At 72.4% G+C, this 57049-nt stretch carries 52 protein-coding genes and 1 pseudogene (1 of these 53 cut by a window edge); 25 read left to right on the top strand and 28 right to left on the bottom strand.

Features of this window, described 5'->3' with window-relative positions; translation table 11 throughout:
* A protein-coding gene (locus tag B2P18_RS14305) for an ABC transporter ATP-binding protein (protein WP_376783711.1) crosses the window boundary here: on the top strand, positions 1–314 show its 3' end. It extends 1558 nt beyond the left edge of the window; the window shows 314 of its 1872 coding nt (coding positions 1559–1872); its start codon lies beyond the left edge, outside the window; it ends in the stop codon at positions 312–314.
* A 161-nt stretch (positions 315–475) separates the two neighbouring features.
* Here the strand turns inward: B2P18_RS14305 and B2P18_RS14300 are convergent, their stop codons facing one another.
* The 3 genes and pseudogenes from B2P18_RS14300 to B2P18_RS18780 all read right to left on the bottom strand — a co-directional run.
* Positions 476–2878 carry a sodium-translocating pyrophosphatase gene (locus B2P18_RS14300; protein ID WP_286961328.1) on the bottom strand — a complete coding sequence of 801 codons (2403 nt, stop codon included), beginning with the start codon at positions 2876–2878 and terminating at the stop codon, positions 476–478.
* A gap of 113 nt (positions 2879–2991) precedes the next feature.
* Complete coding sequence (locus B2P18_RS14295) at positions 2992–4128, bottom strand: alkaline phosphatase D family protein (RefSeq protein WP_313535122.1); 1137 nt, start codon at positions 4126–4128, stop codon at positions 2992–2994.
* Between the two features lie 134 nt (positions 4129–4262).
* Positions 4263–4559 (bottom strand): annotated as a pseudogene (locus tag B2P18_RS18780) (alkaline phosphatase); the annotation flags it as partial.
* 96 nt (positions 4560–4655) lie between these two features.
* On the opposite strand from B2P18_RS18780, the gene B2P18_RS14290 reads away from it, so the two are divergent.
* Both B2P18_RS14290 and B2P18_RS14285 read left to right on the top strand, forming a co-directional pair.
* Entirely contained in the window at positions 4656–5279 is a 624-nt protein-coding gene (locus tag B2P18_RS14290; RefSeq protein WP_286960365.1) for a class I SAM-dependent methyltransferase, read from the top strand.
* Between the two features lie 69 nt (positions 5280–5348).
* Entirely contained in the window at positions 5349–5774 is a 426-nt protein-coding gene (locus B2P18_RS14285; RefSeq protein WP_029212603.1) for an acyl-CoA thioesterase, read from the top strand.
* Positions 5775–5859: 85 nt separating this feature from the next.
* Here B2P18_RS14285 and ggt read toward each other — a convergent pair whose 3' ends face one another.
* The 3 genes from ggt to miaA all read right to left on the bottom strand — a co-directional run bounded on the left by ggt (position 5860) and on the right by miaA (position 9921).
* Positions 5860–7797: a gamma-glutamyltransferase gene (gene ggt, locus B2P18_RS14280; RefSeq protein ID WP_286961327.1), complete on the bottom strand. Its 1938-nt coding sequence runs from the start codon at positions 7795–7797 to the stop codon at positions 5860–5862.
* Between the two features lie 133 nt (positions 7798–7930).
* Positions 7931–8920, bottom strand: a complete 990-nt coding sequence (gene dapF / locus B2P18_RS14275; RefSeq protein WP_286961326.1) for a diaminopimelate epimerase — start codon at positions 8918–8920, stop codon at positions 7931–7933.
* Positions 8917–9921, bottom strand: coding sequence for a tRNA (adenosine(37)-N6)-dimethylallyltransferase MiaA (gene miaA / locus B2P18_RS14270; protein ID WP_286961325.1), 1005 nt, complete (start codon positions 9919–9921; stop codon positions 8917–8919). Before miaA ends, dapF begins: the two co-directional genes overlap by 4 nt.
* Positions 9922–10046: 125 nt before the next feature.
* Here miaA and B2P18_RS14265 point away from each other — a divergent pair, with 125 nt between their 5' ends.
* Positions 10047–10244: an antitoxin gene (locus B2P18_RS14265; RefSeq protein ID WP_286961324.1), complete on the top strand. Its 198-nt coding sequence runs from the start codon at positions 10047–10049 to the stop codon at positions 10242–10244.
* A 49-nt stretch (positions 10245–10293) separates the two neighbouring features.
* Here B2P18_RS14265 and B2P18_RS14260 read toward each other — a convergent pair whose 3' ends face one another.
* Positions 10294–11220, bottom strand: a complete 927-nt coding sequence (locus B2P18_RS14260; protein ID WP_286961322.1) for a LysR family transcriptional regulator — start codon at positions 11218–11220, stop codon at positions 10294–10296.
* A gap of 72 nt (positions 11221–11292) precedes the next feature.
* Here B2P18_RS14260 and B2P18_RS14255 point away from each other — a divergent pair, with 72 nt between their 5' ends.
* A complete protein-coding gene (locus B2P18_RS14255) occupies positions 11293–12216 on the top strand; it encodes an EamA family transporter (protein WP_286961321.1) in 924 nt (307 codons plus the stop codon).
* The gene (locus B2P18_RS14250) at positions 12213–12410 is read left to right on the top strand and encodes a hypothetical protein (protein WP_019284573.1); all 198 of its coding nucleotides are present in this window, start codon (positions 12213–12215) and stop codon (positions 12408–12410) included. Before B2P18_RS14255 ends, B2P18_RS14250 begins: the two co-directional genes overlap by 4 nt.
* Positions 12411–12417: 7 nt before the next feature.
* On the opposite strand, the gene miaB is transcribed toward B2P18_RS14250, so the two are convergent.
* Positions 12418–13935, bottom strand: a complete 1518-nt coding sequence (gene miaB, locus B2P18_RS14245) for a tRNA (N6-isopentenyl adenosine(37)-C2)-methylthiotransferase MiaB (protein WP_286961320.1) — start codon at positions 13933–13935, stop codon at positions 12418–12420.
* Between the two features lie 49 nt (positions 13936–13984).
* Between miaB and B2P18_RS14240 the strand changes: the two genes are divergently transcribed.
* On the top strand, positions 13985–14722 hold the full coding sequence (locus B2P18_RS14240) for a dienelactone hydrolase family protein (RefSeq protein WP_286960355.1): 738 nt from the start codon (positions 13985–13987) through the stop codon (positions 14720–14722).
* A gap of 3 nt (positions 14723–14725) precedes the next feature.
* Here the strand turns inward: B2P18_RS14240 and B2P18_RS14235 are convergent, their stop codons facing one another.
* Together B2P18_RS14235 and B2P18_RS14230 are read right to left on the bottom strand one after the other, a co-directional pair.
* Entirely contained in the window at positions 14726–15928 is a 1203-nt protein-coding gene (locus B2P18_RS14235; RefSeq protein ID WP_286961319.1) for an MFS transporter, read from the bottom strand.
* Between the two features lie 118 nt (positions 15929–16046).
* On the bottom strand, positions 16047–17549 hold the full coding sequence (locus tag B2P18_RS14230) for a gluconokinase (protein ID WP_286961318.1): 1503 nt from the start codon (positions 17547–17549) through the stop codon (positions 16047–16049).
* A gap of 82 nt (positions 17550–17631) precedes the next feature.
* On the opposite strand from B2P18_RS14230, the gene B2P18_RS14225 reads away from it, so the two are divergent.
* From B2P18_RS14225 to B2P18_RS14215, 3 genes are all read left to right on the top strand, one after another.
* Positions 17632–18249, top strand: coding sequence for an RNA polymerase sigma factor (locus B2P18_RS14225; protein WP_349677488.1), 618 nt, complete (start codon positions 17632–17634; stop codon positions 18247–18249).
* A complete protein-coding gene (locus B2P18_RS14220) occupies positions 18246–19049 on the top strand; it encodes a hypothetical protein (protein ID WP_286961316.1) in 804 nt (267 codons plus the stop codon). Before B2P18_RS14225 ends, B2P18_RS14220 begins: the two co-directional genes overlap by 4 nt.
* Before the next feature lie 76 nt (positions 19050–19125).
* The gene (locus B2P18_RS14215) at positions 19126–19590 is read left to right on the top strand and encodes a YccF domain-containing protein (RefSeq protein ID WP_376783708.1); all 465 of its coding nucleotides are present in this window, start codon (positions 19126–19128) and stop codon (positions 19588–19590) included.
* A 51-nt stretch (positions 19591–19641) separates the two neighbouring features.
* Here the strand turns inward: B2P18_RS14215 and B2P18_RS18775 are convergent, their stop codons facing one another.
* The 4 genes from B2P18_RS18775 to B2P18_RS14195 all read right to left on the bottom strand — a co-directional run bounded on the left by B2P18_RS18775 (position 19642) and on the right by B2P18_RS14195 (position 22674).
* On the bottom strand, positions 19642–20601 hold the full coding sequence (locus B2P18_RS18775) for a regulatory protein RecX (RefSeq protein WP_313535129.1): 960 nt from the start codon (positions 20599–20601) through the stop codon (positions 19642–19644).
* A gap of 5 nt (positions 20602–20606) precedes the next feature.
* Positions 20607–21698 carry a recombinase RecA gene (recA, locus tag B2P18_RS14205; protein ID WP_029211772.1) on the bottom strand — a complete coding sequence of 364 codons (1092 nt, stop codon included), beginning with the start codon at positions 21696–21698 and terminating at the stop codon, positions 20607–20609.
* Between the two features lie 221 nt (positions 21699–21919).
* Positions 21920–22384 (bottom strand): deoxycytidylate deaminase, encoded by a 465-nt coding sequence (locus B2P18_RS14200; protein WP_286961315.1) that lies wholly within the window; start codon positions 22382–22384, stop codon positions 21920–21922.
* 53 nt (positions 22385–22437) lie between these two features.
* The gene (locus tag B2P18_RS14195) at positions 22438–22674 is read right to left on the bottom strand and encodes a DUF3046 domain-containing protein (protein WP_029211774.1); all 237 of its coding nucleotides are present in this window, start codon (positions 22672–22674) and stop codon (positions 22438–22440) included.
* A gap of 238 nt (positions 22675–22912) precedes the next feature.
* Here B2P18_RS14195 and B2P18_RS14190 point away from each other — a divergent pair, with 238 nt between their 5' ends.
* The 7 genes from B2P18_RS14190 to B2P18_RS14160 all read left to right on the top strand — a co-directional run bounded on the left by B2P18_RS14190 (position 22913) and on the right by B2P18_RS14160 (position 31147).
* On the top strand, positions 22913–23224 hold the full coding sequence (locus B2P18_RS14190) for a WGxxGxxG family protein (protein ID WP_029211775.1): 312 nt from the start codon (positions 22913–22915) through the stop codon (positions 23222–23224).
* 66 nt (positions 23225–23290) lie between these two features.
* Positions 23291–23680 carry a WGxxGxxG family protein gene (locus B2P18_RS14185; RefSeq protein ID WP_029211776.1) on the top strand — a complete coding sequence of 130 codons (390 nt, stop codon included), beginning with the start codon at positions 23291–23293 and terminating at the stop codon, positions 23678–23680.
* Positions 23681–23812: 132 nt separating this feature from the next.
* On the top strand, positions 23813–28702 hold the full coding sequence (locus tag B2P18_RS14180) for an ATP-dependent helicase (protein WP_286961314.1): 4890 nt from the start codon (positions 23813–23815) through the stop codon (positions 28700–28702).
* Positions 28703–28790: 88 nt separating this feature from the next.
* A complete protein-coding gene (locus tag B2P18_RS14175; RefSeq protein ID WP_239264718.1) occupies positions 28791–29324 on the top strand; it encodes a DUF488 family protein in 534 nt (177 codons plus the stop codon).
* Positions 29325–29373: 49 nt separating this feature from the next.
* On the top strand, positions 29374–29775 hold the full coding sequence (locus B2P18_RS14170; protein ID WP_019284558.1) for a VOC family protein: 402 nt from the start codon (positions 29374–29376) through the stop codon (positions 29773–29775).
* A gap of 49 nt (positions 29776–29824) precedes the next feature.
* A complete protein-coding gene (locus tag B2P18_RS14165) occupies positions 29825–30226 on the top strand; it encodes a VOC family protein (RefSeq protein WP_029211780.1) in 402 nt (133 codons plus the stop codon).
* 54 nt (positions 30227–30280) lie between these two features.
* The gene (locus B2P18_RS14160) at positions 30281–31147 is read left to right on the top strand and encodes a DNA-formamidopyrimidine glycosylase family protein (protein ID WP_019284556.1); all 867 of its coding nucleotides are present in this window, start codon (positions 30281–30283) and stop codon (positions 31145–31147) included.
* A 175-nt stretch (positions 31148–31322) separates the two neighbouring features.
* Here the strand turns inward: B2P18_RS14160 and B2P18_RS14155 are convergent, their stop codons facing one another.
* The 4 genes from B2P18_RS14155 to rimO form a co-directional block, all read right to left on the bottom strand.
* Positions 31323–31664, bottom strand: coding sequence for a helix-turn-helix domain-containing protein (locus B2P18_RS14155; RefSeq protein ID WP_286961312.1), 342 nt, complete (start codon positions 31662–31664; stop codon positions 31323–31325).
* Positions 31665–31798: 134 nt separating this feature from the next.
* A complete protein-coding gene (locus B2P18_RS14150; protein ID WP_239264715.1) occupies positions 31799–32281 on the bottom strand; it encodes a CinA family protein in 483 nt (160 codons plus the stop codon).
* A complete protein-coding gene (pgsA, locus tag B2P18_RS14145) occupies positions 32278–32886 on the bottom strand; it encodes a CDP-diacylglycerol--glycerol-3-phosphate 3-phosphatidyltransferase (protein WP_019284554.1) in 609 nt (202 codons plus the stop codon). Before pgsA ends, B2P18_RS14150 begins: the two co-directional genes overlap by 4 nt.
* On the bottom strand, positions 32883–34523 hold the full coding sequence (gene rimO, locus B2P18_RS14140) for a 30S ribosomal protein S12 methylthiotransferase RimO (RefSeq protein ID WP_286961310.1): 1641 nt from the start codon (positions 34521–34523) through the stop codon (positions 32883–32885). Before rimO ends, pgsA begins: the two co-directional genes overlap by 4 nt.
* Before the next feature lie 36 nt (positions 34524–34559).
* On the opposite strand from rimO, the gene B2P18_RS14135 reads away from it, so the two are divergent.
* On the top strand, positions 34560–35555 hold the full coding sequence (locus tag B2P18_RS14135) for a dipeptidase (protein ID WP_286960801.1): 996 nt from the start codon (positions 34560–34562) through the stop codon (positions 35553–35555).
* Here the strand turns inward: B2P18_RS14135 and B2P18_RS14130 are convergent.
* On the bottom strand, positions 35549–38389 hold the full coding sequence (locus B2P18_RS14130) for a DNA translocase FtsK (protein WP_286961309.1): 2841 nt from the start codon (positions 38387–38389) through the stop codon (positions 35549–35551). The two genes, B2P18_RS14135 and B2P18_RS14130, sit on opposite strands and share 7 nt — an antisense overlap.
* A 271-nt stretch (positions 38390–38660) precedes the next feature.
* Here B2P18_RS14130 and B2P18_RS14125 point away from each other — a divergent pair, with 271 nt between their 5' ends.
* Positions 38661–39902 (top strand): glycosyltransferase family 4 protein, encoded by a 1242-nt coding sequence (locus B2P18_RS14125; RefSeq protein ID WP_286961307.1) that lies wholly within the window; start codon positions 38661–38663, stop codon positions 39900–39902.
* Positions 39899–40828 carry a DMT family transporter gene (locus tag B2P18_RS14120; protein ID WP_286960768.1) on the top strand — a complete coding sequence of 310 codons (930 nt, stop codon included), beginning with the start codon at positions 39899–39901 and terminating at the stop codon, positions 40826–40828. The genes B2P18_RS14125 and B2P18_RS14120 overlap by 4 nt, the downstream gene beginning before the upstream one ends.
* Before the next feature lie 73 nt (positions 40829–40901).
* On the opposite strand, the gene B2P18_RS14115 is transcribed toward B2P18_RS14120, so the two are convergent.
* The 3 genes from B2P18_RS14115 to dapA are packed head-to-tail and all read right to left on the bottom strand — an operon-like array spanning position 40902 to position 44484.
* Positions 40902–41831 carry an endonuclease/exonuclease/phosphatase family protein gene (locus B2P18_RS14115; RefSeq protein ID WP_286961305.1) on the bottom strand — a complete coding sequence of 310 codons (930 nt, stop codon included), beginning with the start codon at positions 41829–41831 and terminating at the stop codon, positions 40902–40904.
* 56 nt (positions 41832–41887) lie between these two features.
* A complete protein-coding gene (locus B2P18_RS14110; RefSeq protein ID WP_376783710.1) occupies positions 41888–43597 on the bottom strand; it encodes a ribonuclease J in 1710 nt (569 codons plus the stop codon).
* Complete coding sequence (gene dapA / locus B2P18_RS14105) at positions 43594–44484, bottom strand: 4-hydroxy-tetrahydrodipicolinate synthase (RefSeq protein WP_019284545.1); 891 nt, start codon at positions 44482–44484, stop codon at positions 43594–43596. Before dapA ends, B2P18_RS14110 begins: the two co-directional genes overlap by 4 nt.
* Before the next feature lie 256 nt (positions 44485–44740).
* Here dapA and B2P18_RS14100 point away from each other — a divergent pair, with 256 nt between their 5' ends.
* Genes B2P18_RS14100 through B2P18_RS14090 form a run of 3 tightly spaced genes read left to right on the top strand, consistent with a single transcriptional unit; the run spans position 44741 to position 46400 of the window.
* The gene (locus B2P18_RS14100; RefSeq protein WP_037211322.1) at positions 44741–45532 is read left to right on the top strand and encodes a thymidylate synthase; all 792 of its coding nucleotides are present in this window, start codon (positions 44741–44743) and stop codon (positions 45530–45532) included.
* Positions 45529–46023, top strand: coding sequence for a dihydrofolate reductase (locus B2P18_RS14095; RefSeq protein ID WP_286961302.1), 495 nt, complete (start codon positions 45529–45531; stop codon positions 46021–46023). Before B2P18_RS14100 ends, B2P18_RS14095 begins: the two co-directional genes overlap by 4 nt.
* 5 nt (positions 46024–46028) lie before the next feature.
* A complete protein-coding gene (locus tag B2P18_RS14090; protein WP_286961300.1) occupies positions 46029–46400 on the top strand; it encodes a hypothetical protein in 372 nt (123 codons plus the stop codon).
* 36 nt (positions 46401–46436) lie between these two features.
* On the opposite strand, the gene B2P18_RS14085 is transcribed toward B2P18_RS14090, so the two are convergent.
* From B2P18_RS14085 to B2P18_RS14075, 3 genes are read right to left on the bottom strand one after another with little or no spacing between them, the layout of a single operon-like run.
* Positions 46437–47216, bottom strand: a complete 780-nt coding sequence (locus B2P18_RS14085) for a TSUP family transporter (protein WP_286961298.1) — start codon at positions 47214–47216, stop codon at positions 46437–46439.
* On the bottom strand, positions 47209–47922 hold the full coding sequence (locus B2P18_RS14080; RefSeq protein ID WP_286961295.1) for an HAD family hydrolase: 714 nt from the start codon (positions 47920–47922) through the stop codon (positions 47209–47211). Before B2P18_RS14080 ends, B2P18_RS14085 begins: the two co-directional genes overlap by 8 nt.
* A 38-nt stretch (positions 47923–47960) precedes the next feature.
* Positions 47961–49745 carry a proline--tRNA ligase gene (locus tag B2P18_RS14075; RefSeq protein ID WP_286961338.1) on the bottom strand — a complete coding sequence of 595 codons (1785 nt, stop codon included), beginning with the start codon at positions 49743–49745 and terminating at the stop codon, positions 47961–47963.
* Between the two features lie 122 nt (positions 49746–49867).
* On the opposite strand from B2P18_RS14075, the gene B2P18_RS14070 reads away from it, so the two are divergent.
* A complete protein-coding gene (locus B2P18_RS14070; protein WP_239264688.1) occupies positions 49868–51415 on the top strand; it encodes an alpha/beta hydrolase in 1548 nt (515 codons plus the stop codon).
* Positions 51416–51548: 133 nt separating this feature from the next.
* Here the strand turns inward: B2P18_RS14070 and B2P18_RS14065 are convergent, their stop codons facing one another.
* Complete coding sequence (locus B2P18_RS14065; protein ID WP_286961293.1) at positions 51549–52835, bottom strand: MFS transporter; 1287 nt, start codon at positions 52833–52835, stop codon at positions 51549–51551.
* 170 nt (positions 52836–53005) lie between these two features.
* The gene (locus B2P18_RS14060; protein WP_286960779.1) at positions 53006–53860 is read right to left on the bottom strand and encodes a DUF4081 domain-containing GNAT family N-acetyltransferase; all 855 of its coding nucleotides are present in this window, start codon (positions 53858–53860) and stop codon (positions 53006–53008) included.
* Positions 53861–54321: 461 nt separating this feature from the next.
* Here B2P18_RS14060 and B2P18_RS14055 point away from each other — a divergent pair, with 461 nt between their 5' ends.
* On the top strand, positions 54322–55998 hold the full coding sequence (locus B2P18_RS14055) for a malectin domain-containing carbohydrate-binding protein (protein WP_286961292.1): 1677 nt from the start codon (positions 54322–54324) through the stop codon (positions 55996–55998).
* 103 nt (positions 55999–56101) lie between these two features.
* Here the strand turns inward: B2P18_RS14055 and ispG are convergent.
* A partial coding sequence (gene ispG, locus B2P18_RS14050) for a flavodoxin-dependent (E)-4-hydroxy-3-methylbut-2-enyl-diphosphate synthase (RefSeq protein ID WP_286961290.1) occupies positions 56102–57049 on the bottom strand: 948 nt, incomplete at its 5' end.

Below are 57049 nucleotides of genomic sequence, written 5' to 3'. Positions count from 1 at the left end.
TCGCGCTGGCCCGCACCATCCTTCGCGACCCGCGCGTCCTGGTCCTCGACGAGGCCACCAGCGCGCTCGACAACCGCACCGAGCGCGCCGTCCAGGAGGCACTGGACCACCTGAGCCGCGGCCGCACCACGATCACGATCGCCCACCGCCTCTCGACGGTGCGCGACGCCGACCAGATCGTCGTGCTCGACCACGGCCGCGTGGTCGAGGTCGGCACCCACGACCAGCTCCTCGCCCTCGAGGGCCGGTATGCCGGCCTCGTGGCAGCCCAGGAGCGCTCGACCGACGCCCTGCTGGCGACCGCGGCTGTGTGACACGCGAACGGTGACCTGTACCCGGTTTCACCAGACGACCCAAACTGAGCTCCCGGCTCACGAAGCGCCGCCCACGCGCCCCCCGCGCCACGATCGTGAGGGTTTGGTCCAAGATTCTTGGACGAAACCCTCACGATCTTGGGGCGGGGGCGGGGGCGGGGTCAGTCGAGGTCCCGGACCTTGTCCAGGTGCGGGTGCTCGCCTCGGGCGGGCAGGTCCGGCGAGGGGCCGACGAGGTGCTCGACCTCCGGCAGGGCGTCGTCGACGCGGCGTCGGGACACGAGGATCGCGGCGGCGATGATCGCCAGGGCGAGGAGGGCGATGCCCGCGCGGAGCCACGGTGAGGCTCCGGCGCCGACCGACATCTGCACGACGGCGGGGGCGATGAGCACGGCGACGAGGTTCATCACCTTGATCAGCGGGTTGATGGCCGGGCCGGCGGTGTCCTTGAACGGGTCGCCGACCGTGTCGCCGATGACCGTGGCGGCGTGGGCGTCGGAGCCCTTGCCGCCGTGGGCGCCGTCCTCGACGAGCTTCTTGGCGTTGTCCCACGAGCCGCCCGCGTTGGCCAGGAAGACCGCCATCAGCACGCCAGCTCCGATCGCGCCGGCGAGGAAGCCCGCGAGGGCGCCGAAGCCCAGCCCGAAGCCGACCATGATCGGGGCCAGGGCCGCGAGCAGTCCGGGAGTCGCCAGCTCTCGCAACGAGTCTCGGGTGCAGATGTCGACGACGCGGGCGTACTCCGGGAGCTCGGTGCCGTCCATGATCCCCGGGTGCTCGCGGAACTGGCGACGCACCTCGAGGACGATGGCGCCGGCGGCGCGCGTGACGGCGTCGATCGCGAGGCCGGAGAAGAGGAAGACCACCGCCGCGCCCAGGATCAGCCCGACGAGCACGTTGGGCGAGGTCACGGCATACCCGCTGACCGCCTCGGAGGTGTCGCGCCCGGCCTCGGCGAGGGCCGTGATGACGGCGTCGTTGTAGGAGCCGAACAGCGCCGTCGCGGCCAGCACCGCCGTCGCGATGGCGATGCCCTTGGTGATCGCCTTGGTGGTGTTGCCCACCGCGTCCAGGTCGGTGAGGACCTGCGCGCCGGCCTCGTCGACGTCGCCGGACATCTCGGCGATGCCCTGGGCGTTGTCGCTGACGGGACCGAAGGTGTCCATCGCCACGATGACGCCGACGGTGGTGAGCAGACCGCAGCCGGCCAGGGCGATGAGGAACAGTGACACGATGACCGAGCCGCCACCGAGCAGGTAGGCGAGGTAGACCGCACCCGCGATGACCGTGGCGGTGTAGACCGCGGACTCCAGGCCGACGCCGATGCCGGACAGAATGACGGTCGCCGCGCCGGTGACGGACGTGCGGGCGACGTTGCGCGTGGGCTCGGACTCGGTGTCGGTGTAGTGGCCGGTGATCTTGAGGATCACGGCGGCGAGGATGATGCCCAGCAGCACGGCGCCGATGGCCAGCAGGCGCGGGTCGCGGTCGATGCCAGCAGTCTCGGCGCCCCGCAGCTCGGCGAACGTGCCGGGGAGGTAGACGAACGCGGCGATCGAGCACAGCACGGCGGACACGACGGCCGCGATGGCGAAGCCGCGGTTGATCGCGGTGAGCCCGCTCTCGCCGGGGCGCGAGCGGGTGACGTAGATGCCGAGGACGGCCGTCAGCACGCCGATGGCCGGCACGATCAGCGGGAAGACGAGGCCCTGCTCGCCGAAGGCGGCCTTGCCGAGGATGAGGGCCGCGACGAGGGTCACGGCGTAGGACTCGAACAGGTCGGCCGCCATGCCGGCGCAGTCACCGACGTTGTCGCCCACGTTGTCGGCGATCGTCGCGGCGTTGCGGGGGTCGTCCTCGGGGATGCCCTGCTCGACCTTGCCGACCAGGTCGGCGCCGACGTCCGCGGCCTTGGTGAAGATGCCGCCGCCGACGCGCATGAACATCGCGAGCAGCGCCGCCCCGAAACCGAATCCCTCGAGCACCGCGGGCGCCTCGGCGCGATAGATCAGCACCACCACGCTCGCCCCGAGGAGGCCGAGACCCACGGTCGCCATACCGACCGCTCCCCCGGTGCGCACCGCGAGGGTGAACCCGGGCGCCCGATGGCCGTCGCGGGCCGCCGCGGCGACGCGGACGTTGGCCTGGACGGCGAGGGTCATGCCGAGGTAGCCGATGAACGCCGAGAACAACGCGCCCACCACGAAGAAGAGGCTCCGTCCGATCCGGACGGAGCCGTCGTCGGCCGGCAGGAGGAACAGCAGGGCGAACACCACGAGGACGAAGATCGCCAGGGTGCGCAGCTGCCGGTTGAGGTAGGCGCTCGCGCCCTCCTGGATGGCGGCGGCCACCCGCTGCATCCCCGGCGTCCCCGTGTCGGCACGCAGCACCTGCGAGCGCAGCACCGTGCCCACCACGAGAGCCAGCAGCGAGACCGCCGCGATCACCGCGACGATCGTGATGCTCCCCCCGGACACGGGGACGTGGTCCCCGGCGGCCTGGATCGGTCGGGTGGTGGGAAGGCTCGTGGCTGGCAGCTGGGTGATGGCGACGAGAGCTCGCATCCGTCCTCCTTGACGTGCGGCTACGGACGGTGAGCACCGCCCTCAGGTGGCTCGCAGTCTAGGGTGGTGCGACCCACATGACCAGGGGGCCTCGACGGCGCGTCGTGAGGGCGTCAGTGTCCCTGCGGCGCAAGCTCCTTGGTGTAGAGCACCTGGCCGAGCCCGTTGCGCAGGCTCACCGTCATCGTGCCCGCGCGATCGACCTCGGTGTAGCCGAAGAACATCGCGCGCTGGTCCCGCGGTGACTGGTTGGCGTGGCGCGGCACCCCCTGGAAGAGCACCTGCGGCCCGAAGGTCGCGTCCATCTGGTTGGGGCCGAACCCGCCCGCGCTGATCGGGCCGGCGACGAACTCGTGGAAGCCGTCGAAGTCGGTGAAGGCCGCCTTGGCCGGGTCGTAGTAGTGCGCCGCGCAGTAGTGCACGTCGGCCGTGAACCACACGACCCCGCGGATCTTGCGGCGCTTGATCTCGCTGAGGAGGTAGGCGAGCTCCAGCTCGCGGCCCAGAGGTGCACCCGGATCGCGGTTGGCGATCGCCTCGATGACGGTGCCGTCCGGCACGATGATGCCGATCGGCATGTCGGCGGCGATGACCTTCCACGTCGCCCGGGAGCGCTGCAGCTCGCGCAGCAGCCAGTCGACCTGCTCGGTGCCGAGGAAGGCCGTCCGCTGCTTCTCCAGCGAGGGGGTGTTGGCGCCGCGGTAGGTCCGCATGTCCAGGCTGAACACGTCCAGGTGGGCGCCGCGCTCGACCTTGCGGTAGACGCGGGGAGCCTGTCCCAGGTCGCGCACCCCGCGGCCGTGCCGGTCGGCGATCGGCATGAACTCGAAGAAGGCCTGGCGGGCGCGGGTCGCCAGCACGTCCACACGCCGCTCACGGGCGTAGCGCGGGTCGTCGAGCACCTCGCCGGGATACCAGTTGTTGGTGGTCTCGTGGTCGTCCCACTGGCTGATGACCGGGACGTCGGCGTACATGCCGCGCAGGTTCTTGTCCATGAGGTTGTAGCGGTAGCGCCCCCGGAACTCGTCCAGCGACTCCGCGACCTTGGCCACCTGCGGGGTGACCACGTTGCGCCATACCTGGCCGTCCGGCTCGACCACCCGCTCCTGGATCGGGCCGTCGGCATAGATGTTGTCGCCGGAGTGGATGAGGAAGTCCGGGCGCAGCTCGTGCATGGCGCGGTAGGCGACCATCCCGCCGAGGTCGGGGTTGATGCCCCAGCCCTGGCCCGCCGTGTCGCCGGTCCACACGAAGCTCGTCGGTGCGTCGTGGACGGCGGCGGTGCTGAGGTGCCCGACGCCACCTCGCCCCGGTGCCCGTCGAGGTCCTCGAACTGCACGCGGTACTCGTAGTCGCGGCCGGGCGCGAGGCCCTTGAGCTCGAGCTTGGCCGTGAGGTCGCTGCGCGGCGTCGCCCAGGGTCCGGCCAGCTCGCGCCAGGAGCCTCGACGACCGCCCGAGGTCAGGCGCACGACCATGCGGCCGGGACGGTCGGACCGCGACCACACCACGGCGGAGCGGGAAGTGACGTCGCCCGCCTGCACCCCGCTCGGCAGCGTGCTGCGCCCACGGACGAGTGCGGGGCTGCCGCCGGCCGCCACGGAGGTCGACTGACCGAGGGCGACGAGGCCGGCGCCGCCGAGGGCGCCGGTGAGCAGGGAACGGCGAGAGACGTTGGCCATGACGGCGACTCTGCGCCTCTCGGGTGAACGGGCGGGGTGCGCCCGGGTGACGGTCCGGCAAACCACGCCGTATGCCGCGGGCTAGGGTCTGACGTGATGAACGAGCAGCAGGAGCACTACTTCACGTCGAGCGAGCCGGCGACCGAGGCCGAGCGCCGGTCGATCCGCCTCCGCCTGGCCGACCGCACCGTGGACGTCGAGACCGCCCCCGGCACCTTCTCCCCCGACGGCCTCGACAAGGGCACCGCCGTGCTGCTCGCGGAGGCACCACCGCCGCCGGCCGCCGGCACCTTCCTCGACCTCGGCTGCGGCTGGGGGCCGATCGCCCTGGCGCTGGCGCTGCGCTCCCCCGACGCCACGATCCACGCGGTCGACGTCAACGAGCGCTCCCTGGACCTCACCCGCCGCAACGCGGAGTCGTTGGGCTGCACCGGGATCCGCGCGATGACGGCGGAGGAGGTGCCGGCGGGCACGGCATACGACCTGATCTGGTCCAACCCCCCGATCCGGGTCGGCAAGGCCGTGCTCCACGACCTCATGCGCACGTGGCTGCCGCGGCTCGCGCCGGACGGGCACGCCTATCTCGTCGTGCAGAAGAACCTCGGCTCGGACTCGCTGCAGGCCTGGATCGAGCGCGAGCTGGGTCCAGGGCTGCAGGTCGAGCGGTTCACGAGTGCCAGGGGATTCCGGGTCCTGCACGTCCGGAGGGTCGCGGGCTAGACCGGCCTAGACTGGGTCCCCGTGACGATCGACGACAACGCCCACGACGGCCAGGGACAGCTCGAGGACATGCGCTTCCACTCGCGCAAGTGGGTCAAGCCCGAGGACCTCAACGCCAACCACACGCTCTTCGGCGGGAGCCTGCTGCGGTGGATCGACGAGGAGGCCGCGATCTACGCGATCATCCAGCTCGGCAACGAGCGCACGGTCACGAAGTACATGTCGGAGATCAACTTCGTCTCCAGCGCGCGACAGGGCGACATCATCGAGATGGGCCTGCTGCCGACCCGCTGGGGCCGCTCCTCCCTGACGCTGCGCTGCGAGGTGCGCAACGTGTTCACCGGCAAGAGCATCATCACGATCGACGAGATCGTCATGGTGGCCCTGGACGACGAGGGCAACCCGAGGCCGCACGGTTACGACTCCATCACCTTCGACCGCGACCGGGTGCCCGCGCGGCTGCGCATCGAGCGAGTCGAGCCACCAGTCCGCTGAGGGGTCACCTCCCGACGCCGAGTCCGCCGAGTGGTCACGTCCCGAACGTCGGGACGTGACCACTCGGCGGAGGGGCGGGGGGGGGTCAGCGGTGGCGGGGCTTGCTGGGCTTGCTGGGCTTGCTGGGCTTGCTGTGCTTGCTGTGCTTGTCGAGCTTTCCCTGGTGAACCACCATCGCGGACCCACCGCCACCGCGGGTCGGCTCGGCCCCGGCGTCGAACAGGTTGCGCCCGAGGACGCGGATCGCGGTGCCGCGCCCGATGGTCTCGGCCGGGGTCATCGGCTGCCCGAGTGCCTTGAGCGCCGCTCCGGTCGCGCTGTTGATGAGCTGCGGCTCGGCGGTCGCCGCCGTGTTGCGCGACGAGATCCGCCGCGCTCCGAGCGCACCCATCGCCGTCTTGTCCCGGTCGATGACCTCGACGATCGTCTGCGCGGTGGTCGTGATGATCGTCGCGCCGCCGGCGGCACCGGCCGCCATGAACGGCCGGCCGCCCTTGAGCACGATCGACGGGCTCATCGACGAGCGCGGACGCTTGCCCGGCGCGGGCAGGTTGGGGTCAGGGACGCCCTCCGTCATCGGCCTGAAGTTGAAGTCGGTCAGCTCGTTGTTGAGCAGGAAGCCGCGACCGGGGACCACCATGCCGCTGCCGCCGAACTGCTCGATGGTCAGGGTGTATGACGCGACGTTGCCCCACTTGTCGGCCACCGTGAGGTGCGTGGTGGCCTGGCCGTCGTTGCCCTGGCCGGCCTTGCCGAGCGCAGTGCCGCAGCCGCCGTAGGCCCCGTCGGGGTTGCCGAAGGCGATGGGACGCTGCTGCGCCTTGGCCGGGTCGAAGCCGCACGCCCGCTCCCGCGCGAAGCCCTGCGACACCAGCTGCTGGCGCGGCACGCCGGGCACGTCGCCCACCCAGCGGTTGCGGTCGGCGAACGCCGTGGCGGTGGCCTCGGCGAAGCGGTGGTAGTACTGCACGTCGTCGACGTCGTGCAGCGCGACGCCCGTGCGCTCGGCATACTCCTCGAGCAGGTTGAGGGTCTCGGCGACGGCGATGCCGCCCGAGGACGACCCCGCCATGCCGTAGTAGTCGTGGCCCTCGTAGGTCGAGTGGATGGGGGCCAGTCGCTTGACCTGGTAGCGACCGAGGTCGGCCGTGGTCATGGTGCCGCTGGGGACCATCACGCCGGGCACGGTGACCGGCGTGTTGACGACCTTGGCGATGTCCTGGGCGATCCCGCCGCGGTAGAGAGCCGACGGACCGCGGCGGCGCAGCTCGGCGTAGGTCGCTGCGAGGTCCGGGTTGCGCAGGACCGTGCCCGCCTCGACCGGCTTGCCGCCGGGGAGGAAGAGCGAGGCGGTCGCCGGGAACTGCGCGAACCGCTTGGCGTTGTCGGCGGTGGCGGTCTCGAACGCGTCGTCGACGACGAAGCCACGACGCGCGATCTCCTCGGCCGGGGCCAGCATCTGGCTGAACGACCGGGTGCCGTAGTCCTGCAGGGCCGCCTGCCAGGTCGCCACGGTGCCCGGGACCCCCACGGACAGGCCCGAGTTGACGGCCTTGGTGAAGTCCATCGGCTTGCCGCCCTCGAGGAAGGACGTCTCGGTCATGCCGGCCGGGGCGGTCTCGCGCCCGTCGATGGTCGACACGCGCTTGGTGCGGGCGTCGTAGTAGACGAAGTAGCCGCCACCGCCGATGCCGTTGGCGTAGGGCTCGACGACGCCGAGGGCGGCCGCCGTCGCGACGGCGGCGTCGGCCGCGTTGCCCCCGCGCTTGAGCACGTCGATGCCCACCTGGCTGGCGACCGGGTCGACGCTGGCGACGGCCCCGCCGGAGCCGGTCATGGTGCCGGTCTTGGGCAGGGTGTGACCGACAGGCCCCTGGTCACGGGGGGCGGGACGCTGCGGGACCGGCGTGGCGCCGGCGGTGGTGAGGGAGGCGGCGGCGGTGACAGGCAGGGCCAGCGCGAGGGCGAGGACGCCCCGGAGCGTGGCCGACGGACGAGGTCCGCGGGGGCTGGGTGCAGTCATCTGCGGAAACTAGGCGCTGGGACATCTCGGGCAGAAGGGGCGATCCAGCATGTGGGACATCCGTCCGGAAGTGGTGCGTGAGTCGTCCCAGGGCGTGGACAGATCGGCCAGCGATCGCCCGGTCAGCAGCCGGCTAGCGCCGGGGAGGCAGCTCGACGGTGCCGTCGGCGACCAGGGCTGCCGGGCCGGAGAGCTCGACCTGGTCGCCGGGCAGGGCGCGGACGTGCACCGTGCCGCCGGGCACGTCGACCCGCCAGAGGTCGGTGACCTGGTCCCGGGGTGCCCCGTCGGCTCCGGCGTCGCCCCCGCCGGCCCACCAGCGGACCGCGAGCGCCGCGGCAGCGGCCCCCGTGCCGCAGGATCGGGTCTCCCCCACCCCGCGCTCGTGCACGCGCATGCGGATGTGCCCCGGCCCGAGCACCTGCACGAACTCCACGTTGGTGCCCTCGAGGGGCGTCGGCTGCACGAGCGGCGCTCGGGTGAGGTCGAGCTCGTCGAGCTCGCGGCCGGCGGGCAGCATGACGACGGTGTGCGGGTTGCCGAGGTCGAGCGACAGGGCGGGGACGGCCTCGTGGTCGTCGACCTTGACCAGCGCGTCCGAGCCCTGCGCAGCAGCCTCGGCGGGCGAGCTCAGCCGCCAGGGTCCGAGGTTGACCGCGTATGACGTGTCCCCCGTCTCGCCATCGCCTGCACCTCGGCCGTCGCCGCCGTCGCCACCACCGACGCCCACGCGGACGCGCTTGAGCCCGGCGCGGGTCGCGATCGCGAACTCCGGGTCCTGCTCGAGGCCCTCGCGGCGCAGGTAGGCCGCGAAGACCCGCGTGCCGTTGCCGCACATCTCGGCGACCGACCCGTCGGCGTTGCGGTAGTCCATGAACCAGCGCGCGTCCGACGCCTGGTCCATGACGGTGGGCTCGCCCGCGAGCGCCGTGGGGACGACCCGGATGACGCCGTCGCCGCCGATGCCCGCGCGGCGGTCGGCGAGCCAGACGACCTCGCTGGGGGACAGCGGGATCGAGCCCTGCGCGTCAGGGACGAGGACGAAGTCGTTCTCGGTGCCGTGGCCCTTGGTGAAGTCCAGCCGCCGGGGGCTGCCCACGGGCGCGGACGGGTCGGAGGTCATGCCTCATTGTCTCCTGCGCGCTGGGCCGGGGCTGACAGGCCGGGCAGCGACGTCAGCGACGTCAGCACACGCGCGTGCACCTCGTCGTGCAGGTCGCCGATGGGACGCTCCCCCGTGGCCACCGCGGTGGCGTCGTGCCAGGTGATCCGGGGGTCGGGGCGGAACCACGCCTCCTGGCGTCGGGCGAGCTTGCGAGTGAGGGTGGCCGTCAGCTCCTTGGCGTCGTCCTCGGACAGGTCGCCGTCCAGCTGGGCCAGGGCCTGGGCGTAGCCGAGCGCCTTGCTCGCGGTGCGCCCGTCGCGGAGCCCGGCGGCGTCCAGCGCCCGCACCTCGTCCAGCAGCCCCTGCTCCCACATGCGGTCGATGCGCAGGCCGAGGCGCTCGTCGAGCACCGGCCGGTCCACACGCAGCCCGACGACGACCGTGGGCAGGCGATGGGTGCGCTCCGGCATGGTCGCGCTGAAGGGTTGCCCCGTCAGCTCGATGACCTCCAGCGCGCGCACGACGCGCCGGGCGTTGGTGGGCAGGATCTGGTCGGCGGCGACGGGGTCCAGCCGTCGGAGCCGCTCGACGAGCGCCGGCAGGCCCGCCGCGTCGTCGCCGACCTCCGCCTCGAGCCGACGGCGGACGTCGGGATCGGTGGGCGGGATGTCGAGCAGGTCCAGCGCGGCCCGCACGTAGAGCCCCGACCCCCCGACCAGGACAGGGACGAGCCCACGTCGCCGGACCTCGTCGATGTCGGCGCGCGCCTCGCGCTGGTAGGCCGCGACGCTCGCCTCGTCCCGCACGTCGAGGACGTCCAGCTGGTGGTGCGGGATCCCTTGTCGCTCAGCCACGCTCAGCTTGGCGGTGCCGACGTCCATCCCGCGATAGAGCTGCATCGCGTCGGCGTTGACGACCTCGCCGCCGAGCCGTGCGGCCAGGGCTACCCCGAGGTCGGACTTGCCGGTGGCGGTGGCCCCGACGACGGCGACGACGGGTGGCAGGGCGGGGTCCGGCATACGTGCCATTGTCCCAGAGCGAGTGACAAGGACCGGTCGCGTGGGGCAGGGTGGTCGGCGGAGCGCACCGTGCCGGCGACGGCCCGAGGTGCTCCTGACCTGGCCCCGATTGGAAGGAGACGGCGATGAGCATGTCCGACAACATGAAGGACAAGGCCACCGAGGCTGCGGAGCAGAACCCCGAGAAGGTCGAGCAGTTCTCCGACCAGGGCATCGAGCGAGCTGGCGACCAGCTCGACGAGCGCACTGGTGGGCAGCACTCCGACAAGATCGACTCTGTGCAGCAGCAGGGCGACGAGCGCGTCGGCGACAACAGCCAGTGACGTCGTCCCGCTGACGGCTCCGGCCGTCGCCTCACGACGCGAGAGGCCGTCACCCCTCGAGGGTGGCGGCCTCTCCCCGTGCCCGCACGAGATCGCGGCCGACCTCGACCAGCAGGTCCACGACGGTGCGCACGGCCAGGCGCTCGTGCCTCTCGCGGCGGGACAGCGCAAAGATCGAGCGGTGCGCCCGGACACCCTGCAGAGGCCGTATGACGACCCCCTGGCGTGAGCGCGTGGTGAAGCGAGGGAGGAGACCCAGACCCTCGCCGGACGCCACCAGCGACTCGACCAGCCGGTTGTCGCGCAGGCGGTAGCGGCGCTCCAGGGGCGCCCCGAGGTCACGCTCGATGCTCCCCATGACCGTGTCGAAGGGGTAGCCGACCGGCACGCCGACCCAGGTCGTGCCGGCGAGGTCCGCGGGGCGCAGGGCCGTGCGCCCCGCCAGCGGGTGGCTCGCGGGCAGCGCCACGTCGATGGGCTCGCGGGCGATGACGCGGCGCACGAGACCGTCCTTGACGCTCGCCGCTCCCGGCGTGAGGCTGTGCGCCACCACCACGTCCACGTCGCGGGCCCGCACCGCGAACTCCGCCTCGGGGACGTCGAAGTCGTCGATCTCCAAGTGGATCTGCGTGCTGCTGAGGCGCTGGAGGAGACCGGGCAGCAGCGCCTCTCCGGCGCTGGGCAGCGTGCCGATGCTGACCGTGCCGGCGGGGGTGCCGACGAGCTCGTCGAGCCGTCCATGGACCCGGGCGAGCACCTCGCCGACCTCGTCCGCGCCGGCCGCGAGCAGGCGGCCCTCGGGCGTCAGCCGGAGGCGCCGGCCGTCGGGCTCGACGAGGCGCACCCCGATCTCCCGCTCCGCGGTGCGCAGCTGCTGGGAGACCGCGGAGGGCGTGCGGTGGGTGGCCGCGGCGACGGCGGCCAGGGTCCCGCGGTCGGCCAGGTCACGGAGGAGCTCGAGGTGACGCAGATCCATGAAGCCAACCTAATGCTTTGCGTCATGGATCGTCGCTTGCCCTGAACGGTCGCGGAGCCGGACGATGGGTGCATGCCGATGACCCACCGCGCCCTCGCGGCCCTCGTGGCCGTGCTCTGGGGCGTCAACTTCCTGGCGATCCACACCTCGCTGGAGCAGTTCCCGCCGTTGTTCCTCGTCGCCCTGCGCTTCGCGATCATCGCGGTGCCCACGATCCTGCTCGTGCCTCGTCCCGACGTGCCGCTGACGTGGCTGGTCGGCTACGGGCTGGGGTTCGGGACGGTGCAGTTCATCGGGCTCTACCTCGGCATGGCCATGGGCTTCCCGGCCGGCCTGGCGTCGCTCGTGCTCCAGGCGTCGGCGCCGTTCACCGTGGTGCTGGGTGCGCTGCTGCTCGGCGAGCGGGTGGGGCTGACGCAACGCGTCGGGGTCGCCGTGGCGGTGGGTGGGCTCGTGCTGGTCGGCGTGTCACGGGCGACGGCGACGAGCGTGCTGCCCTTCGTGCTGGTGGTGCTCGGCGGGCTGGGGTGGGCCTTCGGCAACCTGTGCAGCCGCCTGGCGCGCGCGCCCAAGCCCCTGCACCTGACCCTATGGATGTCCGTGGTGCCGCCGCTGCCCATGCTGGTGCTGTCGTTGCTGGTGGAAGGGCCCGCGCGCATCGCGTCGTCCCTCGGCACGTCGGTGTCGGCCGCGGCGGCGCCGGCGTGGGTCGGCCTCGCCTACACCGTGCTGCTCGGCACCGTCGTCGGCTCCGGCATCTGGGTGTGGCTCATGGCGCGGCACCCGGCGGGGGTGGTGGCGCCATACTCGCTGCTCGTCCCCGTCGTCGGGATCCTCACCGCCTGGCTGGTGCTCGGCGAGCGCCCCACCGCGATCGAGCTGCTCGGCGGTGTCCTCGTGATCGCGGGCGTGCTCTGGTCCGGGCGAAGGCCCCGCAGCGGCCTCGCGGTGCCTAGGGTGGAGGGCACCGATCGACTCGAAGGAGCCACACCATGACCGAGATGCGTGACGAGCAGCTGCCCGAGGGTGCCAAGGCCGCGCAGGAGGCCGCCGCGGAGGCAGCCCCCGGCCAGGCCGACATCGCCCACGACTCCCCCGACGCCGACCACGGCCAGATGCAGCAGGCCGCGACCGAGGGGTCGACCGACACCGGCACCGGAGCGGTGACCGGCAGCGGGATGCCCGACTGAGGTCAGGTCAGGCGCCGCAGGCGGGGCCGCTGCGCACCGTGACCGCGCTCGCGGCGGGCCTGCCGATCGACGGCATCCCCAGCGAGACCGCGGGCTTGCCCGGCACCGGCGCGTCCTGCAGCGCGGTCCAGGCGTCCCCGCCCGCCGTGCGACGCGCGCGATAGGTCCCTCCCGCGAGCGCCCCGTCCGCGACGAGGTGGTGGGGGGCGCCATACGTCACGTCGACCTCGACCACGTCGCCCGGCCGGGCGCGCTCGGCCCCCTCGGGCACCGCGAAGTGCACGAGGCGGTTGTCGCGCGCGCGGCCGGACATCCGCGCGGTCTCGGCGTCCTTGCGCCCCTCGAACGGCGCGACCAGCACCTCGACCGTGCGCCCCTCCTGCCTGCGGTTCTCCTCCCAGGAGATCCGGTCCTGCAGGGCGATGAGCCGGTCGAAGCGCTCCTGCACCACGGCCTTGGGCACCTGGTCGTCCATGGTGGCGGCGGGCGTGCCGGGGCGGATGGAGTACTGGAAGGTGAACGCGCTCGAGAAGCGGGACGCCTCGACCACCCGCAGCGTCTCCGCGAAGTCCGCCTCGGTCTCGCCGGGGAAGCCGACGATGAGGTCGGTCGTGATGGCGGCGTGCGGGATCCGGTCGCGGACGCGGTCGAGGATGCCGAGGAACTTCTCGGAGCGGTAGGACCGGCGCATCTCCTTGAGCACGCGGTCGGAGCCGGCCTGGAGCGGCATGTGCAGGCTCGGCATGACGTTGGGCGTCTCGGCCATCGCGTCGATCACGTCGTCGGTGAACGCGGCCGGGTGGGGGCTCGTGAAGCGGACGCGCTCCAGGCCCTCGATCTCGCCGGTCGCACGCAGCAGCTTGGCGAAGGCCCCGCGGTCACCGAACTCGACGCCGTAGGAGTTGACGTTCTGGCCGAGCAGGGTGATCTCGACGACGCCCTGCTCCACCAGGGCGCGGCACTCGGCGAGGATGTCGCCGGGACGCCGGTCCTGCTCCTTGCCGCGCAGCGCCGGCACGATGCAGAAGGTGCAGGTGTTGTTGCAGCCCACCGAGATCGACACCCAGCCGGCGTAGGCGGAGTCGCGGCGCGTCGGCAGCGTCGAGGGGAAGGTCTCGAGCGACTCGAGGATCTCGACCTGCGCCTCCTTGTTGTGGCGCGCGCGGTCGAGCAGGGCCGGCAGGGACCCGATGTTGTGGGTGCCGAAGACGACGTCGACCCAGGGGGCCCGCTTGACGATGGTGTCGCGGTCCTTCTGAGCCATGCAGCCGCCGACGGCGATCTGCAGGTCGGGGTTGGCGAGCTTGGCCGGACGCAGCTGGCCGAGGTTGCCGTAGAGCTTGTTGTCGGCGTTCTCGCGCACGGCGCAGGTGTTGAAGACCACCACGTCGGCCGTCGGGGGCCGCTCGTCGGTCGGGAGGCTCGCGAGGTCGACATAGCCCGCCGTCTCGAGGAGGCCGGCCAGTCGCTCGGAGTCGTGAACGTTCATCTGGCACCCGTGGGTGCGTACGTCATAGGTCTTCATCGCGTCACCCAGGATAGGCCAGCCACGGACGAGAGCTAGCCTGGCAGCCATGACGCTCGTGACTGGCGGTATCGACCTGGCCGAGGCATCCCGGGCGCGAGGGGGCTCGCAGCGGCTCCGTGCCTACGTCGCTCGACCGGAGGGGTCGGGTCCGTGGCCGGCCGTCGTGATGGCGATGGAGGCCTTCGGCGTCAACGACGACATGCGCAGCCACGCCGACCGGATCGCCGGCTGGGGCTATGTCGTCGTGGTGCCCGACCTGTATGCCGACGGCGGCGCCAAACGGTGCCTCGTCGCGACGATGCGGGCCATGCAGTCCGGGACGGGCCGGGCGTTCGTCGACCTCGAGACGGCCAGGCTCTGGGCGGTCGCGCAGCCCTGGTGCACCGGGCGTGCGGGGGTGATCGGCTTCTGCATGGGCGGGGGCTTCGCCCTGCTGGCCTGCGACCGCGACCGCTACGACGTCGCGAGCGCCAACTACGGCCAGGTGCCCGAGGACCTCTCGCGCAGTTGTCCGGTCGTCGGGTCGTATGGCGAGAAGGACCCGTCGTTGCGGGGCGCTGCGGCCACGCTCCGGTCCAGGCTCGCGTCGGCGGGCGTGGCGCACGACGTGGTCTCCTACCCGGACGCGGGGCACGCCTTCCTCAACGACGCGCCGCCCGGCCCGGCGGTCCTCTCTCCCCTGCTGCGCGTGGCGGGGTTCGGGGCCTCGCCACAGACGCGGGAGGACGCGTGGGGGCGGATCCAGGCGTTCTTCGGCGAGCACCTGGCCCCGGGCCCGGCCTGAGTGCTAGCGGGTGGGCGCGCCCGACGACGATACGGCGCCCGCGGCGGGCCGTGACAGGACGAGGCCGCTCACGGCCTGGGCCAGCGCGACGGCGAGGATGAGCAGCACGGGCACGGTCCAGCTCCCGCTGGCCTGGTAGACCGCGCCGGCCGTCACCGGGCCGACCGCGGCCAGCAGGAAGCCCGTGCCCTGCGCGAAGGCCGAGACGGCGGGCACGTCGTGCGGGTCGCGCTGCTGGGCGATGAAGGTCAGGGCGATGGCGATCCCCGCGCCCTGCCCGAACCCCATGACCACCACGCCGAGCAGCGCGGTGGTCGCGCTGCCCAGCAGCGCCACGACCCCCAGCGCGTACGCCGCGAAGAACGCCGCGAGGACGCGAGGGGCATGACGGTGCGTCGCCATACGCGGTCCGAGGAAGCTGCCGGGGATCCCGAGGCCCATGTAGACCCCGAGCATGACGCCCGCCGTCGCGGGGGCCACCCCGTGGCTGCGCAGGATCGCGGGCAGCCAGGTGAGCGGCATGTAGAAGCAGAGCGACTGCAGACCCATGAACGCAGCCGTCCACCAGGTGCGCGGGTGACGCACGACGTGCGCCATACCCGTCGGCGCCTGCGGGGTCGAGGCGTGACCGCCGGTCGGGTGGCGCACGACCTCCCGGGTGGCGGCGGCCCACAGGACCAGCGCCGCAGTGAGGGGCAGCACCCAGATCGCGAGGGTCCACGACCAGGACAGGCCGTGCTGGAGCAGCGGCGCCGTGGCTGCGGCGGCCGCGGAGGCGCCGCTGATCATGCACACGGTGTAGAGGCTCATCCGCTGCGGCACCTGGTCCGGGAAGCGGCTGCGGACGACGGCGGGGAGGACGACGTTCATGACGGCGATCCCGAGGCCGAGGGCGACGGAGCCGAGGTAGAAGGTGGGCGTGGTCGGCAGGCTGCGCACCACCACGCCCACCACGGTCAGCGCGGTGGCCGCGAGGAGGGTGCGCTCGGTCCCCCACCGCGCCACCAGGAACGGCGTGACGAACGCGAACAGCCCGAAGCAGATCAGCGGCAGCGTGGTCGTCAGCCCCGCGAGCGTCGGCGTGAGCTGGAGGTCCCGGCTGATGGTCGCCAGCGCGGGTGGCAGGCTGGTGATCGGCAGCCGGCACACCAGCGCCACCGCGACGAAGCCAGGCAGCAGCCAGCGCAGGTCAGCACGAGAGGACACCCCGCGACCCTAGCCGCCCACGACCCGGGCCGTGCGCCGCGTCCGCATCGTGCCCCCCGCGCGCTCAAGAGGGCCACGGGGACCGTATGCCGGCCGCCCGCCGCCTGCCCTCGTGAGGTCAGTGGCGGGGAGTGGGGGCGACGATCGTGGCGTAGAGCTCCTCGAACCGGGCGAGCCGGTCCGCGAAGTGCTGGGTGGCGTCCGCCTCGGGCTGCTCGGTGTCGCCCGTCGTCGGGGCGGCTCGCTCGACGTCGGGAGCCAGCACCTCGAGGGCGTGCAGGGCCGTGCCGTGGAGGGTGACGCGCTTGATGGTCACGGGGGTGACGGGCTTGCCGACGGCGTGGGCGAGCAGGGCGAACAGGCCTGGCAGGTCCTGCCCGAAGCGGCCGCTCGCGAGGATGCGCTCGGGGGCGCCGGCCGCCTCCTCGAGCTGGACCGCCAGGCGGGCATAGCTCAGCACCACGCCCTCCATCAGCGCGCGGAAGATCTCGGGTGCCTGGTGCGAGACGGTCAGACCCGTCACGGCCGCCCGAGCGCCGCCGGCCCAGCCGGTCGACCTCTCGCCGGTGAGGAAGGGCAGCATCAAGGGGGTCCCCGCATCCGGCTCCGCCCTCAGGATGACGTCGAGCCCGTCGCGCTCCTCGGGCAGCCGGAGCGTCTCCTCGGCCCAGGTCACGGCCCGGCCGACGTCGTTGAGAGCTCCGCCCACGAGCGAGCGGCGGTCGTCGACGCGGTAGTTCCACAGCCCGGTCGGGAGCGTGTCCGGCGCCCCCTCGATCAGAACCCGCATCGCGCCGCTCGTGGCGAGGCTCGCCACCACGGTGTCGGGCCCGGTCGCACCGTTGCCGAGGTTGCTGGCGAACCCGTCGGTGATCGGCGCGAACCAGCGAGCCTCCGCAAGGGCCGGCCAGCGGCCACCCACGTCGACGACCGGCGTGAGGGTGTCGCTGGGGTCACGTGGCCTGCCCAGCTGCTCGGCCGTCACCCCGGCGACCTCGAGCAGCTGCTCGTCCCACTCCCCCGTCCGACGGTCGAGCAGGCCGGTCCAGGCGGCCGTCGAGGTGCCCGGGTCCGCGGTCCCGATGAGCCGGTGGAGGACGTACTCCCCCAGCGACATCCAGCGACTCACCTGCGCGGCCAGGTCGGGCTGCTCCCGGGCGAACCACCGCAGCCGCGGCGCGAGATAGCTCGTGTGGATGCGGGTGCCCGTGCGCTGCTGGACGTCCGCCTCGTCCAGCTCCTCGCGCAGGACGGCGACCTCGTCCGCGCAGCGGGCGTCGGCATACGTGATGCAGGGGGTCAGCGGCGACCCGTCCTCGGCCACGCCGACCAGCGACGACGCGAAGGTGTCGATCGCGACGCCCCCGACCGTCGTGTCGCCCACCTGCTCGAGCAGCTCCTCGATGATCGCGGTCAGCTCGGCGACCACCTCGTCGGGATCGATCGTCGAGGTGCCGTCCGCAGCGGTGGTGAAGGCGTGCGGCCGCTTGGCCCGCTTGCCCGCCGGGCGACCCGCGGCGTCGTACAACGCTCCACGGCTGGCGGTGGACCCCACGTCGAGGGCGAGCACGATCGGCTGCTCCGCCTGGTCGATGTCGATCTCGAACGCCGGGTCGCTCACGGGGACTCCTTGGGTCGGGGGTCTCCCAGCCTAGGTCGGGGCGGGCGCGCGTCGCAGGTCGGGACGAGGTGAAACACTTGGCATCCGGCCGGACAAGGAGGGGGCATGGAGCACCCACCCCCCCTCCGATCTGTCGGGGCCGGCCGCGACGGCGTTCAGCGCACTGTTCGACGACGTGCACGACGACCTCGTGAGGTTCTGCGCCCGCCGGACCGATACCGCCAGCGCCGAGGACGTGGCGGCCGACGCCCTGCTCACTGCCTGGCGACGGTTCGACGACGCGCCCCTCAGCCACGACGGCCGGCGCGCCTGGGTCTACGGGATAGCCCGCAACCAGCTCCTCAACGCGGCCCGGTCGGCTGGACGCCGGGGGGCTCTCGCGGTCCGTATGACGAAGACCGCCCCGCTGCCATCCGGGGTCACCGAGGACGAGGCGGTGCTCCGCGCCGACCTCTCCGCCGCGTGGGCGCGGCTGACGCCAGCCCAGCAGGAGGTCCTCGCTCTGACGGTCTGGGACGGGCTGGATGCCACGCAGGCGGGCGCTGTCCTCGACATCTCGGCGCTCGCCTACCGACTGCGCCTGAGCCGAGCCCGCAAGGCGCTTCGCGCTCACCTCCACCTGACCGCAAGCCCCGCGCGGGTCACGAGTCCCGGCCCCTCACGGACGACGACCACGCCATGCGAAGGAGCCTCACGATGAACGACCTGCAGCTCGACGATGCCCTGCGCCCCCTCGACCCAGCCAGGGACGTGGCCGCCTCGCGAGGCAGCCATCATGTGCTGGCCGGCATTCTCGCCGCTCCTCGGCGCACCCAGATGGGGCCGACGAGGCGAACCAGGCGTCGGCGTGCCGTCCTCCTCGCTGTCGGAGCTGCCGCGGCAGCCAGCCTGACCTTCGTGGCCCCCGCGTTGCGTGGCTCCGACTCCGCAACCGCGGGCTGGAGCCCCACCCCTGACGCCACCAACGCCGTCCGGGACAGCGAGTCCGCGCAGCAGTGCCACTTCTGGGTCAGCCAGAACGGCAGCGACCGCATCCCCTCGACCGTCGTGCTCACCGAGCGCCGTGGGGACTGGGTGCTCGCCCTGCTCACCACGTCCAAGGGCCCGGTCACCTGTCTGCACGACCAGCGGTGGCACCGCGAGGCCTCCGGGGGGCTCGCCGGACCTATGGCTCTGCCCGCCCCGCCCTCGTCCACCGGGATCGTCCTCACGCGTGCCGGCGCGTCTGCCCGCGACGATGGTGACCCGATCGTTCGCGAGGTGGCCGGGCGCGTGCTGCCGGATGTGACCAGGGTCGTCGTGCACACCGCGGCACGGGGCGACGTGACGGCGACCGTGGTCGACGGGTGGGTCGTGGCCTGGTGGCCAGGTGAACCCATGGGCTCGGATGTGAAGGATGCTGACGGATCGCTGTCCGACGGTTTCGACTGCGTGACGGTGAGTCGAAGGGGCGCAGGCTCGACGACCTACCCGGCGGCGTCCCTGCTGGTCCGGAACTGACGCTCAGAGGCTGACGGGGTTGCGGGACATCCCTGAGGCGCCCCTGAGATCCGGACCTGGCGGGAACACCGTCAGCGTGCCGCACGTCGACCCTGGTGACAGCACCCCACCCGTCACCTCGGAGGTCACCGTGCGCCTGCTCCTCAATGTCATCTGGGTCGTGTTCTGCGGCTTCTGGCTGTGGTTGACCTATGTCATCGCGGGCATCATCGCGTGCGTGTTCATCGTGACCATCCCCATCGGGGTGGCGTCGTTCCGGATGGCGAGCTATGCGCTGTGGCCGTTCGGCCGGGCGGTCGTCACGACCCCCGGGGCGGGGCCGGTGTCCGGGGTGGCCAACCTCGTGTGGTTCCTGATCGCCGGGTGGTGGCTGGCGCTCGGCCACCTCACCACCGCTGCCGCGCAGGCGGTCACGATCATCGGGATCCCGTTGGCCGTCGCCAACCTCAAGCTCATCCCGGTGACGCTGTTCCCCTACGGCAAGGAGATCGTCGACGTGCGCGCGATTCCCGCTGCCCAGAGGCCTCTGCACTCGCTGTGACCGCCTCACGCTTCACCTCCGCGGCCGCCACCACCACCCCAGCTGCGAGGGCTAGTCGCGCTGATGCTCCGGGGCGTCCGCGATCGCGTCGCGGATGACGGAGTAGGCCACACCCGAGCCGTAACCCTTGCGCGCGAGCATGCCGGCGAGGCGACGTGTCTGGACCTCCACCGTCAGGCCGCCCATCGAGCGCAGCTTCTTGTCCACCAGCTCGCGCGCGGTGCGACGCTCCTCCTCCGGATCGACCTCGTCCAGGGCAGCGTCGGCCAGATCCTTGTCGATGCCCTTCTTGCGCAGCTCGTGAGCGAGGGCGCGCTTGGCCAGGCCCTTGGTCGCCTGCTGCGAGCGGACGAGCATGGCGGCGTAGGCCTCGTCGTCCACGAGCCCCACCTCGGTCATCCGGTCGAGGACGCGGGTGATGACGTCCTCGGGGCAGTCACGCTGGCGGAGCTTGGTCTCGAGCTGCGCGCGACTGCGGGGTGCCATGGCCAGCTGGCGCAGCACGATCTGCCGCGCGACGTCCTCGTGGTCGGGCTCGGCGTCGACGGCAGCCGCGCCCTCCGCGGGCGGGTCCTCGGCCCGGCCCCTGCGCCGGGGCTTGGATCGTTCGCGCTTGCCGCCGATCGCCGCGCCGCCGCGCCCCGAACGCGCCCTCGGCGCCTTCGGCGCGGTCAGCGCCTTGGCTTCCTCACGCCCCTCGGTGCGCAGGTCCTCCCAGGTGGCGGGGGCGACCTGCGCATCCCGGGGCAGGAAGTCCGGAACGCCCTGCGCCGCACCGGACTCCGCACGCGCCAAGGCCTCGCGGGCGCGTTCGAGCCTCGCGTCCGGAACTGACCGATCGGCGGCACCGAGGGCGTCGGGATCTGACCGGTCGGTGAGGACGGGCGCCTCGAGATCCGGTCGGTCGGCAGCGAGGGGCGTCGGGACGGCAGCGGGGCCGGTCTCCTGGGTGTGATCCCACGAGGCGGCCCCGCTCCAGCTCCCACGCCCTGGGGCGGTGGGGTCCGGCATACGACTCAGAACTCGACCGGGGGCTCGACCGCGGGGATCTCGGAGACGGGAGCATCGATCGGCTTGATGATGCCGAGCTTCTCCTTGATCTTGCGCTCGATCTCGTCCGCGGCCTCGGGGTGGTCCTTGAGGAACTGACGGGCGTTCTCCTTGCCCTGCCCGAGCTGGTCGCCCTCGTAGGTGTACCAGGCGCCGGCCTTGCGGACGAAGCCCTGCTCGACCCCCATGTCGATGAGGCCACCCTCGCGCGAGATGCCCTCGCCGTAGATGATGTCGAACTCGGCCTGCTTGAACGGCGGGCTCACCTTGTTCTTGACGACCTTGACGCGGGTGCGGTTGCCGACCGCGTCGGCGCCGTCCTTGAGCGTCTCGATGCGGCGGACGTCCAGGCGCACCGAGGCGTAGAACTTCAGCGCCTTGCCACCGGTCGTCGTCTCGGGGGAGCCGAACATGACGCCGATCTTCTCGCGGAGCTGGTTGATGAAGATCGCGGTGGTGCCGCTCGTGGACAGGGCACCGGTGATCTTGCGCAGCGCCTGGCTCATGAGGCGGGCCTGCAGGCCGACGTGGCTGTCGCCCATCTCACCCTCGATCTCGGCGCGGGGCACCAGGGCCGCCACGGAGTCGATGACGATGATGTCGAGCGCGCCGGAGCGGATCAGCATGTCCGCGATCTCCAGCGCCTGCTCACCCGTGTCGGGCTGGGACACCAGCAGGGCATCCGTGTCGACGCCGAGCTTCTTGGCGTACTCCGGGTCGAGGGCGTGCTCGGCGTCGATGAACGCGGCGATGCCGCCGTTGCGCTGGGCGCTGGCCACCGCGTGCAGGGCGACCGTGGTCTTTCCCGAGGACTCGGGGCCGTAGATCTCGATGACACGACCGCGCGGGAGGCCGCCGATCCCGAGGGCCACGTCGAGGGCGATCGACCCGGTCGGGATGACCTCGATCGGGGGCCGGACGTCGTCGCCGAGGCGCATGACCGCGCCCTTGCCGTGCGACTTCTCGATCTGCCCGAGGACCGAGGACAGCGCCTGGAACTTCGCGTCCTTGGGGTCGGCCGGGGCCTTGGAACCCTTGATGGGGGTGACTGCTGCCATGACTGCTGTCCTTGTCTCTCGTCGGATCGCGCCCACCGGCAACCCGTGACGTGGTTGATGTCTCGGGTCAGACGCTAGGAGCCACCACTGACAGACCCTCCCTGGGTCGTGACGACCTGTGGACGATGCTGCGCTCGGCCGGAGCTCCTGTGGATGACTCTACCGAACACAATTTCGATGTCGGGCATTGGCGCGCTGCGTGTCGCGCGACCCTGGGACGGTCAGAGCACGATGGATCGGGACAGGTCGTCCGCGATGACGCGCCCCTCCGGCTCACGGTGCAGCGAGCGCACCACACCGGCCCCGGCGAGGAGCTTGCGGCAGGTCGGGCACGGACGGGCCGTGACGTATGCCGTCGCCCCGCGGCAGTCCGCCCGGGCGTAGAGCAGCGCGTTGGCCTCGGCGTGCACGGCGACGCACCGGCCCGGGCCCGTGTCGTAGTCGGTGAACTCGCGTGTCTGCTCGTAGGTCAGCAGCCCGCGCGGGCAGTGGCCGTCCAGGCAGCCCGGGTGCCCCGAGGGCGCGCCGTTGTAGCCGGTCGAGATGATCCGGCGGTCCTCCGAGACGATGACGGCCCCGACCTGACGACGTCGGCAGTCGGCCCGCACGGCGACGGCGTCCGCGACCCCCAGGGAGTAGTCGTCCCAGTCCGGTCGGGTGGTGCGGGATGCGGCGCCGGTCGTCATGGGGGCGACCCTACCGAGACGGCGGGACCCGGCATACGACCTGCTCGCGGGCGTCAGTCCAGCGGTGCGTCGCGCCGCAGCGGGCGATCGCGTCCGAGCCGGCGGGACTCCGGGACCTCGAAGTCGTCGCACAGGGCCAACCAGACGGTGCGTGGCTGGACCCCGTCGGCGACGGCCTCGTCCGCCGTGCGGCTGCCGAGGCCGGAGATGCGGTGGTCGGCGGCCACGGTCGGGGCATAACCGGGCCCGAACTCCTCGTCCAGGAGCCGTCGGAGGTCGGACAGGCGCATCCGCACACCATGTCGCTCAGGTCACGAAGGTGCAACTCGCCACCCGAACGGCGTCACGCAAGCCGCGGTTCGCTCAGGAGTCGCCGAGCCTGTGACCAGCACGAGTACGCAGGGTGACCTGTTACACCTCGCGCAGACTATGACATGGATCGCATCCAACCTCCCGCATGAGCCTGCCCTCACCTGGCAAACATGAAGCAGTACAAAGAGCGAACGACCGTACGACGAAAGGAAAATCATGCGCCGCACCATGACCCGCCTGGGTGCCGCAGCCGTGATCGGAGCCGCTTCGGTCACTGCCGCTGCTGCCCCCTCGATGGCTGCTCAGCCTGCCCAGCACGCACCCAGCGTCACCGTCGTCGCCGCCGACGACAAGGTGGCCGACGACAACTCCGGCATGTGGGGCCTCGCCGGCCTCCTCGGTGCCCTCGGCCTTGCCGGCCTGCTCAAGGGCAAGCAGGCGGTCGACCAGCGTCGCGCCTCCGGCGCCACGCGTGCCACCTCGACCCAGGCCACCACGGCCAACCGGACCGACGACCGCTCTCACTGAGCAGTCCCCCTCCAGCTCCGTCGACGACACCGTCGACCCGCTCCCCGATCGAAAGGTTTGATCATCATGCGCAAGACCATCCTCACCGCCGTCGCCGCCACGGCCTTCGCCGTCGTCCCCGCGGGTGCCGCCATGGCCGACACGGCCACGCCCTCGCCGAGCACCTCGGTCACCACGACCACCACCACGACCGAGTCCGACAAGACCGGCCTGTGGGGCCTCCTCGGCCTGCTGGGCCTGGCCGGCCTGCTCAAGAAGAACAAGAAGCACGAGGTCCACACCGCTGACCACGTGGACCACCGCAACACCCGCACCGAGCACGTGGGCACGCACCACGACACCAACGTCACCCACAGCAACGTCGACCGCGACACCGCGATCCGCACCACCGACACCGATCGTGACGGCCTCGGCGGCACGCGTCGCGACGGCCTGGGTGACGACACCCGCCGCTGACACGAGCACGGGCACCACGCCCGAGCGCAGCACCATCGAGGAGGTCCCCGGCCGGCTGGTCGGGGACCTCCTCGTCGTCGCGCCGTGGGCAGCAGGGGTATGTCGGACCCCCGTGGCACTCTTGGACGCACCATGACCAGCGACGTCCTCGACCGCTTCTCCCCCGCCACCCGCGCGTGGTTCCGGAGCAGCTTCCCCGCGCCCACCCCGGCCCAGACCGGAGCGTGGGAGGCCGTGTCGACCGGTCAGCACACCCTCGTCGTCGCCCCCACCGGGTCGGGCAAGACCCTGGCCGCGTTCCTGTGGGCGCTGGACCAGGTGGGAGCGACCCCGCCGCCCGAGGACCCCCTGCGCCGCTGCCGCGTCCTCTACGTCTCCCCGATGAAGGCGCTCGCCGTCGACGTCGAGCGCAACCTCCGCTCGCCCCTGGTCGGCATCGAGCACGCCGCTCGCAGGCTGGGCGTCCCGCCCCCCGAGGTGACGGTGTCGGTGCGCAGCGGGGACACCCCGGCCGCCGACCGCCGCGCCTTCCAACGCCGCCCGAGCGACGTGCTGATCACCACCCCCGAGTCGCTCTTCCTGCTGCTCACGTCCGCCTCGCGAGAGAGCCTGCGCGGGGTCGAGACGGTGATCCTCGACGAGGTCCACGCCGTCGCCGGCACCAAGCGCGGGGCCCATCTCGCCCTGTCCCTCGAGCGCCTCGACGCCCTGCTGGACCGTCCCGCGACCCGCGTCGGCCTGTCGGCGACCGTGCGCCCGGTCGAGGAGGTGGCGCGCTACCTCGCGGGCGGTCGGCCCGTCAGCGTCGTCCAGCCCCCCTCGACCAAGGAGTGGGACCTGCAGGTCGTCGTGCCGGTCCCCGACCTGGCCGAGCTCGGAGCCGCCGCGCCGGTCGACCTCGACGGACCCGGCGACACGGACCCGCGCCGGGCCGCCTCGGTGTGGCCCCACGTCGAGGAACGCATCGTCGACCTCGTCGCCCAGCAGCGCTCGACCCTCGTCTTCGCCAACTCACGACGGCTGGCCGAACGCCTCACCGCACGTCTCAACGAGCTGTGGGAGGAGCGGCTCTCGCCCGCCGAGGAGGAGGAGGACGGCCGTGTGCCGGAGCCCGCCGAGGAGGAGGAGGACGGCCGTGTGCCGGAGCCCGCCGCCATCGCCCCGGACGGTCTGCCCGCCCCTGCCCGTCTCACCCACGGCACCCCCGCGCACCTCATGGGGCAGGCCGGGCAGAGCCACGGCGCCGCACCGGTGCTGGCGCGGGCCCACCACGGATCCGTGAGCAAGGAGCACCGCCAGGAGATCGAGGAGGCTCTCAAGTCCGGCCACCTGCCCGCCGTGGTCGCCACCAGCTCGCTCGAGCTCGGCATCGACATGGGCGCGGTGGACCTCGTGGTCCAGGTCGAGAGCCCCCCGAGCGTGGCCAGCGGCCTGCAGCGTGTCGGCCGCGCCGGGCACCAGGTGGGGGCGGTCTCCCGGGGCGTGTTCTTCCCCAAGTACCGCGCCGACCTGGTCCAGACCGCCGTGGTCATCGACCGCATGCGCGCCGGCGCGATCGAGGCGCTGCGCATCCCCGCCAACCCCGTCGACGTCCTCGCCCAGCAGATCGTGGCCATGTGCGCGCTGGACGACTGGACCGTGGGCGACGTCGAGCAGCTGGTCCGGCGAGCGGCGCCCTACGCGTCCCTGCCCCGGTCCGTCCTCGAGGCCACCCTCGACATGCTCGCCGGGCGTTACCCCAGCGACGAGTTCGCCGAGCTGCGGCCCCGGATCGTCTGGGACCGCGTCGCCGACACGGTGTCCGGTCGTCCCGGTGCGCAGCGGCTGGCCGTCACCAGCGGCGGGACCATCCCCGACCGCGGGCTGTATGCCGTCATGCTCGCCACCGGCGACGGACCCGGCCGACGGGTGGGTGAGCTCGACGAGGAGATGGTCTACGAGTCGCGGGTCGGCGACGTCTTCACCCTCGGCTCGACCGCCTGGCGGATCGAGGACATCACGCACGACCGGGTGCTCGTCACCCCGGCCCCGGGCCAGCCCGGGCGGCTTCCGTTCTGGAAGGGCGACCAGCTCGGGCGCCCGGCCGAGCTCGGTGCGGCGGTGGGGGCACAGCTGCGCGAGCTCTCCCGGCTGCCACGGGAGGACGCCATACGACGGCTGTCCGACGGCGGGCTGGACGCCTGGGCGGCCGACAACCTCGTCGACTATCTCGGCGAGCAGCGCGAGGCGACGGGCGTGGTGCCCGACGACCGGACCGTCGTCGTGGAGCGCTTCCGCGACGAGATCGGGGACTGGCGGATCGCGATCCACTCCCCCTACGGCCAGCAGGTGCACGCGCCCTGGGCTCTGGCCGTGGCGGCCCGCTTCCGCGAGCGGTTCGGCTACGACGTGCAGGCGATGAACGCCGACGACGGCATCATCCTGCGCCTGCCCGACCTCGACGATGCGTTCGACGGGCACGACGGGCCGGACGGGGATGCTGGCGACGTCTCGGGCTGGACCCGCGAGATCGTCGACCTGATCACCCTCGACCCGGACGACGTGCGGGCCCTCGTGACGGCCGAGATCGGCGGCTCCGCCGTGTTCGCCGCGCGGTTCCGGGAGTGCGCCGCCCGCGCCCTGCTGCTGCCGAGGCGGCAGCCCGGCAAGCGCCAGGCCTTGTGGCAGCAGCGGCAGCGCTCCGCCCAGCTGCTCGAGGTGGCCAGCCGCTACCCGTCCTTCCCCATCGTGCTCGAGGCCGTGCGCGAGTGTCTCCAGGACGTCTTCGACGTCCCCGGCCTGATCGACCTGATGACGCGCGTCCGGTCGAGGGACGTCCGCGTCGTCGAGGTCGAGACGCCCACGCCGTCGCCGTTCGCCAAGAGCCTGCTGTTCGGCTACGTCGCCCAGTACCTTTACGAGGGCGACTCCCCCCTGGCCGAGCGCCGGGCCGCCGCGCTCTCCCTCGACGCCGACCTGCTGTCGGACCTGCTCGGCCAGGACGCTGGCAGCTCCTTGCGGGACCTCCTGGATCCCGAGGTCATCACGGCGACGGAGGCCGACCTGCAACGACTCTCGCCGGGTCGACGGTGCCGGGACGCCGAGGGTGTCGCCGACCTCCTGCGCGTCGTGGGGCCGTTGACGACCCCGGAGGTCGCGGCACGCTGCGCCGTCGTCGACGAGGACGCCTACCCGGACGAGGGGCAGGCCGCGACCTGGCTGGAGGCACTCGAGTCGGCACGCCGCGTCGTGCGGGTCCGCATCAGCGACGAGGAGCGCTGGGCCGTCGTCGAGGACGCAGGTCGGCTGCGTGATGCGCTCGGGGTGGCCGTGCCTCCGGGCATCGCCGACAGCCTGCTGGACGGCGGCGACGACCCGCTCGGGGGGCTCGTCCATCGTTACGCGCGCACCCACGGGCCGTTCACGGCCGCGGCCGTCGCCGCGGCCTTCGGCCTCGGCACCTCGGTCGCCACGCACGCCCTGGCTCGTCTGGTAGGCCGCGGGCAGCTCGTCGAGGGGGAGCTGCTGCCCGAGCAGCTCGGTGGTGGCCAGCACGGGATCGAGTACTGCGACGTGCAGGTCCTGCGCACGCTGCGGCGCCGCTCGCTGGCCGCGTTGCGCGCCGAGGTCGAGCCGGTCCCGGTCACCGACCTGGCGCGCTTCGTGCCCGCCTGGCACGGCATCGGCGACCGGAGCCGCGGCGTCGAGGCCGTGGCCCGGGTCGTGGAGCAGCTGGCCGGGGCGCGCCTGACGGCCAGCGCCGTGGAGACGCTCGTGCTGCCGGCCCGCGTCCCCGACTACTCACCTGCCCTGCTCGACGAGCTGATGGCGACCGGTGAGGTGCTGTGGCAGGGCCACGGCTCGCTGCCGGGAGACGACGGCTGGGTCTCCTTGCACCTGGCCGACACCTCCCACCTGACCCTGGCCGCCCCCGGCCCGGACGCCGATCTCAGCGCCGAGCAGCTGGCGCTGCTCGAGCACCTGCGGCTGGGCGGGGCACACTTCGTCACCGGCCTCGCCGCGGCTCTCGGACGCGGCACCGACGCCACGGTCGTCGACGACCTGTGGGCCCTGGTCTGGGGTGGGCACGTCACCGGCGACACGTTCACCGCCGTGCGGGGCCTGCTCGACGGTGGCCACACGGCGCACAAGCCGCGCCGCAGCGGACCTCGGTCCGGACGCGGCGGGCGGCGAGGCACGCTCGGCACCCTGCGCGGGGGCGGTCCACGCAGCGGTCTGGCTCGGCCCGCCTCCGCCGTCCGCATCACCGACCCTCGCGGCGTCGGACGCTGGAGCGTCCTGCCGGCCACCGAGACCGACGCGACCGTCCGCGCGTGGGCCCAGGCGGAGCTGCTGCTCGACCGCTACGGCGTGGTCACCCGAGGCAGTGCGGTGGCCGAGGAGGTCGTGGGCGGCTTCGCCTCGGTCTATCGCGTCCTCGCGGCCGCAGAGGAGGCGGGCCGCGTCCGACGCGGCTACTTCGTGGAAGGTCTGGGCGGGTCCCAGTTCGCGACCGCGGGAGCGGTGGACCGCCTGCGCGCCGGCAGCCGGGTCCTGGACGACACGGCCGGTGGCCAGCAGGGCGCCGGCCTGCCGGCCAGCCCGCTCGCGCACCTCGGCGACGCCTGGTCGGTGAGCGCTCAGCGACGCGGCGCCCAGCCTGCGCGTCCCGCCCTGGTCCTGGCCGCCACCGACCCCGCCAACGTCTACGGCGCCGCGCTCCCCTGGCCGGAGCGTCCCGACGACGCCGGCAGGCATCGTCCAGCACGCAAGGCCGGCGCCCTCGTCGTCCTGGTCGACGGGCGGCTCGTGCTCTACGTGGAGCGGGGCGGCAAGACGCTGCTGTCCTTCAGCGAGGACCCCGCCGACCTCGGCGCTGCCGCCAAGGCCCTGGCCGACGTGGTGCATCGTGGGGCGCTCGGCAGGCTCAGCGTCGAGCGCGCCGACGGCGCCGCGCTCCTCGGGTCCGACCACCCCCTGGTCCAGGCGCTGGCCGACGCGGGCTTCCACCACACCCCCCGCGGGCTGCGGCTGCGCCGGTGACACCGTGGGACGACCGAGCAGAGCCGGCTCCACCGCTCGCGACGACGCCAGGATGGAGGCCGCACACGGGCTGGACAGGGCTCGGCGCATGACGATCTGGACCGTCGGGCACTCGACACGCCCCATCGAGGAGCTCGTCGGGCTGCTGCGCGAGCACGACATCACCCAGCTGGTCGACATCCGCACGGTGCCGGGGTCACGCCACAACCCGCAGTACTCCCAGAACGCCCTCGAGAGCTCGCTCCCGGAGCACGGAGTCCGGTACGTCTATCGCAAGGATCTGGGCGGCCTGCGCAAGGGGGTGCCGGAGTCGGTCAACGGAGCCTGGCGCAACGCGTCCTTCCGCGGCTACGCCGACTACATGCAGACGCCCGAGTTCGGTGCGGCGGTGGACGATCTCGTGGACCTGGCGGGCGAGCGCCGGACGGCCATCATGTGCGCCGAGGCCGTGCCCTGGCGGTGCCACCGCTCGCTCGTGGCCGACGCACTTGTGGTCCGCGGGGTGCAGGTCGTCGACATCATGGGCCCGGCCAGGACGAGCGAGCACACGCTCACCTCCTTCGCCCATGTCGAGGGCACCTCGGTCACCTATCCCACCTATCCCCCGGAGCGGCCCCGTTGATCGCGGCTACCGGACGCGAGCCGTCCGCAATCGTCGCTACGGTCCTGCCATGGACATCACCCCCAAGCTCGACCTCATCGTCCTGGACTGCCCAGACGCCCTCGAGCTCGGTCGCTTCTACGGCGCCCTGCTCGGCTACGAGCTGGAGGACGGCGCCGACCGCGACTGGGTCAACCTCGTCCCCCCGGGCGGCGGGGTCTCGAAGGACAACCCGGACGGGCGAGCGACACTGGCCTTCCAGCGCATCGACGACTACGTCGCCCCGACCTGGCCCGGTGGCGCACACCCGCAGCAGTTCCACCTGGACCTGAGCGTCCCTGCCATCGATGCCGCCGAGCCGCGCGTCCTCGAGCTCGGCGCACGGGTGCACGAGCACCAGCCCACGCAGGAGGGCGACTTCCGCGTCTACCTCGACCCAGCGGGTCACCCCTTCTGCCTCGTCCAGGGCTGATTCGACGCCGGCCCTCCCCTTCTGCCCGCTGGGTGTGTACGGTGTCCACATGAGCGCTCCCTCCCCCTACGTCACGTTCCCCGGCACGACCCGAGAGGCGCTCAGCGCCTACCAGCGGATCTTTGGCGGGGAGCTGAGCCTGCACACCCGCGGCGACCTCCAGCGCACCGACGAGCCCCTCGACGCGATCGGGCACGGCCAGCTGACCGGTCCGATCACGATCTTCGGGTCGGACGCAGCCGACGGCGAGGACCCCGTGCACACGACCGGCCTCATGCTGGCCCTGCTCGGTGCCGGCGACCCCGACACCTCGCGGCGATGGTTCGACGCCCTCGCGGACGGTGGCACCGTCGTCGACGACCTGCAGCGACGCCCGTGGGGCGACTGGGACGGGCAGGTGATCGACCGGTTCGGGCTGCACTGGCTGATCGGGTTCCAGCCCGACGCCTGAGCCCCGCGACGCGCCGGGCTCCCGGCATACGACCGGTCGTGCCAGGATCAGCCCATGCCCGAGGGAGATGCCGTATGGCGCACCGCCCGGCGCCTCCACCGGGCGCTGGCCGGGCGCGTGGTCACCGACTGCGACCTGCGCTGGCCCTCGCTGGCCACCGCCGACCTGCGGGGGCGCACCACGGTCGAGGTCGTCCCGCGCGGCAAGCACATCCTGCACCGGCTCGACGACGGGCTCACGCTGCACTCGCACCTGCGGATGGACGGGTCGTGGCGCACGCACGACCCCGCGCGGCTGACGCTGCGGCACCTGCGGGACACGGACGTGCGCGCCGTCGTGGGCTGCGAGACGGCCACGGCGATCGGCACCAAGCTCGGGATGATCGACCTCGTCCGCACGGCCGACGAAGGCCGCCTCGTCGGACATCTCGGCCCTGACCTGCTCGGCCCCGACTGGGACCCCGAGGTCGCCGTCACCAACCTGCTGCGCCGCCCGGACCGGCACATCGGGGCGGCGCTGCTCGACCAGCGCAACCTCGCCGGCGTCGGCACGATGTGGGACGCGGAGGTGCTGCACCTGGAGCGTGTGTGGCCGTGGACACCCGTCGGCGAGCTCGGCCCGGGCCAGCTGCGGGCCATCGTCACCCGGGTGCAAAGGTTGGTCGATGGCAGCAAGCTGCTCCGGCAGTCCACCTCGACAGGGTCGTTGGTGCCAGGTCAGGAGATGCTCGTCCACGGGCGCAGCGCCCTGCCCTGTCGGGGCTGTGGGGGGCCGGTCCGGCTGTCGCGCATCGGGGAGCCGCCGCAGGACCGGGCGATGTTCTACTGCCCGGTGTGCCAGGGCGGTCTGGGGCCGGACGACGACGGTCGACGGCAGCGTCCGCTCGGCGAGGGGCGGAGCGGGCCGAGCCGCAACGGATGATGCGGCGCTGGCCGGACGTCGAGCAGGCACCGCAGCAGAAACCGGCCGGGGTTGATCACATCGACCGGCCTCGGTCACATCGGCCTGGCGTGCGAAGGCCGGTCGATGTGACTACCTGGGGTAGGTCCATCAGCCTGGCGTGCGAAGGCCGGTCGATGTGACTACCTGGGGTAGGTCACGCCGCGGAGCGGGCGGTCGCCGTGGCCGGCTCGCGCTCGGACCCCACGCGCTCGGCCCCCACGCGCTCGGCACCCACGGGGAGGGGCACGGTCCGGGACATCCGCTCGGAGGCCGCGACCCGGGTGGACACGTCGCCGAGGACGACCGACAGGGGCACGTCCAGGGCGGCGCAGATCGAGGAGATTAGCTCGGAGGACGCTTCCTTCTCGCCACGCTCGACCTCGGACAGGTAGCCGAGGGAGACCTTGGCGGACGCCGACACGTCACGCAGGGTGCGACCGAGCGAGCGTCGGCGGTCGCGCAGGACCTGGCCCAGCTCACGACGCAGCAGGATCATCTCTCGCTCCCTTCTCACCCGCACGGACATCCGAGGCCCACGATAGCGTGCCCGCCCTGCGGCGGCCGTGCTGCCATGCGGTCGCCCCTCGGTCGGAGCAGCCCCGTCAGAGCACTCCCTGGACAACACCCGACTCAGCCGAGACGTTCCAGGGCTCGTCCGATGACGGTCTGCACCGTCGCGGCGCGGATCGCCGCGCGGTCCCCCGCGAGCGCCAGTCGCCACGACGCGCAACCGTGCTCGTCGGCCACGGCGACATAGACGGTCCCGACCGGTTCACCGTCGGCGGGGTCCGGTCCTGCCACTCCGGTGGTGGCCAGCCCGACGTCCGACCGGCAGACCCGACGCGCGCCCTCGGCCAGCTCCCGGACGACGTCGTCGTTGACCGCGCCCCGGGCCGCCAGCAGGTCCTCATCGACGCCCAGCACGCTCGCCTTGACGTCGTAGGCATAGGCGACCACCCCGCCACGCACCACGGCGCTCGCACCCGGCACGGTCACCAGCTCGGCGACCACGAGCCCGCCCGTGAGCGACTCGGCGGTGGCGACGGTCAGCCCGCGATCGGCCAGCCGGGCGATCAGCCGCGACGCCAGGTCCACCTCCCTGACCGCCGTCACACCCCGCCGCCGCGGCGCGCGTCGCGGCGCAGCCGGTGCGCGGCGAGGAGGTAGTCGACGCCGGTGACGACGGTGACCACGAGGGCCGCAGCCATGACGACGGCGCAGGCCCAGTGCCACAGGTCGTTGCCGGGCAGGACGTACATGCCGAGAGCGACGGCCTGCAGCATGGTCTTGAGCTTGCCGCCGCGGCTGGCCGCCATCACGCCGTAGCGGATGACCACGAAGCGCAGCAGGGTGATGCCGATCTCGCGCACGAGGATGACGATCGTCACCCACCACCACACGTCGCCGACCAGCGACAGGCAGATGAGGCCGGCGCCCATGAGGGCCTTGTCGGCGATCGGGTCCGCGAGCTTGCCGAAGTCGGTGATCAGGCCTCGAGAGCGCGCCAGGTCGCCGTCGATCTTGTCGGTGATCGAGGCCAGGACGAAGACACCCCAGGCCCACCACCGGTCGCTCGCGTCCAGACCGCCCTGGCGCATGAGCAGCCACACGAACACCGGGACGAGCAGGATGCGCAGCATGGTCAGCGCGTTGGCGATGTTCCAGTTGCTGACATGCCGCTGCGGAGCGCGTCCGCCGGGCGTGACGGGCGCGCTCACCGCTCCGCCCCCGGCTCCAGCGGCTCGGGTGCCTGCTGCGTCGGAGGCTCCGCCGGCAGCGGCTCTGCCACAGGCTCGGCCACGAGGTCGACGCCCTCGCTGGCCACCACCGTGGCGCGGACGAGGTCACCCACGCGAGGCAGGGTCGCGCCGTCGGCATACGACAGCAGGGTCACGCCGTCGACGTCGGGGCCCTGGAAGGGCGAGCGCCCGACCACCTCGACCTCGCCGCCGACACCCTGAACCTCCACCTCAGCGTCAGCACCAGCATCAGTGTCGCCAGCAGAATCGCCGTCCGCTCGCTCCACGGACTCGACCAGCACCTCGACCACGGACCCGACCCGCTCCTCGGCCCGCTGGGCCATGAGCTCGTCGACCAGCGACTGCACGCGGGCCACGCGCTCGGCGACGACGTCCTCGTCGACCTTGTCGGCGTAGCCCTCGGCCTCGGTGCCGTCCTCGTCGGAGTAGCCGAAGACGCCGACGACGTCGAGCCGCGCCGCCGTGAGGAAGCGCTCCAGCTCGGCCACGTCGTCCTCGGTCTCGCCGGGGAAGCCCACGATGACGTTGGACCGGATGCCGGCGTCGGGCCGGATCGCCCGGATCTGCTCGACCAGCGCGAGGAAGGCCTCGGTGGACCCGAACCGCCGCATCCGGCGCAGCACCGGCTCGCTGGCGTGCTGGAAGGAGATGTCGAAGTAGGGCACCACGGTCGGCACGGCGAGCAGCGTCTCGATCAGACCGGGTCGGATCTCGGCGGGCTGGAGGTAGGAGACGCGGATGCGCGGAAGCCCCTCGACCTCGCCGAGCGACTCGACCAGGGACTCGAGCAGCCGCAGGTCACCGAGGTCCTTGCCGTAGGACGTGGAGTTCTCGGAGACGAGGAAGACCTCGCGCACGCCCTGGTCGACCAGCCAGCGAGCCTCGGCCAGGACGTCGGCGGGGCGGCGGGACACGAACGACCCCCGGAAGGCCGGGATCGCGCAGAAGGCGCAGCGCCGGTCGCAGCCGGAGGCGATCTTGAGGGGTGCCCAGGGGCGCCCGTCGAGGCGACGGCGCACCACGCGCGGGCCGCTGTCGGGCGCGACGCCCTCGGGCAGGTCCGGCACCTGTGCGACGCCGTGGTGGACGGCGTCGGCGCCGTGGCCCGGCAGGGCGACACCCGTGGAGGCGGCCTGGCGGTCCACCGGGGACAGCGGCAGCAGGCGGCGCCGGTCGCCGGGCGTGTGGGCCTCGGGCGTGCTCCCCGCGAGGATGGCGCGCAGGTGCGAGCTCATGTCGGTGTAGGAGTCGAAGCCCAGCACCGCGTCGGCCTCGGGCAGCTGGTCGGCCAGCTCCTTGCCGTAGCGCTCGGCCAGGCAGCCCACGGCCACGACCTTCTGCGTGCGGCCGTTCTCCTTGAGGTCGGACGCCTCGAGGAGGGCGTCGATCGAGTCCTTCTTGGCCTGCTCGACGAACCCGCAGGTGTTGACGACGGCGACATCCGCGTCCCCGGCGTCCTCGACGAGGACCCAGCCCCCGTCGGCCAGTCGACCGGCGAGCTCCTCGGAGTCCACCTCGTTGCGCGCGCACCCGAGCGTCACGACCGCCACCGTCCGGGAGGGCTGCAGGTCGGTCTCGATCGGCTGGGAGGTCATGGGTCAACCCTAGTTGCCCTGCGGTTGAATGGCGGCATGCCCGACCTGGCGACGAACCCTCTGCCCGTGCTCGACACCCACAACGACCTGCCGTGGCAGCTGCGCGAGCGGTGGGCGGGCGACTCGACGGCGGTGGACCTGCGCGCCGACCAGCCCACGCTCCACACCGACTGGGCCAGGGCGTCGCGTGGCGGCCTGCGTGGTCAGTTCTGGTCGGTCTACGTCTCCTGCGCCCTGCCCGAGCCCGAGGCCGTGGTCGCCACCCTCGACCAGCTCGACCTGGTGCGCCGCATGATCGCCTCGTATGCCGACCGCCTCGCCCTCGCCGTCGACGTCCCGGGCGTCGAGGCGGCCTGGGCGGACGGGCGTCTCGCGTCACTGATCGGCGTCGAGGGCGGCCACTCGATCGGGTCCTCCCTCGGCGTCCTGCGGGTCCTGCACGCCATGGGGGCGCGCTACCTCACGCTCACGCACAACGACAACACCCCCTGGGCCGACAGCGCCACGGACGTGCCCGTGCACCACGGGTTGTCGGCATACGGCCACGAGGTCGTCCGCGAGCTGGACCGGCTAGGGATGATCGTCGACCTGTCCCACGTCTCGGCCGACACCATGCGCGATGCGCTCGCCACCACCGCCAACCCGGTGCTGTTCACCCACTCGGGGGCGCGCGCCGTCACCGATCACGTCCGCAACGTCCCGGACGACGTCCTGGTGGCGGCGGCCGCGACCGGTGGGGTGTGCTGCATCCCGTTCGTGCCGAAGTTCGTCGCCGCGGACGAGCGGGCCGCCGGGATCGACGACGTGGCCGCCCACGTCGAGCACGTCCGCGAGCTCGTCGGCGTGGAGCACATCGGCATCGGGGCGGACTACGACGGGACGCCGCTGGTCGCCGCGGGGCTCGGTGACGTCAGCACCTATCCCGCCCTGCTCGCCGTCCTCGAGGCGCGGGGGTGGAGCCGGACCGACCTGGAAGCCCTGACCCACCGCAACGTCCTGCGCGTCCTCGACGCGGTCACGCGGCGTCAGTAGCGCTCGGAGCCGCGATCGGTCAGCGCCCAGGCGTCCTCGGACTCCTCGTCGCCCTCACCCTCGACGACGCGGCCGGTCGCCATGTCGTCGCTCGCTCCGGCATACCGGTCACCGCCAGCCGCAGGACCGGCCACGGGCGCGGCTGCCACGGGGGCTGCCGGGGGTTCGTCCCCGCGCATGACGGCGAGCGTCGTGGGCAGGTCGTCCGGCTTGATGAGCACGTCGCGCGCCTTGGAGCCCTCGGAGGGGCCCACGACGCCGCGGGACTCGAGCAGGTCCATGAGCCGGCCCGCCTTGGCGAAGCCGACGCGCAGCTTGCGCTGCAGCATCGAGGTCGAGCCGAACTGCGTCGTCACGACCAGCTCGGTGGCCTGCAGCAGCAGGTCGAGGTCGTCGCCGATGTCGTCGTCGATCTGCTTGGTGGGCGCCACGACCGCGACGTCCTCGCGATAGCTCGGCTTGAGCTGCTCAGTGACGCGCTTGACCACCTCGCTGATCTCGGACTCGGTGACCCAGGCGCCCTGGACGCGCATCGGCTTGGAGGCGCCCATCGGCAGGAAGAGCGCGTCGCCCTGACCGATGAGCTTCTCGGCGCCCGGCTGGTCGAGGACGACGCGGGAGTCGGCGAGCGAGGAGGTGGCGAACGCCATCCGGCTGGGGACGTTGGCCTTGATCAGGCCGGTGACGACGTCCACGGAGGGACGCTGGGTCGCCAGCACGAGGTGGATGCCCGCGGCGCGCGCCAGCTGGGTGATCCGGACGATCGACTCCTCCACGTCGCGCGGGGCGACCATCATCAGGTCGGCGAGCTCGTCGACGATGACCAGGAGGTAGGGGTAGGGGTGGATCTCCCGCTCCGACCCGGCCGGCGGCTTGACCTGACCGGCGCGCACCGCCTTGTTGAAGTCGTCGACGTGCTTGAAGCCGAAGTTCGCGAGGTCGTCGTAGCGCTGGTCCATCTCGCGCACGACCCACTGCAGCGCCTCGGCGGCCTTCTTGGGGTTGGTGATGATCGGGGTGATCAGGTGCGGGATGCCGTCGTATGCCGTCAGCTCGACGCGCTTGGGGTCCACCAGGATCATCCGGACCTCGTCCGGGGTCGACCGCATGAGGATCGAGGTGATCAGCGAGTTCACGAAGCTCGACTTGCCCGCGCCGGTCGCTCCGGCCACGAGCATGTGCGGCATCTTGGCGAGGTTGGCGATGACATAGCCGCCCTCGACGTCCTTGCCGACGCCCATGACCATCGGGTGGGTGTTGTTGCGCGCCACCTGGGAGCGCAGGACGTCGCCGAGGCAGACGTTCTCGCGGTCGGTGTTGGGGATCTCCACGCCGATGGCGGACTTGCCGGGGATGGGCGACAGGATGCGCACGTCCGCGCTCGCCACCGCGTAGGCGATGTTCTTGGACAGCGCCGTGATGCGCTCGACCTTGACCCCGGGCCCCAGCTCCACGATGTACCGCGTGACCGTGGGGCCGCGGGTGAACCCCGTGACCTGGGCGTCGATGTCGAACTGGTCGAGCACGCCGGTGAGGGCGTCGACGACGCGGTCGTTGGCGGCGCTGCGCTCCTTGTGGGGAGGGCCGGGCTTGAGGATCGAGTCCTCGGGCAGGTGATAGGTGATGTCGCCGGCGAGGGCCAGCTGCTCGACCCGCTGCGGCAGCGGCTCGGTCGGCGGCGCCTCCAGCTGCGGCTTGCTCGGGACCGGCGCAGAGGCGGCGGGGCGGGCGCCCTCGGTGCGCCGCGCTCCAGGGACACCGGCGGCGTCGTGGAGCACAGTGGGATCGGTGGAATCCGCTGGACCCTGAGAGCCATCCGCGGTGGGCGCGTGCCCCTGGGCCGCGGCGTTGTCGCGGGCGCGACGCAGGGCCTCGGCCTCGGCGCCGACGGGGCGCTTCTGCCCGGGCCGCAGGCCGGGACGGGCGGACCGGCCGGTCGGCTCGACCACGGCGGCCTGCTCGTAGGCCTCGTCACCGGCACGCTCGTCGAGGTCGGCGTCGGTCCGGCCGCGGCGGCGCCGGGTCGCCCCACCGGCGCGCTGCGCCATCAGGTCCTGGCCGTGGCCGGGCGTCCCGTCGTGACCACCGTCGCTCTCGGCGCCCTCACCGTGGAAGAGCCGCAGGTAGGCGCCCCGCAGCCGCGGACCCACCTGGTGGACGGGCGTCGCCGTCACGACGAGCAGGCCGAAGATCCCCAGCAGCACGAGGATGGGGACGGCGCCGTAGATGCTCACGGCTGCGGCCAGCGGGCTGGAGGCGAGGAAGCCGATGATGCCGCCGGCGGCCTGCATCTCCTCCGCGCTGCCGCTCGGCGTGGGCAGGCCCTTGGCGATGTGCACGATCCCGCAGGTGGCGAGCAGGAGGGCGAACGAGCCGATGGCGATGCGGTTGGTGGCGTGGCCGTCGTCCGGGGCGCGCAGCACGCGCAGCCCGAACCCCAGCAGGACCAGGGGCAGGACGAGCGCGACGCACCCGATGGTGCCCGCGACGACCGTGTGGACGACCGCGCCGGGCCAGCCGGGCATGTTCCACCACTCTCGCGCGGCGACGACGATCGCGAGGGCGACCAGGGCGAACCCGACACCGTCGCGGCGGTGCTCCGGCTCCAGGTCTGCGGCTCCGTGTCCCACGCTGCGCACGCCCCCTCCGACGACATGGGCCAGCCCCATCCAGGTGCCCCTCAGAGCCCTGACGGGCAGCGGCAGACCCCCGTCGCGCGTGCGTCCCGGGGCAGGCTTGCGGGTCGCGCCGCCCTTGCTCGAGCCGGGGCGCGTCGATCCGCCACGACTCGTCGAGGTGGAGCGTGTGGTGCTGGTGGAGCCACGGGTCGCCATGCTCCGCAGGCTACGGGACCGCCCCTCCCGGCCCCCGAGGCACACGCGCGCCGGTGATCACAATGTGACCAGGGGCAGCCCGCGCCAGCACGGGGGACCTGGACGTCCCCCACGACCGGGAGCCGACACGCCGACGACGGCATCTGCGAGGATCTGTCCGTTCCGGCATGATCGCTGGTGGGCGTGCCCATGGCGCGCCCGCACGGGGGCCGTGCTGCGCGACGACACCGTCGCCGTGAGGCGCGGGCACGACGAAGGACCACCACGACTGATGAAGATCGCGCACGTCACCGACTTTTACCTCCCCCGCCTCGGCGGGATCGAGATGCAGGTCGCAGAGCTCACCGGCCGCCAGCGGGCGGCCGGTCACGAGGTCGTGGTCGTCACCAGCTCGCCGAGCACGCGTGACGCCCCTGCCTCCGGCGACCCCTACGCCCCCAGCCACACCAGCGCCGGGGTGCCGTTCGGCCCCGACGCCGTCGTCCGGCTGACCGACGGCTTCCGGATCCAGCACGCCATCCACCCCGCCGCCTGGCGCGACGGCTGCCGCGAGGTCCGCGAGGGCGGCTACGACCTCGTCCACTGCCACGTCGGGGTCGGCTCGCCGCTCGGGTTCTTCGTCGCCCGCGCCGCCGCCCGCGCCGGCATCCCCACCGTCGTCACCGTCCACTCGCTGTGGGCCTGGGCCATCGGCATCTTGCGCCTGTGCAACCTGGTGTGGGGGTGGACCAGGCTCCCCATCACCTGGACCGCGGTGAGCGACATGGCGGCCCGCCACGTCCGGCGGGTCCTGCCCGACGGTGCCCAGGTGCACGTGATCCCCAACGGGGTCGATCCGGCCCGGTGGACCAGACGCGGCGGCTACCCCGACCGCGAGGGCGAGCTGACCGTCGCGGCCGTGATGCGGCTCAGCGCCCGCAAGCGCCCGATGCCCCTGCTGCGGATGCTGCGGGAGGCGCAGAACCGACTGGGATCCACGGCCACGATCAGGCTGCAGATCGCCGGCTGCGGGCCCCGGCAGGCAGCCATGGAGCGCTACCTGCGCCGCCACGGGCTCGCCGACCAGGTCACGCTGCACGGGCGCCTGGACCGCGACCACGTCCGCCTCATGCTCGAGTCCAGCGACGCGTTCATCGCGCCCGCCAACCTCGAGTCCTTCGGGCTGGCCGCGCTGGAGGCGCGGTGCGCCGGGCTCCCCATCGTCGCCAAGGCGTCCGGCGGCCTGCCGGAGTTCGTCCGGCACGAGCGCGAGGGCCTCATCTGCGAGACCGACGGCGACATGACCCACGCCCTCGAGCGACTGGCGCGCGACCGCTCCCTGCTGCGCCGGATCCAGCACTACAACCGCACCCAGGACTGCGCGGTCATCTGGCCGCACACGCTCTCGCTGCTGGCCGACGTCTACGAGACCGCGGGCGCCGTTGACGTCTCGCTCCTGCCCGAGATCGACATCACGCCCCTCCAGGGTGACGAGACCGCGCGCACCCGCCAGCAGGGCTGGTCGGACCGGTGACGACGGTCCTGCTGCTGTCGCTGGCGGCGACCGCGGTCTTTGCGCTCAGCTCGGTGCTCAAGCACCGCTCCGCCGGGACCATGCCCGAGATCACCGGGACGGGCCTCGTCCGCGTGCGGCGGTTCGTCCAGGCCATGGTCTCGCACCCTCTGTGGCTCGGCGGCCTCGTGTGCGACGCCGGCGGCATCATCCTGCAGGTGCTGGCGCTGCGCGAGGGTGCGATCTCGGTCGTGCAGCCGATGCTGACGCTCGCCCTGGTCTTCTCCCTCGTCCTCAACGCGTGGTTCCTCAAGCAGCGCCCCTCGGGGCGCGAGGTGCTCCTGGCGCTCGCGCTGGTCGGCGGCCTCGTGCTGTTCCTGTGGGCCTCCGGGGCCGCCGCCCCCAAGGGGCCGGAGGCCAAGGGCGCCCGCAACCCCGCCATCTTCGTGGGTGTCGGCACCACCATGCTCGTCCTCGTCTGCGTGACGGTGGCCCGCCGCGTCGGCCCTCGACGCAAGGCCGCCCTGCTGGGCACGGCGGTCGCCGCGCTCTACGCCTGCACGGCCGCCCTCATCAAGACCTGCACCCGCATCGTCGAGCACGGCATCCCGGAACTGCTGCTCTCCTGGCAGCTCTACACCCTGATCATCGCCGGCGGGCTGGCCCTGGTGCTCAACCAGATGGCCTTCCAGGCCGGGCCGTTGTCGTCGAGCCTGCCGGTCATCGCGAGCCTGGACCCGCTGTTCAGCCTGATCATCGGCGGCGCGGTCTACGGCGAGCGCCTTCACTCCGCCCCCAAGGACCTGCTGCTGGAGGGCATCGGGCTCGCGGTCCTGCTCGCCTCGGTCTTCGCCCTCAGCCGGCTGTCCGCCCGGCACCAGCAGGACGATGCCGTGGCAGACGGGCCGGCCGAGGGGCCGGCCGACGAGCGACCCGTCCTGACCTGAGTGCGCGGCCTGAGTGCGCCGGCCTGAGTGCGCGGCCTGAGCACCTTGGCCTGAGCGGCCCGACCCGCGCGGCTCACCCCACCCGCAACCGCGCCCACACCGCCCGGTGGTCCGTGTCCGGGATCGCGACGACCCCACTGTCGACCACCCCGACGTTGCGCACCAGCACGTGGTCGATCTGCGCGAAGGGTGGGTACCACCGGCCCTGGGGCCACGTGGGCTCCCAGCCCTTTCCCGCCGACCGCGCGGCGTCGGTCAGCGGCGCCACGGCCTGGCGGAAGGGCGGGTGGCTGTAGGTCGCGTTGAGGTCCCCCGCGACGACGACCGGCTGCTCCGGGTCGAGCCGGGCCACCCGAGAGATCCAGGACTCGAGGTCCGCGAGGTCGCTGCGCCAGCGGTCGGGGCTGGTCGGGGCGGCCGGGTGCACCCCCCGGAGCATGACCTCTCCCCTGCTCGTGCGGAGCAGGCCGTATGGCGTCCCGGTGCGCGGGTCGTAGGACGGGGACACGACGCGCAGGGGGTCACGGGTGCGCACCACGAGGCCGCTCGCCCGCGGCCCGGGCTGACCCATCGAGTGCGCGTAGCGCCCGGACAGCCCCGCCGCGTCCAGCCGCTCGAGGGCGCCCGGCGTGACCTCGACCAGCACGACCACGTCGGCGTCGAGGCGGTCGATGGCGGCGATAAGCCGACGCGGGTCGGCCCGGCCGTACTGCAGGTTGGTCGAGAGCACCACCAGGTCGTCCGGGCGGGGCGGGACCGTGTCGGGCAAGACCGTGGGGGCGGCCAGAACGGCATACGCCAGGGCCGGGACGAGGGCCACCGCCAGCGGGCCCCAGGCCCGCGCCAGCAGCAGGGCCGCGACCCCGAGCCCCACAAGGACCCCGCCCAGCGGCGACACGGCCTGCAGGGCGAGGAAGCCGGTGCGCTCGGGGACCAAGGCCCAGCGCAGCGCGAGCAGCCCGGTGCCCGCCAGCGTCAGCACGGCCCCCGCGACGAGGAGCACCCGCGAGGAGGGTGACCAGATCGTCGTCGAGGGCCTCGTCCGGGTCGACCCCGCCGTCATGCGTCGATGACGACCGGGATGATCATCGGGCGGCGCCGGAGCTTGGTGCCAACCCAGGAGCCGAGCGTGCGTCGCACGACCTGCTGCAGGGCGTAGGTGTCCGTGGTGCCCTTGGCCATGGCCTCGACCACGGCCTTCTCGACCTGCGGGCGCACCCGGTCGAAGACCTCCTGGTCCTCGGCCACGCCGCGCGAGGTGATCTCGGGCTCGCTGACCACCTCGCCGGTCGAGGTGTCCACGACCACGATGGCGGTCACGAAGCCCTCGTCGCGCAGGATCCGCCGGTCGCGCAGGAGCTCGTCGCTGGTCTCTCCCCCGAGGGCGGAGCCGTCGACGTAGACGTAGCCGCACGGAACCTCGCCCACGATGCTCGCGACCCCGTCGACGAGGTCGACGACGGTGCCGTCCTGGCAGAGCAGGACCCGCTCGGCCGGCACGCCGGTCGCCTCGGCCAGGCGTCCGTTGGCCACCAGGTGGCGCCACTCGCCGTGCACGGGCATGACGTTGCGGGGCTTGACGATGTTGTAGCAGTAGAGCAGCTCGCCGGCGCTCGCGTGCCCGCTGACGTGGACCTTGGCGTTGCCCTTGTGGACGACGTCGGCGCCGAGCCGCATCAGGCCGTTGATCACGCGGTAGACGGCGTTCTCGTTGCCGGGGATCAGCGACGAGGCCAGCAGCACCGTGTCGCCGGGACCGACCTCGATGCGGTGGTCGCGGTTCGCCATACGGCTCAGGGCAGCCATCGGCTCGCCCTGCGAGCCGGTGCACACGAGGACCAGCTGGTCGTCGCGCAGGGACCCGACCTTCTTGATGTCGATGAGCACGCCGGGCGGGACGTGGAGGTAGCCCAGCTCGGCGGCGATGGTCATGTTGCGGACCATCGACCGGCCCACCATGGCCACCCGTCGCCCGGCCTTGTGCGCCGCGTCGAGCACCTGCTGGACCCGGTGCACGTGCGAGGAGAAGCAGGCCACGATGATGCGACCGGTGGTGTGGCGGAAGACCTTGTCGATGGCCGGGGCGATCTCGCGCTCGGGCGTGGTGAAGCCGGGGACCTCAGCATTGGTGGAGTCGGTCAGGAAGAGGTCGACCCCCTCCTCGCCCAGACGCGCGAAGGCCCGCAGGTCGGTGAGGCGGCGGTCCAGCGGCAGCTGGTCCATCTTGAAGTCACCGGTGTGCAGCAGCGTGCCCGCGGCGGTGCGCACGCACACCGCGAGGGCGTCGGGGATGGAGTGGTTGACCGCGACGAACTCCAGGTCGAAGACGCCGGCCTGCTCGCGCTGCCCCTCGCGCACGCCCAGCGTGTAGGGCGTGATCCGGTGCTCCTTGAGCTTGGCCTCGACCAGCGCCAGGGTCAGCTGGGAGCCGATGAGCGGGATGTCCGGTTTGCGCTTGAGCAGGTAGGGCAGAGCCCCGATGTGGTCCTCGTGCCCGTGCGTGAGGACCACGGCGTCGACGTCGTCCAGGCGGTCCTCGACGTAGTCGAAGTCCGGGAGGATCAGGTCGATGCCCGGGTGGTGCTCCTCGGGGAAGAGGACCCCGCAGTCGATGATCAGCAGCCGGCCGCGGTGCTCGAGCACCGTCATGTTGCGGCCGACCTCCCCGAGACCGCCGAGGGCGACGACCCGCAGGCCGCCCTTGGGCAGCGCGGGCGGGGTGGTGGGGACCTCGGTCACGAGGTCGGGTGCAGCGGAAGCAGAAGTCACATCAGTCCTGAGCTACGGAGGCCGGATCGGACGATCTCGGCCTGGTCGTCGGTGGCCGGGACCAGCGGCAGGCGCACGTCGGCGTGGGCGATGACGCCCAGCTCGACGAGTGCCGCCTTGGTCATGATGGCCCCCTGGGTCACGTTCATGACGGCGTCGACGACGGGCACGAGGCGGCGATGGATCTCGCGCCCCCGCTCGACGTCGCCGCCCTGGATGGCCCCCACCATCTCGGCATACGCGTCGCCGGCCACGTGGGCCACGACGCTGACGATGCCGACGGCGCCGAGCGCCAGGTGGGAGAAGTTGGCGACGTCGTCGCCGGAGTACCACTGCAGGTCCGTGGCGCGCTGGACCTTGGTCGCGGCCCACAGGTCGCCCTTGGCGTCCTTGACCGCCACGATGCGCGGGTGGTCCGCGAGCCGGACCAGCAGGTCGGTGGGGATCGGGACGCCCGCCCGACCGGGGATGTCGTAGAGCATGACGGGCAGCTCGGTGGCGTCGGCCACGGCGCGGAAGTGCGCCTCCAGCCCGGCCACCGAGGGCTTGTTGTAGTAGGGCGTCACGACGAGCAGCCCGTCGGCGCCCGCGTCGGCGGCCTGGCCGGCCAGCTCGATCGTGTGCCTGGTGTCGTTGGTGCCGACGCCCGCGACGACGTGCACGCCATCGCCGACGGTCTCACGCACCAGGCGGACCAGCTCGGCCTTCTCGTCGTCCGTGGTGGTCGGCGACTCGCCCGTGGTGCCGTTGACGACGATGCCGTCGTGGCCGTGGTCGACGAGGTGGCGCGCGACCTGACGCACGCCGTCACGGTCGATCGAGCCGTCGGGGAGCATCGGGGTCACCATGGCCGACAGGACTCGGCCGAACGCGGGTGAGGTCGTCATGAGGTCAATGTATCCCGGGGTGCGCGCGAGGGGCGGTGACCGCCACGGGCATGGGTCGGCGCCGGACATGTGAATCGCGTAGCCACCCGCTCGGGGGTCCGGGTGGCTACGCGATTCACGGACTACATCGGCAAGGGGGGCGATCTCGTTACAGCCGGGTCGCGGGAACTCGTGTGACCTGGCTCACATCGGCTGGCCGCTCCCTCGCGCCCCGTCGATGACCGTATGACGGACCTGCCCGGCTACCGTGGTCGCCATGCAGCAGTACCTCGACCTCCTCGACCACGTCCTCACGACCGGGGTGGACAAGGCGGACCGCACGGGCACCGGCACGCGCAGCGTCTTCGGGCACCAGATGCGCTTCGACCTCGCCCAGGGCTTCCCGGTCCTCACGACCAAGAAGCTCCACCTGCGGTCGATCATCGGCGAGCTGCTGTGGTTCCTGCGGGGCGACACCAACGTGCGCTGGCTGCAGGAGCGCGGGATCTCCATCTGGGACGAGTGGGCGGATGCGGACGGCGAGCTCGGACCCGTCTACGGCCACCAGTGGCGGTCCTGGCCCACCCCGGACGGCCGCCAGGTCGACCAGATCGGTCAGGTGATCGCGTCGCTGCGCAGCAACCCCGACTCGCGGCGCCACATCGTCTCCGCCTGGAACGTCGCGGACGTCGACCGCATGGCCCTGCCGCCCTGCCACACGATGTTCCAGTTCTACGTCGCCGAGGGGCGGCTGTCCTGCCAGCTCTACCAGCGCAGCGCCGACATCTTCCTCGGTGTGCCGTTCAACATCGCGTCCTACGCCCTGCTCACGATGATGGTCGCGCAGCAGACGGACCTCGAGCCGGGCGACCTCGTCCACACGCTCGGCGACGCGCACCTCTACTCCAACCACCTCGACCAGGCGCGCCTGCAGCTCACGCGCACGCCGCACCCGCTCCCCACGATGCACGTCGCGCGGCGCCCGTCGATCGACGCCTACGAGCTCGAGGACTTCACCCTCGAGGGCTACGTCGCCGACCCGAGCATCAAGGCACCGATCGCCGTATGACGTCGCGGACGCTCACCCTCGTCGCGGCCGTCGGTCGCAACGGCGCCCTCGGGCGGGACGGGCACCTGCTGTGGCAGCTGCCGGGCGATCTCCCCCGCTTCAAGGCCCTGACGCAGGGGCGTCCGCTCGTCATGGGGCGCAAGACCTACGAGTCGATCGGTCGCGCCCTGCCGGGCCGACGGACGATCGTGGTGACCCGGGACGCCAGGTGGGTCGTCCCGGATGCGGAGACCGCGTCCTCCCTCGAGGAGGCGTTGGCGCTGGCCGGCGACGACGAGGTGCGCTGCGGCGGAGGCGGCGAGATCTATGCCCTCGCCCTGCCCCTGGCGGACCGGCTCGAGCTGACCGAGGTGGACGACGCCCCGGACGCCGACACGTGGTTCCCCGAGATCGATCGCGCGCAGTGGCGCGAGGTCCGGCGCGAAGAGGTCGCGGCGACCCAGGCCCACCCGGGCTTCGCGTTCGTGACCTACGACCGGGTGCGGGGCTGACGCTCGTGCGCAACCGCGCCGTCCTGCTGCTGATGCTCCCGGCGATCGTCGCCGCCGTCGGGGTCGCGGTCGCCTGGACGCGGTCCCGAGAGCTGGCCGCCCGGGCTGCGGGTCGGGGTCGGGGTCGCGCGCTCGTCTGGCCGCTCACCCTCGGCGGTGCGCTGACCGGGCTGCTCCTGGGGGTGGCCGTGGGCGTCCTGACCGGGCTCGCCGGCGGACGCGCGGACCTGGGCCGGGACGCCATGGACGGGACCTTCCTGCTCGTCCCGGGGATGCTGGCGGGCCTCGGCGCCGGCCTCGCCCGCTGGGCGACGATCAGGGCCGTGTGGCGCCGCCAGAACCGCTTGCGGCGACCACGTCGACCGCGCCGGGGCTGAACGAGGCGGCCAGCGCGGGTCACCAGCGGCCGACGCTCACCACAGGCCGAGCAGCTGCCCGCCGATGCGGACGACGAACGCCCCCACCACCACGATGAACACGATGCGGACGAAGCCCGTGCCTCGCGACACCGCCGTCCGCGCCCCGATGTAGCCGCCCGCGATGTTGGCCAGCCCCATGACGACCCCGATCGGCCACATGACGGCCCCGTGCGGGATGAAGACCACGAGGGCCGCGAGGTTGGTCGCGAAGTTGGCGATCTTGGCCTTGGCGCTGGCCTCGAGGAAGGCGTAGCCGGTCAGCCCGACCAGGGCGAAGACGAAGAACGACCCGGTGCCGGGTCCCAGCGCCCCGTCGTAGAAGCCGATGACCACCCCGATGACCAGTGCCGCCGCGAGGTGGTGCCGGCCGGAGAACCGCAGCTGGGTCGAGGCGCCGAGGCTGGGCTTGACCACGGTGTAGGCGCCCACGACGACCAGCGCCACCAGGATGATCGGGTTGAACGCCTCCTTGGGGATCCTGGTCGCCACGACCGCACCCAGCGACGATCCGGCGAACGCCGCCACCGCGAGCGGGATCGCGGTGCGCAGGTCGGGACGCACCCGGCGGTAGTAGGTCACGGCGCTCGTGGAGGTGCCGCAGATCGAGGCCAGCTTGTTGGTGGCGAGGATCTGCGCGGGCGAGGCGCCGGGCAGACCGACGAGCAGCGCGGGCAGCTGGATCAGCCCTCCCCCGCCGACGACGGCGTCGACCCAGCCCGCGCAGAACGCGGACGCCACCAGGAAGAGCACGACCTGGAGGGACAGCTCACCCACGCCCGCACCATCGGTCGACGATCGTGAGGACGTCGAGCAGCTCGTGGGCCACGGCGTCGGGCTCCGCCTCGTGCGAGACCTGCTGCGCGACGGGGATCCGCGAGTGGGGCACCCACACCGCTCGCATGCCCACCTGCTGGGGGCCGTGGACGTCCTCGAAGGACCGGTCCCCGACGTAGACGCACCGCTCCGGCTCGACGCCGACGGCGCGTGCAGCAGCGAGGAAGGCCTCGGGATGCGGCTTGGCCCAAGGGATCTCGCTGGAGTAGACGTCGGCGTCGATGAGGTGGGCGACCCCGTCCCGCTCGAAGACGCCACGGTGGTAGTCGCGGGTCCAGATCGTGTTGGACAGCACGCCGACGCGGATCCCCCGCTCGCGCAGGCCGGTCCACAACGGCTCGACCTGCGGGTCGGTGAGCGTGTGCGGCTCCCAGAAGGTCTCGTAGGCCGCCAGCCCGGCCAGCGTCGCCTCGTGCTCGGGGTCGAGTCCCACCTGCGTCAGCAGGTCCGCGAGGCGCCCAGACTCGTGGCTGGTGTGGGCGCGCTGCCAGAGCTCGTCCTCGGCGAGCAGGATGCGCGCCGTGAGCTCGTGGAGCGAGCAGGCCATCGTGCCGTAGCCGCGGGAGAACTCGACCCACTGCTGGCGCAGGTCGACGTCGTGCCAGGGGGTCAGGGTGCCGCCCCAGTCGAAGACGACGGCACCCACCGGCGAGGTCGCCGGGTCCGGAGCGCGTGCGGGGCCGGTCAGGACCGCACCTCCCGGGCGATCTCGGCGACGACGTCGGCCACGGCGACCTCGCGGCGGTCGCCCGTGCGCCGGTCCTTGATCTCGACGGTGCCGTCGGCCAGGCCCTTGCCCACGACCACGATGGCCGGGACCCCGATGAGCTCGGCGTCCTTGAACTTCACACCGGGGCTGACCTTGGCGCGGTCGTCCACGATCGACGTGATCCCCTGCGCGGCGAGCTCGGTCACGATCCGGTCGGCCTCGACGAAGACCGCCTCGTCCTTGCCGGTCGCGACGACGTGCACGTCGGCGGGGGCGACGTTGCGCGGCCACACCAGGCCGATCTCGTCGTGGTTGGCCTCGGCGATGGCGGCGACCGCGCGCGAGACGCCGATGCCGTAGGAGCCCATCGTGACGGTGACGAGCCGGCCGTTCTCGTCCAGCACCTTGAGACCCAGGGCCTCGGCATACTTGCGGCCGAGCTGGAAGATGTGGCCCATCTCGATGCCCCGGGCGGTGCGCAGGGTGCCGGCGCCGTCGGGCGCGACGTCGCCGTCGCGGACCTCGGCGGCCTGGACGGTCCCGTCGGCCGTGAAGTCGCGGCCGTAGACGAGGTTGACGACGTGCACGCCGGGCTTGTTGGCCCCGGTGGCCCAGGACGAGCCGTCGGCGATGCGCGGGTCGAGCAGGTAGCGGATCCCGGTGCGGGACACCACCTCTCCCTGCTCGTCGCGCTCGACGGTCTCCCCCAGCGCGCCCGGCCCGATGTAGCCGCGGACGAGCTGCGGGTAGGCCGTGAAGTCCGCCTCGGTGAACTCCTCCACCTCGGCAGGCGCGACCTGGGCCTCGAGGCGCTTGAGGTCGACCTGACGGTCTCCGGGAAGGCCCACGACGAGGGGCTCGCGGGTGCCGTCGGGCTGCACGAGCATGACGACGACGTTCTTGAGCGTGTCGGCGGCCGTCCACGCGCGGCCGTCGTGGCGCGGGTGCTCCGCGTTGAGCATGTCGACGAGGGTCTCGATGGTCGGCGTGTCGGGGGTGTCCACCTCCTGCGCCGCCGGCACGCCCGAAGCGTCGACGGGCTCGGCCTGCGGCACGACGACGGCCTCCACGTTGGCGGCATACCCGCTGTCGTCCCGCACGAAGGTGTCCTCGCCGACCTCGCTGATCGCGAGGAACTCCTCGCTCGCCGACCCGCCCATCGCGCCCGAGGTCGCCTGGACGATGACGTAGTCGAAGCCGAGCCGGTCGAAGATCTTGACGTAGGCGTCGCGGTGGGCGTCGTAGGACTTCTGCAGCCCCTCGTCGGAGACGTCGAAGGAGTAGGAGTCCTTCATGATGAACTCGCGGCCGCGCAGCAGACCGGCGCGGGGGCGCGCCTCGTCGCGGTACTTCGTCTGGATCTGGTAGAGCGACAGGGGCAGGTCCTTGTAGGAGCTGTAGAGGTCCTTGACCGCGAGGGTGAACATCTCCTCGTGCGTCGGACCGAGCAGCATGTCGGCGCCCTTGCGGTCGGTGAGGCGGAAGAGGTTGTCGCCGTACTCCGTCCACCGGTTCGTCGACTCGTAGGGCTCGCGCGGCAGCAGCGCGGGGAAGCTCAGCTCCTGCGAGATCTGGTCCATCTCCTCGCGGACGATGCCCTCGACCCGGCGAAGCACCTTGAGCCCCAGGGGGAGCCAGCTGTAGACACCGGGCGCCGCGCGACGGACGTAGCCGGCGCGCACCAGCAGCCGGTGACCGGGCAGCTCCGCGTCGGCCGGGTCCTCGCGCAGGGTCCGCAGGAACAGGGACGACATGCGCATGATCTCACCGGACACGGTGGTGCTCCTCGGATGGGCGAAGGTGGGACCACGGCAGGATATCGGCCCTGGCTCCTGGCCTCGACCACGTTCGGGCGTAGCCTCGGAGACGGAGGTGAGTGGTCGTGGAGGAGGGCGTCGAGACGCCGGGCGAGGGCGTGCGACCTGGAGGGGACGCCGGCACCGGACCCCTCACGCTGGAGGCGGGGCTGCTGGCCGCGGCGCAGTCCCTGGAGCAGGCCGTGGCGGCGGCGACGAGCGCCCACCTGCACCTCACCGAGGCGCTGGCGGCCGAGCGGACGTGGGCCCGGCCCGGCGACGCCGTCCTCGACGAGATCCTGACGCGGCGCACCGACGTCGGGCTGTATGCCGCAGGCCTGCTCGTCGACCAGCTCCGCACCGAGGCCCGGACCGCCGCCTCGCGCTACCCCCGCCTCGGGCTGGCTGGCGAGGACGTGCTGCCGATCCCCCGCGACGAGGCGCCCGACGTGGTCGCCGCCTGGTGGCGTGACCTGGACGCCGGCGACCGTGAGGAGGTCCTGCGGCGCCACGCCCCCTGGGTGGGGCGGGCGGACGGGCTCCCCACCGCCGTGCGGCACACGGCCAACCTGCAGGTGCTCGAGGCCGAGATCGCCCGCCGCAGCCGCGAGCTCGACGTCGACACCGGCGCACCCGCCGACGAGGCCACCGTCGAGGAGGAGCGGGACCTGCGCGGCCTGCTCAAGCTCCGGGCGCTGTTCTCCGACCCCGAGCTGCTGGCCGAGGTCCCCGAGGGGCTCGCCCAGGTCTCGACCCCGCCCTCGCGTCGTTTCCTCTATCTCCTGGACGCCCGCAGCTATCCCCTGCGGACGGCCATCGCGCTCGGCGACCCCGACACCGCGACCCACCTGGTGGTGCACGTGCCCGGCACGACCACCACCGTGGACCTGCGCCTCTATCGCGAAGCCACCTGGATGTCCTGGCTGCGCGACGAGACGGTCCGCCTGCTCGGCCCCGACGCACGCGTGGCGGTGATCGACTGGATCGGCTACCAGGCGCCATACGACATCGCCACGCGAAAGGCCCTGGGAGACACGGGGATGCGCGTCCTCGTGCCCGGTGAGGCGTCCGACCCTCGATATGCGCGGGAGGCAGCCGACCACCTGGCGCGCACCCTGGAGGGGGTGCGGGAGATCGCTCCGGCGGGGGCACGCATCGTGGCGAGCGGCCACTCCTACGGCGCGTCCGCCATGGGGCTCGCCCTCGCCCAGCTCGCCGCCCGGCACCACCACGTGGTGGACGCCGCGATGACGGCCGGCGCACCGGGCATCTTCGCCTCCCGCCTCTCCGACCTCGGGCTGGCGCCCGGCACGTTGTACGCCTGCGTCGCTCCCGGCGACCTCATCGGCATCCTGGGCATCTTCGGCGGCGAGGTGCTGCGGATCCCCGGCGTGCACCAGCTGTCCCCGCTGGCCCGACGCGTTGTCTACCCCGACGGCACCTGGACGGTGCTGCGGCCGCCGGTCGGGCACGAGCAGTACTACCACCGCGGCACCGCGAGCCTGCTCCACCTGGCGGCCGTGGTCGCGGACGACCAGCCCCGCATCAAGCTGACGAGCCGCCCGTGGGCGATGCTCACGGGCGGCTCGTCGAGCGCCTCGGACCCCGGCGACGCGGGCGAGGCGGTGCAGTAGCGGTTCGATCAATCGAGCTGGACTTGACTGACCTCCTCGGCCCTCCGGTCCGCGCTCGTCCCTCGCTGCGATCCTCAGGCCGTCGTTGATCAGTCGAGCTTCTTGCCGCGCGTCTCCGGCATCGTCAGGATGATCAGCGTCGCCACCGCGGCGACCCCCGAGACGACCCAGAAGAAGCGGTCGCCATCTGGTTCTGGTTGAGCCAGGTGATCAGGTAGGGCGCTCCCCCGCCGAAGACCGCCACCGTGATGTTGTACCAGGCGCCGATCCCGGTCGACCGGACCTCCGTCGGAAACAGCTCGGCCATGATCGCCGGCAGGATGCACGACGCGAAGGCGAACGCGGACATGCCGAGGACGTAGAGGATGGTCAGGCTCAGCAGGTCCGGCTTGATCAAGGAGGACAAGGGCACCATCGCGACGGCGTAGAACACCGTGAAGATCAGCATCATCGGCTTGCGCCCGATCTTGTCGGACAGTGCTCCCAACGGGTACTGCAGGGCGATGAAGATGACGATCGAGATCGTGAGGGCCATGAACACGTTCTGCCCCACCTCCGGGTTCGTCTTGGCGAACTTCTTGACGACGCTGGAGTTGATGGAGCCGATCAGCGTGTAGTAGGCGACGGCGAACAGCATGGTGGTGCCGACGACGTGCAGCACCGACCGCGGGGAGAGCCGCAGGGTGGTGAGGAGGGGGTTCTTGACCTTCTCGATGGCCTTGGCCTTGTGCTCCTCGAAGTGCGCCGACTCCTTGAGGTCCTTGCGCATGAAGAGGCCCACGAGGGCGAAGATGCCGCCGAGGATGAACGGGATGCGCCAGCCGAACTCCGCCATCTTGGCGGGTCCCAGCGTGCGGGTGAGCCAGAAGCCGAGCGTCGTCGCCAGCAGCAGGGCGACGCCCGTGCCGATGTACATGAACGAGACGTAGCGGCCACGCCGACCTGCGGGCGCGACCTCGGACAGGTAGGCCGAGGTGTTGGACAGCTCGCCGCCGGCCGCGATCCCCTGGGCGATGCGCGCGAGGACGAGGACGAGCGGCGACCAGATCCCGATCTGGTCGTAGGTCGGCAGTGCGCCGATGACGAACGAGCCTCCGGCCATGAGCGCGACGCACACGAGCATCGCGCCGCGACGCCCCGTCAGGTCCGCGACCCGGCCCATCATCCAGCCACCCAGGGGGCGGAAGAAGAACGCGGCGCCGAAGGTCGCGAAGGTCAGCAGGAGTGCGAGGTCCTCGTTCTCCTTCGGAAAGATCTGGGTCGCGAAGTAGGTCGCGAACAGGCCGTAGATGGTCCAGTCGAACCACTCGACCGCATGGCCCACGGTCGCCGCGGCGATGGGCTTGACCGGGAAGGCCCCGGGTGTCGGCGTCGCCGGCGGGGGGAGGGTGGACTCGGGGGTGGGTGCAACGGAGCTCATGCAGGCTCCTCGGGCGGGTGAGCCGTGCTCCGTCGGACGGCTCCTGGACGGAGGGTGTTGCTTGACGCCACGTCAACGGAATGCGTCTCGCCGGTGCCCTGTGACGAACGGTCGCCCCTTCCTGACGGGCGGTCGGTGACCGCATGTCCACCCACCGACGAACGGCGCGCTCACAGCAGGACGGTGGCGAACTCCCCGACCTCCCGCATACCGATGCGGGCGTAGGTGGCCCGCGCGGCGACGTTGAAGTCATTCACGTACAGCGAGGCGCGAGCGGCGTGCTCCGCCAGCACTGCCTCGACGACGGCTGCCATGGCCGGCCCCGCACGCCGTCGGCCGCGCAGGTGCGGCGCCAGCCAGACCCCCTGGATCTGGGCGGTCCCGAGAGCGACCGAACCCACGTCGGCCTTGAACACCACGTCGGGCCCCTCGGTGACGACATAGGTCCGCCGCTGCTCGATCAGCGAGGCCACGGATCGGCGGTATGACGCCACCGAGCCGACGTACGGCGGGTAGCCGATCTCCTCGGTGAACATGGCCGCCGCAGCCGGCACGACGGCGTCCAGCTCGTCGGGCCCGGCCAGCCGCACGCAAGGGTCCAGAGCGAGGCCGAGCTCGCTGGGCGGGACGGTCGTCGCCATGAGCGGCTGCGACCCGCGGACGGCCCGTGGCATCCCCCACGACGGCGAGAGCAACGCCCAGAGCCCGAGCACCTCGTCGGACGGGCCGAACAGCGAGGAGGCCCAGCGGCTGCGCCGGCGTAGTCGCTGGGCGAAGGCCGGGGCCGTGTCCGGTCCGACCTCGACCGGAACGACGTTGGCTCCGGTCCACACCAGAGATCGCCAGCCGAGGGGGTCGCCCCGGTCGGCGTAGCCGAGCACGCAGCCGGGGGTGGTCCGCAGCGCACCCTCACGGATGCGCGCCGCCACGAAGACGTGGGCGTCAGGCCGACGTGCACAGACAGCGATCGCCGCGTCCTCGTCGGCCGGCGTCAGGGCCTGGATCGGCGATCGGGAGCGGAGCACCCCCCAAGGGTGGACTGCGGTGGGTCGCTTGTCACGCCACCACGCGACGCGCCGGGACGAGTTCGCGCAGCAGAAAAAGGCCCCGCCACGGCAGCTGCCGGACGAGGCCCTTTCTGGCTGCGGGGCTGCTCAGGCCCCGCGGTTGCGAACGGCGCCGGGGGCGGCGCCCATCTCGCCGTGCTCCCCCGAGGTGGCCCCCATCCGGCCGCGCCTCGCAACACCCTCACCATATCAAAGACTTCGATGTCGAAGTGACCTTCGGGGCGTCACGGCCTTGAATCGTCGTACAACACATAGAGTGATTTTCTTTCCCCGAATAGGCCTACCATCGAGTGCTTTGAACTATCACACTGGCTGATGGACAGCCATTCGTGCAGAAACGGTTGCACAGAGTGGTTGTCGCGGCCGTAGCGCCATCATCCGGCCCGGCTGCAGTTCTCCCCTCACCCTCTCGAGGTCTCATGCACACCCCCCTGTCCGCACGCCGGCGACGCCGGCTGACGGGAGGCGTCATCGGCGCCGCCCTGCTCACGTCAACCGCCCTGGGGTCAGCCCAGCTCGCCGCCGCCTCCGCGGCGCCCGTGACGGCGGCGCCCGCTGCGGCGACCGCAGATCGCGACCGGCTGCCCGAGCGCATCTTCGCCCCCGACGCGTTCTGGTATCGCAGGCTGCCGGCGAACACCCCGAAGGACCCGCGCTCGGCGGAGATCTCCAAGCACATCTACGACCAGGGCGTCTCGTACTACGGCCGCCCCGGTGCCCCGTCCATCGCGGTCAACACGGTGCGCTACTCCGCGCCGATGTACATGGCCAAGGCTGGCGACCCCACCACGTCGTTCAGGTTCGAGAACTGCCAGGGCAAGTCGTACGGCGACACCGGCCTGATCGCCAACCACCTCAGCAACCTGAGGATCCCGGCCTACGCCCGTCCGGCAGAGGGGACGGACCTCGAGATGCTGGTGTACGACGCGAGCTCCCGCCGCCTCACGGAGACCTGGGTCACCCGCAAGAACAACGGTACCTGGTCGGCGTGCTGGGGCGGCAGCATCCCGGACGCCTCCAAGAGCAACGGCGTCTTCCCGCACCCCTTCGGCACCACTGCCAGCGGGCTCTCCCTCGCCGGGGGCACCATCCGCCCCGAGGAGCTGCGCCGCGGTCGTATCGACCACGTCATCGGCATCGCGCTGCCCCACAACGCCCCCTGGCCCAACGTCTCCCGTCCGGCCAACCGCACCGACGGCTGGAACCCGTCGGGACGACCGGCCGCCGCCGAGGGGCAGATGCTGCGCATCCCGGCCTCCGTCAACCTCGACGCCCTGCGCCTGTCGCCCACGGCGCGGACCATCGCCAAGGCCGCCCAGGAGTACGGCGTGGTCGTCTGGGACACGGCGGGATCGATCAGCTTCCGCGCGGAGAACCCGATCGGCATGACCAGCGACCCCTATCCCGAGCTGTTCCGCGGGCGGGCCGACTGGCAGGAGATGCTGGGCGACCCCGGACGCGGCGAGCGTGGCTTCCCGCTCGAGCTCCTCGAGGTCCTGCCGATGAACTACGAGGCGCCCGTCTCGTCGGCGCCCGCACCCACCCCGACGCCCACTCCCACTCCGACGCCCACTCCCACCAAGCCGACCCCGGCCCCGACCCCCACGCCCACCCCGACGCCGACCATTCCGGTGCCGGGACCGGGCGTCGCCACCGTTCGGCAGACCGCGGCCTGGCTCGACCAGACCGATGCCCAGGGCCGGCGATGGGCCGGGCGCGGTGACGCGTTCGACTCGTACAAGACGGGTACGGCCATGGTGGGCCGTGACGTGGCCGGCACCGGTGACGACCAGCTGTACCGCTCCACGGTCTACGGGATGACCTCCTACCGGACCAAGGTCGCCAACGGGACCTACCGGGTCAAGCTCTACACCGCCGAGGACTACTTCACGGCTCCCGGGCGCCGGGTCTACTCCGTCCGGGCGGAGGGCTCAACGGTCCTCAAGGACGTGGACGTCTTCGCCCGCACCGGCGGCGCCTTCCGGGCCTACGAGCCGACCTTCACCGTGACGGTCACCGACGGGCGGCTCGACCTGGGCTTCCACGCCGTCAAGGACACCCCGAGCCTGGCCGCCGTCGAGGTCACCAAGCTCTGACAGCGTCCGCCGACGGGCTCGACGAGAGCGGGCCACCCCTCGTGTGGGGTGGCCCGCTCTCGTCGGTCGTCATCGCGCGTCACGTCATACGGACGCCGCGGACTCAGCCGACGGTGATGGTGGGGCTGCCGGCGGACTCCTCGTCCGCAGGCTCGCCCATCTCCTCGGCGAGGCGCATGGCCTCCTCGATGAGGGTCTCCACGATCGCGGCCTCGGGGACGGTCTTGATGACCTCGCCCTTGACGAAGATCTGTCCCTTGCCGTTGCCGGACGCGACCCCCAGGTCGGCCTCGCGAGCCTCGCCCGGGCCGTTGACGACGCAGCCCATGACGGCGACGCGCAGCGGCACGGTCATGCCCTCGAGCCCGGCGGTCACGGCGTCCGCCAGCTTGTAGACGTCCACCTGGGCGCGCCCGCAGGACGGGCAGGAGACGATCTCGAGCTTGCGGGGCCGCAGGTTGAGGCTCTGCAGGATCTGGATGCCGACCTTGACCTCCTCGACGGGAGGGGCGGACAGGGAGACCCGGATGGTGTCACCGATGCCCTTGGACAGCAGCGCACCGAAGGCGGTGGCGGACTTGATGGTGCCCTGGAAGGCGGGGCCCGCCTCGGTGACGCCGAGGTGCAGCGGCCAGTCGCCGCGCTCGGACAGCAGCTCGTAGGCCCGCACCATCACGACGGGGTCGTTGTGCTTGACCGAGATCTTGAAGTCGTGGAAGCCGTGCTCCTCGAACAGGCTGGCCTCCCACACCGCCGACTCGACGAGGGCCTCGGGGGTGGCCTTGCCGTACTTCTCGAGGAGGCGCTTGTCGAGGGATCCGGCGTTGACGCCGATGCGGATCGAGGTGCCGTGGTCGCGGGCGGCCGCGGCGATCTCCTTGACCTGGTCGTCGAACTTGCGGATGTTGCCCGGATTGACGCGGACCGCGGCGCAGCCGGCCTCGATGGCGGCGAAGACGTACTTGGGCTGGAAGTGGATGTCCGCGATGACGGGGAGCTGGCTGTGCTGGGCGATCTGCGCCAGGGCGTCGGCGTCGTCCTGGCTGGGGCA

Origin of the sequence: Arsenicicoccus sp. UBA2120, assembly GCF_002330965.1 — a bacterium.
GTDB classification, from domain to species: Bacteria; Actinomycetota; Actinomycetes; order Actinomycetales; family Dermatophilaceae; genus Arsenicicoccus; species Arsenicicoccus bolidensis.
Note: the sequence above shows the minus strand (reverse complement) of the source record. Positions and strands in the feature narration are given on the sequence as shown.

Bases quoted from the DNA above. Each gene is read 5' to 3' on its own strand.
- B2P18_RS14135 (WP_286960801.1), top strand. From the start codon at position 34,560: ATGCCCGACCTGGCGACGAACCCTCTGCCCGTGCTCGACACCCACAAC.
- B2P18_RS14190 (WP_029211775.1), top strand. From the start codon at position 22,913: ATGCGCCGCACCATGACCCGCCTGGGTGCCGCAGCCGTGATCGGAGCC.
- B2P18_RS14290 (WP_286960365.1), top strand. From the start codon at position 4,656: ATGAACGAGCAGCAGGAGCACTACTTCACGTCGAGCGAGCCGGCGACC.
- B2P18_RS14220 (WP_286961316.1), top strand. From the start codon at position 18,246: ATGAACGACCTGCAGCTCGACGATGCCCTGCGCCCCCTCGACCCAGCC.
- B2P18_RS14185 (WP_029211776.1), top strand. From the start codon at position 23,291: ATGCGCAAGACCATCCTCACCGCCGTCGCCGCCACGGCCTTCGCCGTC.
- B2P18_RS14255 (WP_286961321.1), top strand. From the start codon at position 11,293: ATGCCGATGACCCACCGCGCCCTCGCGGCCCTCGTGGCCGTGCTCTGG.
- miaA (WP_286961325.1), bottom strand. From the start codon at position 9,921: ATGCCGGACCCCGCCCTGCCACCCGTCGTCGCCGTCGTCGGGGCCACC.
- B2P18_RS14165 (WP_029211780.1), top strand. From the start codon at position 29,825: ATGAGCGCTCCCTCCCCCTACGTCACGTTCCCCGGCACGACCCGAGAG.
- dapF (WP_286961326.1), bottom strand. From the start codon at position 8,920: ATGACCTCCGACCCGTCCGCGCCCGTGGGCAGCCCCCGGCGGCTGGAC.
- B2P18_RS14175 (WP_239264718.1), top strand. From the start codon at position 28,791: ATGACGATCTGGACCGTCGGGCACTCGACACGCCCCATCGAGGAGCTC.
- B2P18_RS14240 (WP_286960355.1), top strand. From the start codon at position 13,985: ATGACGCTCGTGACTGGCGGTATCGACCTGGCCGAGGCATCCCGGGCG.
- B2P18_RS14130 (WP_286961309.1), bottom strand. From the start codon at position 38,389: ATGGCGACCCGTGGCTCCACCAGCACCACACGCTCCACCTCGACGAGT.
- B2P18_RS14195 (WP_029211774.1), bottom strand. From the start codon at position 22,674: ATGCGCCTGTCCGACCTCCGACGGCTCCTGGACGAGGAGTTCGGGCCC.
- B2P18_RS14170 (WP_019284558.1), top strand. From the start codon at position 29,374: ATGGACATCACCCCCAAGCTCGACCTCATCGTCCTGGACTGCCCAGAC.
- B2P18_RS14180 (WP_286961314.1), top strand. From the start codon at position 23,813: ATGACCAGCGACGTCCTCGACCGCTTCTCCCCCGCCACCCGCGCGTGG.
- B2P18_RS14250 (WP_019284573.1), top strand. From the start codon at position 12,213: ATGACCGAGATGCGTGACGAGCAGCTGCCCGAGGGTGCCAAGGCCGCG.
- B2P18_RS14260 (WP_286961322.1), bottom strand. From the start codon at position 11,220: ATGGATCTGCGTCACCTCGAGCTCCTCCGTGACCTGGCCGACCGCGGG.
- B2P18_RS14200 (WP_286961315.1), bottom strand. From the start codon at position 22,384: ATGACGACCGGCGCCGCATCCCGCACCACCCGACCGGACTGGGACGAC.
- B2P18_RS14125 (WP_286961307.1), top strand. From the start codon at position 38,661: ATGAAGATCGCGCACGTCACCGACTTTTACCTCCCCCGCCTCGGCGGG.
- B2P18_RS14265 (WP_286961324.1), top strand. From the start codon at position 10,047: ATGAGCATGTCCGACAACATGAAGGACAAGGCCACCGAGGCTGCGGAG.
- dapA (WP_019284545.1), bottom strand. From the start codon at position 44,484: ATGACGACCTCACCCGCGTTCGGCCGAGTCCTGTCGGCCATGGTGACC.
- miaB (WP_286961320.1), bottom strand. From the start codon at position 13,935: ATGAAGACCTATGACGTACGCACCCACGGGTGCCAGATGAACGTTCAC.
- B2P18_RS14095 (WP_286961302.1), top strand. From the start codon at position 45,529: ATGACGTCGCGGACGCTCACCCTCGTCGCGGCCGTCGGTCGCAACGGC.
- recA (WP_029211772.1), bottom strand. From the start codon at position 21,698: ATGGCAGCAGTCACCCCCATCAAGGGTTCCAAGGCCCCGGCCGACCCC.
- B2P18_RS14065 (WP_286961293.1), bottom strand. From the start codon at position 52,835: ATGAGCTCCGTTGCACCCACCCCCGAGTCCACCCTCCCCCCGCCGGCG.
- ggt (WP_286961327.1), bottom strand. From the start codon at position 7,797: ATGACTGCACCCAGCCCCCGCGGACCTCGTCCGTCGGCCACGCTCCGG.
- B2P18_RS14285 (WP_029212603.1), top strand. From the start codon at position 5,349: ATGCGCTTCCACTCGCGCAAGTGGGTCAAGCCCGAGGACCTCAACGCC.
- B2P18_RS14300 (WP_286961328.1), bottom strand. From the start codon at position 2,878: ATGCGAGCTCTCGTCGCCATCACCCAGCTGCCAGCCACGAGCCTTCCC.
- B2P18_RS14055 (WP_286961292.1), top strand. From the start codon at position 54,322: ATGCACACCCCCCTGTCCGCACGCCGGCGACGCCGGCTGACGGGAGGC.
- B2P18_RS14155 (WP_286961312.1), bottom strand. From the start codon at position 31,664: ATGATCCTGCTGCGTCGTGAGCTGGGCCAGGTCCTGCGCGACCGCCGA.
- B2P18_RS14075 (WP_286961338.1), bottom strand. From the start codon at position 49,745: ATGCGCATGTCGTCCCTGTTCCTGCGGACCCTGCGCGAGGACCCGGCC.
- B2P18_RS14100 (WP_037211322.1), top strand. From the start codon at position 44,741: ATGCAGCAGTACCTCGACCTCCTCGACCACGTCCTCACGACCGGGGTG.
- B2P18_RS18775 (WP_313535129.1), bottom strand. From the start codon at position 20,601: ATGCCGGACCCCACCGCCCCAGGGCGTGGGAGCTGGAGCGGGGCCGCC.
- B2P18_RS14160 (WP_019284556.1), top strand. From the start codon at position 30,281: ATGCCCGAGGGAGATGCCGTATGGCGCACCGCCCGGCGCCTCCACCGG.
- rimO (WP_286961310.1), bottom strand. From the start codon at position 34,523: ATGACCTCCCAGCCGATCGAGACCGACCTGCAGCCCTCCCGGACGGTG.